This window comes from Pedobacter chitinilyticus (genome assembly GCF_003313385.1).
GTDB lineage: Bacteria > Bacteroidota > Bacteroidia > Sphingobacteriales > Sphingobacteriaceae > Pedobacter > Pedobacter chitinilyticus.
Genome location: NZ_QMHN01000003.1, coordinates 57,672 through 115,342, shown reverse-complemented (window position 1 = coordinate 115,342; position 57,671 = coordinate 57,672). Strand labels below are relative to the sequence as shown.

Genomic DNA, 57,671 nt, shown 5'->3' with positions numbered 1-57,671 from the left:
GTCGAAAGTGCTTGGTCCAATAATGGCTTATAGCTAGTTTAGATAAATTATGGGCGACAAAATTATATGAAAAGTAGTAGCAAAGCATCGGTGATACTTAATTGTGCATTTTGGGGAGTAATCGTCACCATTATTGCAGTTGCACTGTTTTTTTCAAACAAAGCGCATCCATTGAAAGAGCTGGTGATTGACTATGTCATATTTGGCGCCATCAATGTTGCGGTATTCTATATCAATTACATTGTTCTTATTCCAGAACTTTTAAAGAAAAGAAAGAAATATTGGTTATATATTCTTTGTTTCATTCTGCTCATCGTAGCAAGTACTGGTATTAAAGTGCTGGTTGGTTTGCTCAATCCAGAACATGTATTTTACTATGAATCTGATAATGGCTTGCGTAATCATATTTCTATGAGTAATTATGTTGCCACAGTAGTATTTTTAGCAGGATTTTTCTTGGTTTCAAGTAGCATCATCAGGTTTGCGGTTGATTGGTTTTCTGATGAACGTGTACAGCGCAATTTGGAAAGCGAAAAGAAAGACATGGAATTACAGTTCCTAAAATCACAGCTTAACCCACATTTTCTGTTCAACTCCCTCAATAACATTTACTCATTGGCTTATCAAAAGTCAGATAAAACTGCAGATGCCATTTTAAAGCTGTCGGAAATTATGCGCTATATGATTTACGAAAGTAACGATAGCTGGGTAAGTTTGGATAAGGAAATACAGTATGTAGAGAGTTATGTAGAACTACAAAAACTTAGGTTTAAAGATGGTGCTGCGGTTGAAATTACCATTAATGGTGTAATTGATGGACAAAAAATTGTGCCTTTAATTTTGATCTCTTTTGTAGAAAATGCTTTTAAACATGGGGTAGCTAATGATCATAGCGATCCTATTAAAATCAATATTATTGCCAACCAAAAGATTTTGCATTTTAGCGTGTCCAATAAAAAGAGTGCCGCCAACAAAGATGCCATTGGTGGGGTTGGACTAAACAATGTAGAGCGCAGATTGCAATTGTTATATCCCGAAAGGTATAAGCTAAATATTGTAAATTCGTCTACACATTACACTACAGAACTAATGCTTGATTTATGATTTTAAAATGTATTGCCGTTGATGACGAGCCACTAGCGCTGGATATTATTGCTGATTACGTGGCCAAAGTACCCTTTTTAGAGTTGGTAAAACGTACCGAAAGTGCTATTGAAGCCATGCAGATTGTGCAAGAAGGCAATATCGATCTGGTTTTTTTGGATATTCAAATGCCAGAACTGACGGGAATACAGTTTCTTAAAATCGCAGGAAACAAGGCCAGTTATATTCTTACTACCGCCTACTCGCAATACGCACTGGAGAGTTATGATTTAAATGTGTCGGATTATTTGTTGAAACCCATTGCATTTGATCGGTTTTACAAAGCCGTTGAAAAGGTACGTAACCAACGTCAGAAGCAGGATTCGCCAACTCCAGTAGCTCCTGAGCCAGTAGCAACTCCAGTGGCAACACCATCCATACAAGATTTCATCTTCGTTAAGACAGAGCATAAAATTCAAAAAATTGAGCTTGATGACATCCTTTACATTGAAGGATTGAAAGACTATATTTCTATTTTCACTAAAAATGAGCGTGTCATTACGCTGCAAAACATGAAGAAAATGGAAGAAACTTTACCTAAAAAGGATTTCATCAGGGTGCATAAGTCTTACATCATTGCAGTAGATAAAATTGAAAGCATCGAACGTAGCCGTATCGCTATTGCTGGGAAAACAATTCCAGTAGGAGATACCTACAGGGATGCGTTCTTCAAACTGATTGATACCAAGAACGTTTAAAGGTTTTTGTCATTCAGAGCGCAACGAAGAATCTCACAAGGGCCTTTGTATTTATCATAAGCCATCACGTCCTTTGCGAATACTTCTTTATCCTTTACGCTTATTATAAAAACCATGAAGAAGGAGAAGAGTTACGCTAAGAACTCAAGCGGTAAATAGCCTAAGCCTGTCCGATATACTGTTTAATAGCATTTTCCGCTTGCAACACTAAATCTTCAGGTGCTTTGTCTTCGCGTTCAATAGGTGCCAAAACAGTCCACTTTAGTGGAAGTAAAGTACCCAACGGATACGAGCCATATTTAACCACCTTCCAAGAGTTTTCTATCGCTACTGGAACAATGAGTGCGTTTGGAACATTTTTAAGTAAAGTAGCAATGCCACCTACTTGAAAAGGTTTCAACTGACCATCCTTAGCTCTTGTTCCTTCCGCAAAAATTACGGTGCTCCAGTTTTTCTCGTTCATGCGCCTGCCTAGCTTTATAATTTCGCCAATGGCCTGCTTGCTGTCTTTTCTGTTGATATTGGCCCCACCGCCATATTTTAGGTTAAAGGAAATAGATGGAATGCCTTTGGTCAATTCAATTTTAGAAATGAATTTAGGATGGTGTTTACGCAAGAACCAAATCAAGCTCGGGATGTCGTACATGCTTTGGTGATTGGCCACAAAAATAATCGGTCTGTCTTTTGGCAATTTAAAATCGTTTCTGAAACTAACACCATTTAGTAAGGTTAATTGGGAGTAGGTCAAGAAAAAGTTCAACACATCTACCGACCATTTATGCGCCGAGTAGCCAAATATTTTATAACAAATCCATTGTATAGGATGAAAAATGCCCAAAAACAATCCAAAGGTAAAATAGAATATTGGCGTTAGGAGGTAGCCCAAAAGCTTCTTCATTAATTATCTTTTATAAGGTGTGTACTTAAACGAATCAATTTTTGCAAAGGTAGGAAGTTTTGCGTCTTTTATACTACCTGCCCATTTGATTGATTTGGTTGCCCATAAATTAAAAACTACTTGCATGGCTTTGTTGGGTACCGCGTCGGTGGTGCGATGGATAATTTGGCCATCCACTTCCCATTCAATGAGGTTGGGTTTCCAATGGATGACGTAAGAGTGGAAATCTTTCGTACTATCAAAGCTTAACGGAATATCCTTATCATGTGAGCGTTTATCTACCCAATGGTTCAGCGTAATTACCTTTGGATATTTGCCGCTAATTTCAAAGTCAATTTCGGTGTTTTGAGCAGCATTAGGGCGATAAAGGAAAAAAGCGGTAATACAGCCCAAGGCATCCGAAGCTTTTAAACGAGCTTCAAAGCGACCGTATAAAAACATTTTTTTGCTACGCAGTTCGGCACCAGTATAATCTTTCCCTTGGTGTTTATTGCGATTGAGTTCTAATACGAGATTTCCACTTTCCACGTGGGCATTGTTGTCTGAAAAATGAGCAAGATTATTTTCAAAGGTATGGTTTTCGGCATACCAATCCACATCATAACGGTAGTCAAAACTTGTTGTTAGTTCGCTTTTCTGCTGCAATTTTTGTGAAGTAGCGCAGCCTAGGAATAAAACAATAAATAGGAGAAAATAGCTAAAACGCATGTTTAGATCGCTCCTTTCTGTATCATCAAGTGCACCTTAAGGATCGCGGCCACACTCATGCTATCGGTAATTTCTCCATTCATCACCATTTCAAACGCTTTTGTAAAAGGCACCTTAATCAACTGAAGGTCTTCTGTTTCTTCGGGTGCTGCTTCTCCCAACTGTAAATCTTGGGCCAAGTAGATAATTGCCAGTTCATCGCTTACCGAATTGGAAAGGTGTATGCGTTGTATCTCTGTAAGTTTCGAAGCAACCAAACCCGTTTCTTCTGCCAGTTCTCTTTTAGCGCTTAGTTCTGGATCAGAACCTAGCGGACCGCCACCTTCTGGAATTTCCCAGCTATAGGCTTTTAATGGGTAGCGATATTGCCCAACCAGCCAAGTATTGTGCTCGTCATCTAGTGGCAACACACCTATCGCAAGGTTTTTAAAATGTACTTCGCCATAAATTCCCTTGCCACCCGAGGGATTAATCACCTGATGTTCGGTAACGGTAATCCACTTGTTATTGTATTTCTCTTCGCTGCTAAGGGTTTTCCAAGGGTTATCGTTCATTAGAAGTTAGTTAATGGATATATTAAATAAAGGCAAAACTAACAAATAATGAGTTTATCGCTAACTCTACCCTAATTCTATTGTTGCGATGTGGTTGGTGGTGGTGGAACGTTTACCTTGTTGGTTTTCACTTTCGTAAAACGATAGTTGATGTTGAACACAAAATTATTGGTGTTGCTCACGCCGTAGGTGTTGGAGAAGAAGTTTAGGCCTTCGTTAAAAGTAGCATTTCTTCTCGCTCGGAAAGGGTCGTTGGCACTGATGCGAGCCGTGAGGGTGTTCTTTAAAAAAGTTTTCCTGGCGCCAAAACTGGTGTTAATAGAGGCGCTATTTCGACCAATAGCACTTACGTTGTTATTGTAGTTCAAATTAGCTTCAAAAGCGGTTTTGTAAGGTAGTTGCATTGAAATGCCAGCTCTTGATCGGATACTGATTCCTCCTCTGTTTAAAGCACTGTTTAAGCTCGACGTATAGTTGCTTTGGATGATACTAAAGTTTCCATTGGCCGAAATTTTCTTGGTTGGCCTATAATTTCCAATAAGCATGAAAGCCAATGAGTAATTGGTGCCCACATTATTGAAAGTGCTTTCTGAAATACCGTTGTCGTTCACAAAGCGGTAACGTTCAATTACGCCGCTTGCTCTCGAATATGAAATGCGAGGGGTGAACGACCACTGCTTGCCAAAAGCGCCAAAACTAACGTCAAATTGGTGGGTATAAGAAGGTGAAAGATCTGGATTACCGTAAGAGATATTCAACGTATCGGCATTGTTTACCTGCGGATTCAGGGTGTTTTCTCTAGGGCGATTAATCCTCACGCTGTAGGTAGCACCAATGTTGTATCTCTTTCTGAAAAATCGATTTAAAGACAACGATGGGAAGAAGCTAAAGTAGGGGCTCACATTGTACACTTCGCCTGTTGAAAGGTCGAAATTAACGTTCGTGTATTCGCTTCTTAGTGCCGCCTTTGCCGACCAACCCTTATTTCGGTAGTTATAGGAAAGATATCCTGCCAAGATATTTTCGTTGTAAAAGAACTCATTACTTAGCTTATCATTGGTGACAAACTGTTGTGTTTTGTAGTTGAAATTATCTACCAATAAATCATTTTGGTTTTTGCGATAGTTGTAAGCCACTCCAAATTCCAATCGGTCTCTTTTATTAAAAACAGGCTTGTCATAATCCAGGTTAACGTTAATCCCCCTGTTTCCTATTTCATTGTCGTTTTGTTGTAAGCTGGGGTTTAAATTATTTGGAAAAGCATAGCTCCGTTCAAAACTTCTGGTAGAGTTACTGCTATTCGTGTTTACGGTAAAGCCAGCAGTTAGCTTGCCGCCAGAGGTGTCAGTCGCTAGGCTGTAATCGGTATTGAACACAAAGTTATTACTGCTCGCATCCCCTAAGTTGATCTGGTTGCGGAGACGTTTGGTAATTTCCTGTTGGTCGATATAATAAAAATCATTGCCCGACCAGCTATCGCTTCTGTTTACATTGTAGCTCGTGTTTACCCGTAGGTTCTGCTTTTTGTTAATGTCCCAATCTAAAGCAACCCTAAAGTTTCCGCCATTGTTTTCGTTGCGGGCGTTGTTGAATTGGTTGTAATAAAAGGTGGTGTCTGGATTTTGATAAATTGCTGGATCTCTGTCTGTGAAAAAATTGGTTCTGTAGCTTTCGCTAGTGCTTTTGCCGATACCCATCCTATAAGCCCCGCCGCCAGTAATGCTGTATTTTTCGCCTTTATAGGAAGCATTTGCATTTGCGTTATTGTTCCCCTGCGTACCTGCCGAAAGACCAATGTTACCATTGAATCCCACTTTAAAGCCTTTTTTCATCACGATGTTAATGATCCCTTCGCCATCGGCCGAATATTTGGCGGGTGGATTGGTCATCACTTCGATTTTTTCAATAGCATCAGAGGGAAGAACGTTTAACAGATCGGCGATATTGGAGGTCATGTAATCGGAAGGTTTGCCATCAATGAAAACCCTGGTACTTCTTTTGCCCGAAATGGTGGTGTTGCCATCAATGTCAACCTCTACCATGGGCACGTTTTTAAGGAGGTCTGTCGCTGTACTGCCCTCTGCCAAAATACTTGAACTTACATTGTACGTAATGACATCAGCGCCTACTTCAATCACAGGTTTTTCGGCCGTAATTACCACCTCATTGAGGTTATTTTGTTCGGCAGCCAATTTTAAAGTGCCTAGGTTTTTGTCGGACTCTTTTTCATTAACGATTACTTCGTTAACAAACAAAGGCCCAAAGCCTACATAGCTTACTTTAACTTTATAAGTGCCAAATTTGATATTGTTGAATTTGAAGAAGCCATTTTCATCGGTCTGAAAAGTAACCATTGGTTGCTCTACACCGCTTTCAAAAATGGAAACAACGGCGAAAGGAATCGGCAATGCGCCAACTTCCTCGATAACTTTACCTCTAATAATGCCTTTTTCGGTTGTTTGTGCGTTCGCTAGAAGGGGAATGGTAAATAAAATAAAAAAGATTAGGGCAAGTAAATTCTTCAACGTTGGTTTAGGTCTAAATCAATACTAATATATTAAGAAACTCTCTAAATTTCAATTCGATAAGGCAGCTTGTTTCAAAAAGATAGTTTGTTGACCTATTTGGATGCAAAAAAGCCCTTAAGGTTTAATTTTCTTAAGGGCTTTTTTTATTTTTTTAAATTATGTTAAAAACGCTTGCGGAATGCGCTTAGAAACTTTCCTCGTCTGATCTTGGAGCTTCTTGTGTTTTCTTTCTCTTTTGGCTAAAATCAGTCTTGCCAAAACGGTAAGAGAAAGTTAATGAGCCCATGTTGCCAGCTCTTGCTCTACTAAAATTAATGGTAGAACCTGTGTTTGATGCATTGGTGTTGTCAAACTCCATTTGGAATTTACGGGTGTTGAACAAGTTTCTGATGTTAAAGCTTAAGCTTGCTCTTTTGTTCATCAAATCCATTTTGGCACCTGCATCAAAGCCATACATAGCTTTAAAGGTTCCTTGTGCGGTCACTTCGTTAGAACGGTAATCTGCTCTTAATTGTAGCGTAATGTTGTATGGCAAGGTAATGTTGTTGGTGATATTGGCATTATAGCTCATTCCATCAACGTCTTTTGTTCCAAATGCAGCCACGCCCTCAATTTTTCTGTAGTATAAGTTAAAGTTGGTGGTGAAGTTCCATTTTTTAGAAACGTCAAACTTTCCAATTAACTCTACTCCGCTATTTTTTGCGCTGGTAAGATTTTGAGGAATGGTTAAACTAACGCCTTGTTCGCCATTGTAATCGTCGTATCTGATACGTTGGATCACATCATTGGTTTGACGGAAATAGGCCGAAGATACTAATGAGAATTTTTTGAAGAACCTGCTGTAGCTAAATTCGAAAGCGTGCACGTCTTCAGGCATTAAATTCACATTACCCATACGGTGGTTTATCGGATCCGAAACATCTAAAAATGGATTGGTATCCCAACCACGCGGACGGTTAACACGACGGCTATAGCTCAATTGAAGCTGTTGTTCGTTTTTAAGTTTTTGTGTCAAGAAAATACTTGGATACAAACGGGTGTAGGCAACTTTCCCTGGCGTGTAGCTAATGTTTCTGCTTGCATCGTATGTGCCCATTTCTGTTTCTAATGCTGCATCTTCTCCCCTTAAGCCCACTTGGTAGCCAAAGTTCTTGATCTGATTTTGATAGTTCACATACACAGCATGTACGTAGTCATCGCTATTAAAGTCGTTACTTAAGGTACGGCTAAACTCATAGGCTCCATTGATCAATGAATCCGCAATGGTTCTGCTATTTGAAACTCGGAACTGGCTTCTGTAACCAGCTTCTATACGCGAAGTTTCAGTTAACGGTAACGTATAATCTAATTGTACGTTATAATTTTTGTTATCACTTGGCCTATTAGTACGTTGTTGCAAAAATTCAGTAGGAATTGATGAACCATTTTCAAAAACCTTGTAAGTGTCAAAAAACTGGTAAGTATCATTATCACCCGTTGCATAACTAGCGTTAAAAGTCAATTCCGATCCTTTTTTCTTGAATTTTTGTACAAAATCTAAACTTAAATCGTAGTTGTTTCCTTTACGATCTCTGGTATTTACACGGTTAGATAAATTTAGAGGAGAGTTCGCACCATTGTACTCGCTGAAGCCAATATTTTCTATTTCATCGCTGTTCCTGATGTTGAAACCTCCAGATAAACTTACGGTGCTTTTTTCGGTAAGGTTGTAGTCGATACCCAATTTAACATTGTGTCCCTTTTCCAACTCGTTAGAATTATTGCTTTGGTTGATGTAGCCACCGCCTCTTACGCCGCTTTGATAAAACGTGTTGTTGTAGCCATTACCAGGTCTGTTACCATAGCGGTAGCTGTAATTAGCGTAAAGGTTAATGTTCTTATTTTGAAAAGATAGGTTGGTAGAACCGTTATAGTTATCCCTGTTTCCAGCTGTTAAGGCTACGTTTCCATTAAAACCTAATTTCTTGTTTTTCTTTAAAACAATGTTGATGATCCCTGTTTGGCCTTCAGCATCATATTTAGAAGAAGGATTGGTAATGACCTCGATGGTTTCAATAGAACTGGCAGGGATTGAGGCTAGAATCTGCGCTACATCGCCACCGCCAATTAATGATTGTTTACCATCAATTAATACCCTGGCTGCCGATCCTCTTAAAGAAACGCCGCCATCCATATCGGTTTGTACAGAAGGTACATTTTGCAATACATCAGTAGCAGAACCACCTTCGCTTACTACGCTTTGGTCTACCGAGAAAACTTTCTTATCGATACCCAATTGCATGGTCGGTTTTTGTGCGGTTACGGTTACTTCGTTAAGGATGTTTCCTTTGCCCGTTTTCATTTTGATGGTGCCCAAATTGATGCTTTTGAGCGCACCAGTAATAGAGATGGAATCTCTAACCATGGTTTGGTAACCTACGTAACTAGCCTTAAAAGAGTAAGTTCCGTCTGCTAAATTTGGAATGGCAAAATTTCCATCCAAGTCAGATTGAACAATTCTAACGGTTGCTTTTGTTTTTCTGTCTAATAATATTGCCGAAGCGTAGGGAATTGTTTCGTTGGTTTGTGCGTCTACAATCTTGCCACTTATTTTTCCGGTATTACCCGATTGTGCGTAAATTTTTACAGTTGCAATACAAATAACAGCAGCTAATAAAAGAACTTTGCGCTTAATCCTATCCATTTAAATTCAGTTGAGGTGTTGTGTGTTAAATAAGGGCACAAATCTCGTTAATAAAAGATTTAAAAAAAGGGCGTAACCATTTTATTACAGCGTTTTTATGCTTGATTACAGTAATATTTTTGATAAAGAAGCGCTAGACTACCCTAGCTACAGAAATTTGGTAGATGAGCTATTGGCTCAGGGACAAACTACTGGTCCAGACGATTCGGAGGCGATGTTGCACTACACTAAAATGAATGTGCAGCGCATGAACAGGGTTGATAAAACCGCTGTGTTGAGCGAAGAAATTTTAGAAACCTTAAAAGGGATCAAAGGGAAATATCACTTTTTGGTGATTACCGAAGGTTGGTGTGGTGATGCAGCGCAAATTGTGCCTGTTATCAACAAAATTGTTTCGGAAGCTCCCGATCAATTCAAGTTGAAACTTACTTTACGTGATAAAAACCTTCCATTGATTGATGCGCATTTAACCAATGGAGGTCGTGCGATTCCTGTTTTGCTAATATTGGATGAGGCAGGGAATTTATTGTTGCCTAAGTGGGGACCTCGTCCTGCGGTTTTACAAGGCTTGTTGGCCCAATGGAAATCTGAAGGGGTGGAAATGCCTGAATTGGCTGAGAAGCTTCACGGTTGGTATGCGAAGGATAAAACCGCGGCTACTCAACAGGAAATAAACGAATTGTTGAAGCAGTTGCTTTAATTAGAATTTGTAGTGACTTAAATAGTCCGTCATTTCGACTGGAATACAGTGGAATGGAGAAATCTTTGGTTTTGCTATACAAAGTTCAAAGATTTCTCCACTACGGTCGAAATGACGAAGGAGTTTTGTTCATCCTCTCCCTAACCCTCTCCTTGAAAAAGAGAGGGGACTGGAAATGTGGGATCTATTTCAATCGCTCAATAATTTCCGCCGCGGCTAGTTTCTGTTGTTCTCCGCTGACCATATCTTTTAGGGTAAGCAAATTGTTTTGCATCTCTTCTTCGCCAATTAAAATCACGTAAGGGATATGTTTGGCATCAGCGTAGCTCATTTGTTTTTTAAGCTTGGCTGAACTTGGATAAAGTTCGGCCGCAATATTGGCTGTTCTGAATTGTTGTAATAAAGGCAAGGCATAAAGCTCAGCGTTTTCATCAAAATTGCTGATAAGTACTTTGGTGCCTTGTTGTGCTGAGGTTGGGAATAAGTTCAGTTCTTCCAACACATCGTAAATACGATCGGCACCAAAAGAAATACCCACTCCAGTTAGGTCTTTCAAACCAAACATTCCTGTTAAGTCATCATAACGACCACCACCACCGATGCTGCCCATGGCTACTTCGTTGGTTTTCACTTCGAAAATACAGCCAGTGTAGTAGTTGAGACCTCTAGCCAAGGTAATATCTAATTCTATTTGAGTTGTGAGTGTTGGGTTATCGGATACAAGATTATTCACATAGTTGAAAACTGTTTCGATTTCTTCGATCCCTTTTAAGCCAGTTTCGGAAGTTGAAAGAACAGCCTTTAAGCTTTCCAACTTTGCAACATTAGCACCTTCCAACAAAATAACTGGTTTCAGTTTTTCAATGTCAGCTTCGGTAAATCCTCTTTCAATAAGTTCTTTGGCAACGCCATCCAAACCAATTTTGTCCAGTTTGTCAATGGCTACCGTCATGTCCACAATTAGCTCGGGCTTGCCAATAATTTCGGCAATACCGCTTAATATTTTACGGTTATTGATCTTGATGGTAAAATCTTTCAACCCTAATTTGCTCAAAGCTTCGTGATAAATCAATATAAACTCGGCTTCATTTAAAAGGGATGGAGAACCTACTACATCGGCATCACATTGATAAAACTCACGGTAGCGTCCTTTTTGGGGTCGATCAGCACGCCATACTGGCTGTACCTGAAAACGTTTGAAAGGAAAAGCAATTTCGCTTTGGTGCATCACTACGTAACGAGCAAAAGGCACTGTTAAATCATAACGAAGGGCTTTTTCTGACAGCTTAGAGGTAGCAAGTTGCGAGTTGCGAGCAGTAAGTAACGTTTCGTCAACTTTAGCCAAGTAATCACCAGAATTAAGAATCTTAAAGATCAGTTTATCACCTTCGTCGCCGTATTTACCCGTTAGGGTTTGCAGGTTTTCCATGCTAGGCGTTTGTATTTCGGCGTAGCCATATTTCCTGAAAACGGTTTTAATGGTGTCGAAAATATAATTGCGTTTCACCATTTCTTGTGGCGAAAAATCTCTGGTTCCTTTTGGTAAGCTTGGCTTGGTTACTGACATGCGGCAAAAGTACTTAATTTAAGCTGAAACGTAAAAGGTTATCCATTTCTGGTCATGGATGAAAATCGTTTTAGGCGATTTTGTCTTGATGTTTTGACGACGACTTTTCGGTGATCAGTTTAATGATTTCGTTTGCTGTTGCTTGGATAGCGGGTACGGCGACTGAATTGCCAAACTGTTTATAAGCGGAAGCGTCGGCAACGGGAATGATATAGGGTTCAGGAAAACCTTGTAGCCTTGCCCATTCTCTGGGGGTCATTTTTCTGATGCCTTCACGATTGACTTCTCCTTTGATTTTTGTAGTTGGTGTAAAGTCGGTAATTCTATGGTCTATCACTAAATTTCTTTCACGGCCCATTCCTCCGCAAACTACTGCATTGGCAATTTGATGGTCTTTAATAATTTCGTAGCCAAAGCCATTGCCTTTATTTTCGTGCCTTGCTTTGTGGTTTACAAGCGTTTGAAGGTATTGGGTAGATAAATAGTATTTGGTGTCGACTACGTCTTTTTCCTTAATGTCGGCAAATGATACCTTTTTATTTAAGGGTTGGGGATAGTTAAATTGATTGATGTGTAGACTTGGGTGAAAGCCTACAATATAAATTCTTTCTCGGTTTTGCGGAACTCCGAAATCTTTGGCATTAATGATTTGTGGCTCGGGTACAAAATACCCTAAATCGTTTCTTAAAACATTCAGAATTGTGGCTAGTGTTTTTCCTTTGTCGTGACTTCTTAGTCCTTTTACATTTTCCAGAAAAATAGCTTTTGGTTGTTTGCGCCTGATGATTTCTGCAACCTCGAAAAACAGTGTGCCTCTGGTGTCTTCGAAACCACCACGTTTTCCTGCAATGGAGAATGCTTGGCAAGGGAAACCAGCACATAGCACTTCAAACCCATCTGGGATATATTTTTTGGTTTCTTCTTTGGTGATATCGCCAAAGGGTGTTTCTCCGAAGTTAGTCCGATAAGTTTTTTGAGCGTGTTTGTCCCATTCGCTGGTGAAAACACATTTGCCACCTAAGTTTTGTAGGGCTAGCCTAAAGCCACCGATGCCCGCAAATAGGTCAATAAATTTAAATCGTGGGTTCTCGACAGGTATAAATGGTACTGTTTCATGATTTAAAAAATCTAGCCGAAAATTTTCGGCGGTGTAATTCTCAATGAATTCTTCCGAAAAGTAATTTTTCACAATTTCATTGGTGTAATTTATTGCTTCTTTTTTGAAGGATTGTGAAACACCATTTTTATTGTTGTGAAGATAGTGTGTAATAACGGCATCCTTGATGTCAAAATCGGGGATAGGATTTTTCCTGTCATTTCTGATTTTTTCAAGTGATATTTTTTCCGTTACTTTCATCTTTCCAACGCTATTATTAGTGCAAAGTACAAAAAATATTTTTCGGTTTTTTGGTGGGCTAAATTCTTGGTATCACTTTTAATTATTGCAATTTTTTTGTTTTTAAACCCGATTGAGCGGATTAGCCCGCAGGCGAAGTGTAACGAAGCCGAGGACTATGAGCGAAAGCGGGACTGACCTTAATAGTTGTAGGAAATTGCTTTGCTCAAAAAAAGGAAAAGGCTCCCTATTGGAAGCCTTTATGAGGTAGGTAATTCAAATGGTTTTTGATCGTTAATCACAATTTGAAGGAGCACCGCAATGAGCAAAAAATTATACTCTACTCCGTTTCTGCCCCCGCCAACTACAAACCATCCTTCTTGAAAATGAACCAAAGCAATGCCCATTGCCAAAATGAAAATGGTGAGGAGGCTGGCTGGTTTTACACATCTGTTTGTAAACAATAGCACGGCACAGATGACATGGGAAATTTTAACGGTCCACGCTATGATGAGGCCAAAAGGCGCAAAGCCAATGGTGTTGAGATATAGGTTGCCAAAGGCATTTATTCCGCCGTTAAACATGCCTGGTATGCTATGTGTTAGCAGAATAATGCCAATGGCAATGCGTAAGATCAAGGTGGATTTTTTCATTGTGGTTGCAAAGCTATAGTTTAAATGCCAAGCCTATCCTGGCATTGGTTGAGCCAATGTCGCCCACTTCTGTAAAGACGCCAATTTTTTTGCTGAAGTAGTATTTGCCGCCCGCATATACACCTAAATAAACACCACTGCCGTAGCTGTCGTCTAGGCCGCTATTGGAGAAGTTATCTTTCCATTTAAAGCTTCTGTAGCCAATGGTAGCCCCGCCATATACATCTATTTTTTCAGTGTTGATTTTTAGCAGTTTGTTGAAATGGTACGAAGCTCTTGCGCCTACATAAATAGCCGTAAATTTATAAGAAATACCGCTGCCGTAGTTGTAATTATTAGAGAGGTAATCGGCATTTGCACCTACGCTAATGTCGTTGGTTATGCCTTTTTCGTAAGAGGCTCCAAAGGGAATGCCTCCATTGTAAAATGAGTTGACCCCAACGCCTACGTTGAGCAGGTTGTCGCCTTTACTGTAACCAAATTTTTGGGCTTGGCTAATGAATGCAGTGCTTACGAGAAGCAAAAATAGAACGGTTTTTTTCATTGATGATTGTTTTTTTCAAATGGTTTTTTACGTAATTGAATGACGTGTTTTTTCTCCTGTTTCCTTTTTGGGAATAGATAGATAAAGCAAAGCTAAAAGGAGAGGGAATGTTGGTATTGTAAGAAACCGACAGTTTTAAAGTTCTGAAATGAAGGCGGCACTTTCTGAAAACAGAAATTTTTGTTGTTGAAAGTGTTGTGGTGTAGTATCTGCAAAACGCCTGAAGTCTTTAATAAAGTGCGATTGGTCGGCGTAGTGTAATTGATATACAATAGCGGTCATTTCTATTGAAGGAAGTGCGGTAAGCAATTCTAATGATTTTTCGAACCGAACCATGCGCTGGTATTTTTTGGGGCTGATGCCCAAATTGGCTTTGAAGAGTCTTTCGAGTGTTCTTTCGGTGATGTGGTAGTGCTTTTGTAGGGCAAACAAATCTGTATTAAAAGCAATTTCGTTATTCAGGATGATTTCCTGAATGCTTGTATTGGCGATGGTTTTACGGTTTAGTTTGTTTTCGATGAAGCTGCCTATTGCATTTATTCTGGCTTCATGATTTTGGGCTGTGTTGAGCCGATCAATGAGTTGGTTATAGCCGATTGTTTTTAAATCTAAAATGGTGTCTACCATTTCTTGACTGTTTAGTCCAAAGATTTGATAAAGGGCAAATGGGTGAAAGCTTACTCCGAAATGGGAGAAGTTAGATTCGATTTTAGCGGTTGAGGTATAGGTGTCGATGCCGCAAATGTAGGCTTGGGGTGTTTGTTGGTTTTCCAAGTTCATTAGCAAAGGCTTTTCGTCTACCTGAAATATCAATCGGGGAAACCTATCGGCAAGGTTTTTAAATAGGATTGTTTTTTGTGAATCACCAATATCGCAGCTCCAAAAATAACGCACGTAGTTTTTTAAATGTTTGGGAACTGGATAGGTTTTAAAATTCATTTATGGAATATTGTCAATGATATTTGGCATACGGGGAGCGGCTTTACATAAAAATGCGAAAAATAATGTGATTTTTAAAATGGAATGTCAGAATTGACAGGTTTTAATTTGCAATGCAGGTTTTTGTTAGTTAAACCCGATTGAGCGGATTAGCCCACAGCCGAAGTGCAACGAGGCGAGGACTATAAGCGAAAGCGGGGTTAGCTTGAATAGTTGTAATGGGTTGCTTTTCTAAAAATTATTTCGATGATTTGGCTCGGTCGTTAAAATCGAGGCATAGGTTAAGCCAGAACTCGAAATCTTCTTTTCGGGAAAAGCCCTCGGGTTCTACATAACAATATCCTGCCATCTGTTTCCCTTTCATGATCATGGGTAGAAAACCTCTTTTTTCAGCAAGTTCTTCAAGCAAGTTCGGCTCGAAACGACACATTAAGTTTTCACCGCTTACGTTAATACACATTTTATCGTTAACCATGAAAGCAAGACCGCTAAACATCCTTTTCTCTTCTATTTTGAGATTTGGAATTGCTGCTAGATGTTCTCTTATTCTATCTGCTAGTTCAATGCTGTAAGCCATAGCTAAAGTTATTGATTTTGGCCTTAAAAGAAAAAGTCCCGTATGTACGGGACTTTTAATATGCTGTGTCATTCTGAACGAAGTGAAGAATGTGCTTGAGATTCCTCGTCGCTACGCTTCCCTCGGAATAACAAGGTGATTATGCTAATAATCTGATTGGCGCTTCTAACAACTGTTTTAAAGTTTGTAGGAAAGCTGCACCAGTTGCACCGTCAACTACACGGTGGTCACAACCTAGGGTTAATTTCATCACGTTGCCTGGGACAACTGCGCCATTTTTAACTACAGGAACTGCTTGAATAGCACCCACAGATAAAATAGCTCCGTCAGGAGAGTTGATGATTGATGTAAACTCATCGATACCGAACATTCCTAAGTTAGATACGGTAAATGTTGAACCTTCCCAATCTGCAGGCGTTAATTTTTTAGCTTTCGCTTTAGCTCCGTATTCTTTTACTTCTGCAGAGATGTGTGACAATGATTTGCCGTCTGCAAAACGTACTACAGGAACCAATAAGCCATCTTCAACAGCCATGGCTACACCAATGTTGGTGTGCTCGTTGAAACGGATTTTATCGCCACCCCATGATGAGTTTACTGCTGGATGTTTTTTCAAGGCTACGGCCACCGCTTTGATGACGATATCGTTGAAAGACACTTTAACAGGAGCTACATCGTTGATGCTTGCACGAGCAGCCATTGCATTGTCCATATCTACGCTAATGGTTAGGTAGAAGTGAGGAGCGGTGAATAAGCTTTCACCCAAACGTTTTGCGATGGTTTTGCGCATTTGCGAAACTGGCTTTTCTGTGTATTTTTCTTCGCCCACATAAGTAGGGATCACAGGAGCTGCTGCAGTTTTTTCCAATGAAGCAGCAGGTGCGTCAGCTTTAGCAGGAGCCGCTGAAGGTGTAAAGTTTTCTACGTCCTTCTTGATGATACGGCCACCGTCTGCGCTGCCAGCAACTTGCGCTAAATCAATTCCTTTTTCTTTTGCAATTTTCTTAGCCAAAGGCGATGCAATGATACGCCCACCATTTGAGTTAGAAACAACTTGTGCTTTTTCTTCCTCTTTTGGAGCTTCAGCAACTTTCGGGCTTTCGGTCTCTTTGCTTCCCGACTTCGGAGCAGCAGGAGCATCGCCAGCAGCTAAAATGCCAGAAACATCTGTTCCTTCTGGACCTACAATAGCAATGATGCCATTTACTTTAGCAGCTTCGCCTTTTTGTACGCCAATATGCAATAAAGTACCAGTAGCGTAGCCCATTACTTCCATCGTCGCCTTATCGGTTTCTACGTCAGCAAGTACATCGTCATCTTTTACTTTATCACCTACTTTTTTATGCCACTCGGCAATCACGCCTTCGGTCATAGTATCGCTTAGCAAAGGCATGCGAATTACGGTAATGCCTTTTGCAGAAAGTTCTTCTTCGCTTAAGCCAGCGCCTTGAGAAGGAGCTGCTTCAGTTTTAGTTTCTTCTTTTGGAGCTTCTTCTTTTGCTTCGGTTTTAGCGCCGCTAGTTTGAGCTTCCAAAAGTGCTTTGTAGTCTTCGCCTTCTTTACCAACAATTGCCATTAGGGCATCAATTGGAACTGCTTGGCCTTCTTCTACACCAATATATAGTAGTGTGCCATCCCAGTAAGACTCCATGTCCATGGTTGCTTTGTCTGTTTCAACTTCCGCTAAAACATCACCACTTTTTATTTTATCGCCTACTTTTTTGTGCCACTTCGCCAAAACCCCTTCGGTCATGGTGTCGCTCATTTTAGGCATATTAATTACTTCAGCCATCGATATCTTTATTTGAATGCTTGTCTAAAAATTAAATTTGTTGAAAAGGGTAGTTTTGTTCTACATAAATATCCGTGAACAATTCTTCTGGTTGTGGCCATGGAGATTCTTCAGCAAATTTTACAGACTCGTCTACAATGCTTTTTACTTTTTCTTCAATTTCGGTTACCCAAGCCTCATCAGCATATTTTTCTTTAAGGATAATGTCTTTGATGTGTTCAATTGGGTCTTTTGCTTTGTACTCTTCCAATTCTTCCTTGGTACGGTATTTTGCAGGATCCGACATAGAGTGGCCTCTATAACGGTAAGTTCTCATTTCTAGAAAGGTTGGCCCTTCTCCAGCACGAGCACGTTGAATGGCTTCGTCCATGGCGTTGTGTACCGCTACCGGATCCATTCCGTCAACTGGTGCGCACGGCATATCGAAACCTAAACCAATTTTATAGATGTCCATCATGTTGGTGGTACGTTCTACTGATGTCCCCATGGCGTAACCATTGTTTTCGCAAACAAAAATTACTGGAAGTTTCCATAACATAGCCATGTTGAACGCTTCGTTTAAAGCTCCCTGACGTACCGCGCCATCGCCCATGTAGCAAATGTTCACATTGTCGGTGCCTTTATATTTTTCTGCGAAAGCGATCCCAGCACCTAGTGGCATTTGTCCACCTACGATACCGTGACCACCATAGAAGTTGTGCTCTTTGCTGAAAATGTGCATTGAACCACCTTTGCCTTTTGAGCAGCCAGTAGCTTTACCATACATTTCGGCCATGATGCTGTTAGCACTCATTCCTAGTGCTAAACCATGAGCGTGATCTCTATAAGAAGTAACCATTGAATCGCCTTGTTTCATTGCAGAGATTGCTCCTGCAACTACGGCTTCTTGTCCAATATATAAATGGCAAAAACCTCTGATTTTTTGCTGACCATAAAGTTGTCCAGTTTTTTCTTCGAACTTGCGCATCAGCAACATCGACTCAAACCACTTCAAATAGGTATCTTTATTAATTTCTACTGCACTCATGTTTTGATGATAAATTTTTTATTTACGAGAGCAAATCTAATCTATTTTCTTGTATTTTTTTATACGCATTTATGTAAAAACATCAAGAGGTAGTGGTTAAACCCCTTGTTGTACTGCTTTTTATACCGTTTTTAGAAATGGTAAATTTTACACTATTCATTTTGGGTGTATTTGGGAAAACTCAAAGCCTTTAAAAACAGAAATTTTATTTGGTGTTGGAGAGCTTTGGCGTAATTTCTGATTTTACTCAAAAAAAGACTGGTTTTTTAAATAAAAATACATTTGATAATCGCCGTCTGGAAGGTCTCAGGATAAAAAATGTTAATAACTTCACTTTTTAACATTTTAATATTTGGATTCAAGAACCTTAAATTATAATTTTGCTGCCTAACAATAAGCCCACGGTGGTGTACGTTAAGTGTAAGTGTTGTTTACCCAAACTTAATAGTATAACATGATTAAAAAGTTTTTGTTTTCTACTTTAATCGTTCTCGCAGCTTTTTCGGCAACATTTGCCCAAAGCAAAACTAAAGAAGCTGCCAAAGTAGAAGATCCAGACAATTTAGCTTCGCAATATTTCTCGCAAGTAATGGGGGTTGCTGTGAACGCAACGTCAAACCTAAAATTATATAAGTTTATTTACGAATGGATAGGAACTCCCTACCGTTTTGGTGGTAACACTAAAAAAGGAATAGACTGTTCTGCTTTTACCAAAGCTATTTACGACAAAGTTTTTAATACAACCATTTTACGTAACTCTCGTGATATCTTTAGCATGGTTAATCCATTGTCTAAGGATGAACTGAAAGAAGGAGATTTGGTTTTCTTTAAAATTAAGAGTCGCAGCATCTCACATGTAGGTATTTATTTGGGCGATAATCGTTTTGCTCATGCTTCAAGTACTCGTGGCGTAGTGATTAGCAATTTAAATGAGCCTTATTATAGCCGCTATTTTTATAAGGGTGGTAGAATTATTGAACCAGGCGATAAAGAATTTATAGAAGAATAGTCTGATTTTAAAATTTCAGATTGACGATATTAGATTTATCCTTCCCTTTTTTGGGAGGGATTTTTTTTGGAACATGAAAAAGATTTTTGGACTGCTAGTTGGGATTGCTGCTACCTATCTGATGTTAAGTTGTCAAAATAGAACAACGGAAGCTAAGCAGGTAATTAAAAATGATACCCTAAAGGTAAGGAAGCTAAAAGATACGATTAGCATTGTTGCTGTTGGTGATATGATGTTGGGCTCTGCTTTTCCAAGTAAGCTCAATTTGCCGCCTGATGATGCCATTCACAGTTTTAAGGCCGTTGATACTTTTTTGAGGGGAGATATTGTATTTGGTAACCTTGAAGGTTGTTTCCTGAACTCGGGAAATTCTTCTAAATGCAAGGGGATCAATCCCAATAACTGCTACGCTTTTAGAATGCCCGATCGTTATGCTGGCATTTTTAAGACCGCTGGCTTTAACGTACTCAGTGTTGCCAATAACCACGTGGGTGATTTTAACAACAAGGGTCGTAAGAATACCGCAAAGATTTTGGACTCCTTGCAAATCCATTATGCGGGACAATTGGATAAGCCTTTTGATTTGTTTTCCATTGATAGTGTGAAGTATGCATTTGTGGCATTTGCTCCCAATGAAAATACGGTTTCAATTAAAAATATAGATAGTGCCAAGCTACTGGTGGCCGAGTTGAAAAAACAAGCCGATATTGTGATTGTATCTTTTCATGGTGGTGGTGAAGGTGCCAGATTTGAACATGTTACCCGAAAAACAGAGATTTTTTATAACGAAAATCGTGGCAATGTGTATGCTTTTGCACATGGTGTAATTGATGCGGGTGCAGACGTAGTACTTGGACACGGGCCGCACGTAACCAGAGCGGTAGAGGTTTACAAAAACAAATTTATTGCCTACAGCTTGGGTAATTTTTGCACTTATGGCATGTTTAGCTTGAGAGGGCCAAACGGTATAGCACCTTTACTGCAATTGAAAATAAATAGCCAAGGTGATTTCTTGTATGCTGATGTGGTTTCTGTAAAACAGGATAAAATTAGTCGCTTAACTGTGGACGATAGTGGTGCTGCATTTCAAAAGATGAAGACGCTTACTGACATGGATTTTAAGGGCCATGGGCTGAAATTCGAAAACAATAGGATATCGCTGGATGAAAAACAATAAACTAACCCTACATTATATGATTGCTGCTGCTGCCATTGCGGTGGTGCTTTATGCTTTGTACCTGCTTTACCAAGATCCCGAGCGCATCAGATTTTTGATTCTTACTATTATAGCTTGTGCGGTAGTGGCGCTAGGGCAAATTCTCATTATTCGACAAAAGAAATCTCTAAACAAGAAATAGTTGGTGCTTAGGCTTCGTCTTTGGTATTCTTAATCAGCCCAATGCCCGACATGAAAAAGATAATGGCAATGACGGCTACAACTACGAGTTCTCTGGTGCCCACGCTATGCTTTAGAAAGCCCCAACCTGCATAAATTAATCCTGCAATGCCGAGAATGGTTAAGATAGTGCCGAAGGTTCTTTTTACGTTCATGTCTCTGTAATTCAATATTGCATAAACAGCATAAAGTATTTTTTGTTTGTTAAGCTGTTTTGAGATTTACCCATTGTTTTTTGGATTAAAGGGAATAGGAATGCCGCTTGCTGGTTTATTTTTAGTAATATTGATCATCAAAAATTATTGCTATGGATTACTTCGGTTATGGCGTACTTGTATTTGCGCTAATTATTCTTTTCAGTTCATTTGTTACGGTTAAACAAGGAACAATTGCGGTGATTACCATTTTCGGTAAATATCAGCGCTTGTTGCGTCCAGGACTTAGCCTTAAAATTCCTTTGATTGAGGTCATTCATTCGAGGATATCTATTCAAAATCGTTCAGTTGAGCTGTCTTTTCAAGCAGTAACGCAAGATCAGGCCAATGTATATTTCAAAGCCATGTTGCTTTATTCGGTGCTTAACCATGATGAAGAAACCATCAAAAATGTAGCTTTTAAATTCGTCGATTCTAATAACTTAATGCAGGCGTTAATCCGTACCATTGAGGGGTCAATCCGTGCTTATGTAGCTACCCAGAAACAAGCAAATGTATTGGCTCAGCGTAATGAAATTGTAGAGCACGTAAAACACCAAATTGACCAAGTATTGGAAAGTTGGGGATATCATCTACAGGATTTGCAACTCAATGATATTACTTTCGATGAAGAAATTATGCGCTCAATGAGTCGTGTAGTGGCTTCTAACAACTTAAAAGCTGCTGCTGAAAACGAAGGTCAGGCTTTATTGATTACCAAAACTAAAGGTGCAGAAGCTGATGGTAATGCGATTAAAATTGCCGCTACTGCTGAACGTGAAGCTGCGCAATTGCGCGGTCAGGGTATTGCGTTATTTAGGGAAGAAGTAGCGAAAGGGATGACCAATGCCGCTCACGAAATGCAACAAGCAAATCTGGATACTTCAGTGATTTTATTTACCATGTGGACTGAGGCAATTAAACAATTTGCAGAGTATAGCGAGGGCAATGTGATTTTCCTAGATGGTAGCACAGAGGGGATGAACAATACGATGAAGCAAATGATGGCGATGCAGTTGAACCAAAAACCTGCGGCAGATAAGAAATAAATTATTTTAACCACCTTAGATATCTAAGAACATTTTAGTCGCATGGCTTAGATGAACCAAGGTGTCTTAGGTGGTTTTTATTTTTTACCATTTTAGACATTTAAGCACATTTTAGATTTGAACCATTAAAGCCTATTGAGTTTTTTAACTTGACTATCTTAATCCTTTAATGTTAGATGAACTAAGGTGTCTTAGGTGGTTCATTTAAACCTATAAATCCAATCTCAAATTAATCGTTTCAATGGCCTTAGCCTCCTCCCCACTTGGAGAAATGTTGTAGGCACGTAAAATAAACTGGTCGGAGTTGATGATTTCCAGTTCAGTGCGCCAGCCCCAAGGTTCAGGCATTTCACTATTACTGTATTGACCCGTTACCGAAAATCCATTACTGGTTTCCTCGCCCTCAGAGAACATAATTCCTGTGCCCATGTGAAAGCTATCGATCCAGCTACAAACACATTTGTTATTGCCCAAATCAAAGCCCCAAACCATTAGCCCTTCGTGTGTTTTACCATTGATCACGCCTCGGTACTCATAACGTATAAAACGTTTGTTAAGCAGCGCAATAATTTTACTGCTCGTTGCCGATTCATCCGCCAGTACATCTTTCTCAAACCAAGTACGTGTACGACCGTCCCAAGTGCCTATTAAACTGAGCAGTCTCAAATGAGGACCGCCTTCTTTTGATAATTCGAATTTACTTTTGCTCATCACTACAAGATACGATTTTTGTGTTATCGATATATGTTTGAACGATTGAAAATTTGAAAGGTTTGATTTGTTTAATCGGTGAATTGTAAAACTGTAAATGACGAAGTGTAAACTGCCAACTGAAAACTGTAGATTGTGAGCTGAAAAACTTTTAACTTAGGCGCATGTCATCACACCATATCATCAGAGAAAAGCAAGAACCAGCGCTATATATCCACGAATTAGGAAACTTTAATGAAGAGTATTTGGGCCAGCTTTTAGAGTGGAGTCCAACAGTGTTAGTAGCCGCTAGTGAATATGAAAAAGTAATTTCCTTGGAACTCAAGGTAGACGTAGTGGTTGGTAATTTGCCAATGGGAGCAGTATTACAAGAGGATATCCGAATTATTCCGAAACCAAACGTGGGCTTAGAAGATGCTATGGAATTTCTTATCAAAGAAAAATATCCAGCGGTGAATGTCATCAGTAGCATCGACAGTTTTGATGATTTAACCTGCTATTTGCCCGATATCAATTTGGTGCTTTTCACCGAGCGAAGTAAACACTATCCTATCAAAAATGGATTTAGCGTTTGGAAACCTGCAGGTACTGTTTTGCTGATCGATGTGATCGCTTATTTTGAAGCTGATAACCTGATGCAACAAGAAATGGGCGAGTTTGTAGTGGTAGAAGATGGCTTAGTGTCGTTCAGATTTCAAGTGCCTTATTTATTTATTGGAGAGCTGCTTTAACTAGTATTTAGATATTAGTAGTTAGTATTTAGATAGGCTAAAGACTTATAACTTAAAACACGTACAACATATCACCTTTAACTCAACTAACCCCTGATCCTTAAAAAAATGATATATCTCAGGAAAGCAAAAGAAGAAGACTTACCCACCATTAGAAATTTGGCCGAACAGACTTGGCCTACCGCTTACAGCGACATCATCTCCCAAGAACAGATTGTATTTATGTTGGATAAAATGTACAATCAGGGCGAACTTTTAGGGCAACTGCATGATGGGCACACTTTCCTTATCGCTTCTGAACTAAAAGAGGATGTTGGTTTTGCTGGCTTCTCTGTAGTCGACTCGGAAAATCACGTTTATAAACTGCACAAGCTTTACGTGCTACCTAAAATGCACGGAAAAGGTGTAGGCAAAATCTTAATGAACGAAGTGGTTGATCAAATCAAGGCTCAGGGAGCAAAATTTTTACGCCTTAATGTAAACAGAGATAATAAAGCCAAAAATTTTTATGAAAAGGCTGGTTTTAAAATAAAAGAAACCGTTGACCTTGATATTGGTAACGGTTTCTATATGAATGATTATGTTATGGAGAAAGAGATTTAGCCTCTATTTATTCCAAAATTATTAAAGGTCCTTGCGTTTAGTTGTTGCAAGGACCTTCTTTATTAATGACCTCTGATTGGATCTTTAGGTTTTGTGGTACTAGGATATTTGTAGTTTTTCATTTCCTCTTGTAAGATTTTGATGGTTCTTTCCAATTGAGGATCTCTACCTTCTAACAAATCCTTAGGCGTTTGTTCTACAAAAACATCTGGTGCTACCCCTTCATTTTCGATGATCCACTTACCTTTTGTGTCGTAAATACCAAAGTTTGGAGAAGTAATGCTACCGCCATCCAACAAGCGCGGATAGCCGCTAATGCCTACCAGAATACCCATCGTGGTACGACCAACTAGTTTACCCAAACCTTTCTCTTTGAACATATAAGGCATCATGTCGCCACCTGAACCAGCATTTTCATTAATGATCATGGCTTTAGGGCCGTAAATGCCATTACCTGGTGTAGTGAAGCTTTTACCGTCTCTAATTGCCCAGTAGCTCATCAATTCGCGGCTTAGCAAATCAATTACATAATCTGCCACCCATCCACCGCCGTTATTACGCTCATCAATTAATAGTGCTTTTTTGTCCATTTGCGAGAAATAGTAACGATTGAAGTAAGTGTAACCATCAGGGCCCGTGTTTGGCATGTACACATAGGCAATTTGGCCATTACTTAATTCGCCTACTTTTTTACGGTTACGTTCTACCCATTCCATTCTACGCAATTCCATTTCGGCACCTGGCGTAATAGGTACTACTACCACTTCTCTAGCACCATCTAAGCTAGGCTTGCTATTTACCTTAATAGCTACTTGCTTACCTGCTTTAAAATCGAAAAGACTGTAAATAGAGGTTTCCGCTTTTACTGGTACGCCATTAATGGCCACAATGTAATCGCCTTCTTTAATGTTCAAGCCTGGTTCTGCCAAAGGTGCTTTAAAGCTAGGGTTCCAATCTAAACGGTTAAAGATTTTACTGATCTTATAGAAGCCATTTTCGATTTGATAATCGGCACCTAACATGCCTACCGTTACAGAAGTAGCCGAAGGCTCATCGCCAGGATAAATATAGTTGTGGCCTACCACCATTTCGCCCATCATTTCGTTTAGCAAATAAGCCAAATCAGATCTGTGGTTTACATAAGGTAAGAATTTTTCATACTTGGCTTTAACTTCAGGCCAATCGGCACCGTGCATATTTTCTACATAGAAATATTCTTTTTCCATTGTCCAAACCTCGTTGAACATCTGTTTCCACTCAGCCGTAGGATCTACCAATAATTTGATGCCATCTAACTTGATTTTGCCAGTTTCTGGTGTAGCAGGTTTTTGTGCAGCAGGCACAATGAAATAACTTCCTCTTGAAGTATAGATCATGCTCTTACCATCGGCACTTACACCAACCCCATAAACGCCCTGTACCAAGCTAGTGCTTTCCATTTTGCTCAGGTTTAAGGCGCTTAATTCTCCATTGCGGATGTACAATAATTGGCCATCAACACCACCTTCAATGCTAGATAAACCACCTGCAGGAATAGGCAATGCAATGATACGATTGTTCAAATCATCTAAATCAACCTCAATTGGTTTTTTAGTTTCAACTGGTTTTGCAGGTTCAGTAGGCTTGGCATCTTTTTTATCGGTTGATTTCTTTTCTTCTTTCTTAGGCTCTTCCTTTTTAGCTGGAGCAGGTTCTTCGGTTATTTTCTCTTCATCACTTTCAGTTTTGTATAACGACGGTGTTTTTTTAGAAAGAATTAATGCATACGCAGTATAGTTCACTGGACGTTGATATGCAGACATGTGCAAGCCGCTGTTAGTTAAACCCACATCGGTACTGGCCATAAAGAACAAGTACTTGCCATCTTTACTAAAGTTAGGGTTAACGGCATTACTCATTCCGTCGGTTACTTGTGTATGGCTTTGTTTCTCCAGATTATACAAGAAAACAGCACTCACACTATTTGGCAAAGTCGCAACGTATGAAATCCATTTCGAATCTGGCGACCAGCTTGGCATTAACTGATTGTAAGTCCTTGCGGTATGCGATCCCAATTTATCCTGTTTTACCAATATTGGTTTTTTAACATTGATATCGATGTAATATAAATTCAAATGTGCATCAGCATAGAAAAGTTTTTTGCTATCTGGCGACCAAGTGGGTTGGAAATAAAAGTGAGAATCGCCCAAATTGATATACTCTGGCCCGCCTTTAGTGGCTTGGTTTAACAACACCAATTGGTATTTGCCGTTTTTATCAGATAGGTAAGAAATGTACTTTCCGTCTGGCGACCAGCCTGGATATTTTTCATAACTGCCTGGTGAATTAGATAAATTACGGGCATCGCCTTTTTCTTTAGGAACAGAAAAAATCTCTCCGCGACCTTCAAATAAGGCTCTTACCCCTTTTGGCGAAATATCGAAGTTTCTGATGTCGCTGGCCAAATCAATATATCGAGTGCGTTTATAAGGAGCATCTGCTTGGATTAAAATCTTTAAAGTGTTGACTTTGTTATTGCTCACATCTAATAAATGAATGCGACCACCTTGTTCAAAAGCAAGCGTGTTTTTGGCTCCTGTTAACGATTTAATATCATAATCTTTGAAGTTGGTGATTTTATCAACTTTCTTAGCTTTTACATCATAACTGTAAAGATTGAGGGTAAGGTCTTTATCGTTCAGATAATAAACTTTATTGCCTACCCATTGAGGTTTTACATTGTTGGCACCTTCTCCTGGAATAATTTCGATGTTTTTAGTCTGTGTATCGAAGATCCAGATTTGAGGCATACCACCCCCACGATAGCGTTTAAAAGCAACGTTTAAACGGTCAGAGGGATCGGTGTTTTTGATATAAGCCCAGTAGCGTCCATCAGCCGAAGGAGAACCTTGTGTAGCTTCGGGCATTGGTAGTGGCTGTTCGTTGGTGCCATCTGTTTTAATGCGGTGCAAGCGTGGACTTAAAGCGTAGTTATAGTCACGGGTTGAAGTGAAATAAACTTCATCATTGTTTAACCAACCTTTAATCAAATCAGCACTTGGGTGGAAAGTTACTCTTTTAGGTTCGCCTCCTTCTACAGGGATCACATAAACGTCTGTATTCCCATCATAATTACCCGTAAAGGCAATCATTTTCCCGTCGGGAGAAAAAACAGGACTTTGTTCCACGGCTGGATTAACCGTTAATCTTCTAGAATTGCTGCCGTCACGGTTGGCAATCCAAATATCGCCGCCATAAACAAAGGCTACATTTTTTTCGCTTACCGATGGACTGCGCAATAGCAAGGTCTCTGTATTCTGAGCATATGTGCTCTGCGCAGAGATTGCCATAGACATGGCGCCTCCGCATAATACTTTCAATATAAATCTATTCATTGTGTGGTTTATTGTTTCAATTTAGGGATTCTAGTAGGCGTGTCGGCTCCGCTGATGATGCTCACTGCACTTTTGGCAATCGCTTTAATGGTCGACAAGATGTTTTCTACATCTAAAGAACTGTACTCATCTTTTACGGTATGGTATAATTTATCGATATCAATCTGATCAGTGCTGATGGTATGCGCTGGTACACCTAATGCTGCTAAAGTAGCATTATCACTTCTGTAGAACAGATTTTGGTCTTTATATGGATCTGGATGGAAGGTAAACTCAGTTCCTTCTAGATTTTTTTGAAGGATTTTGCCAAAGTCAGATTTGTCGTAACCTGTAATGAAAGCAGTGTTTTTGCCAAACTTGCTGTCTTTACCAATCATCTCGATATTGAACATGGCCACTACATCATCAGGGTTTAACTTTTCTGAAAAATAACGAGAACCATAGCCACCAATTTCTTCAGCAGTAAAGGCTACAAAGATTAAGGTGCGCTCATTTTTGTTCAGTTTTTTATAATATTTGGCCAAAGCAACTACTGCAGAAGTTCCCGAGGCATCATCGTCGGCACCATTCATAATGCTGTCTCCCTCTACTGGTTTTACAATCCCCATGTGGTCGTAGTGGCCCGAGAAAACGACTAGTTCTTTTGCTTTAGACTTGCCAGGAATCATTCCTGCTACGTTAAACAAAGGCATTTTTGAAACAGTGTTTTTTAGCTCGACTTGGAAAGAGCTTGCACTTTCTTTGTCCAATACGAATACGGTTGCAGGGCTTTTGGCATTTTTCAAGTCTGCTTCGTCCACCACAGTTTCTCTTCCAATCATGCCTTTTACTCTTTTAAATGCATCTAGGAACTTCATGTCAACCAAAACCAATTGTCTTTTGCCACTGCGTGCTAAAGTTCTAAACTGGCTCATGAAATCTTTGCTTTCATCTAGTTTAATCCAACCATCACCATTGGTTTGGTCAAAAGAAACACTTTCGACTCTGTTGCCATATACCAAGATGTTTTCTTCGGCAATGGCTTGCCCATCAATAGTCACTTTTGCAGAAAGTGGCTTTAACTGATATTTATAAAAAGTTTGACGGTATCCTTTCTCACCATCTAAAGGTTTTAATCCAATGGCTGCAAATTCTTTCTCTATAAATGAGGCTGCTTTATCAATGCCAGGTGTAAAAGTACGACGGCCTTGCATATCGTCAGAACTTAAAGTTTTAATCAAATGATCTACATAATCTTTGGTAATGATTTTGTCGATGTTTTGAGCGTTTGCCGTTAACGAGGCTAAAGCAAGGCCCAATGCGTAAAAGGTTTTTTTCATTTTTATGGTTAATATGATTAGCTAATTTTTTTAGTTAGTTCGTTTTTGGTTGTTTAGGTTTCTAGTTTGTGTTAATCGCCCGCTACTAATTCCTGGTTACTTTAAAGCACTTTCCAACCATTTTTCTCTAAAGGCTTTCATTTCGGCGGTTAGTGTTCCTCCAGTACTTTCAATAGTCACTAATTCCAACATCGGATTTTCAATGAAGGTTAGCTTGGTTGTTCTTTCTACTCCTTTTCGACTGTAAACAATCTCAATTGTTTCACCAGGTTGGTGTTTTGCGGTGATGGCTTCAAAGTCTTTCACAGTTTTAATCTCCTCTCCGTCGGCTTTTAAAATAACATCATCAATATCCAGTCCTGCATTGTAAGCGGGTAAACCTACCGTAGTGGCTGGAATAATGATTTTTCCTGTAGCGCTGGCTTCTAGACGCCCAATACCGCTGTAAGCTTTTCCTGCAGCTTCTTTACGTAAAACCAATCCTGCTTTTAGCAATAGTGACGCATAATCTTCCTTCTTGGTTGCATATACAAAATCTTTAAAAAACTTGTTGGCAAAGCTTGGGTTTTTGGTAAGGCTGGCTAAGGTTTTTTCCAAATCGTTGATGTTGTAAGCAATCTCGGTTTTGCCATAAGCCTTCCATAAAGCCTGCATATAATTATCCAAAGTAAGGTTAAAGTCGGACCTTAAGCGTAAATCTAAAGCCAAGGCAACCGCTGCGCCGTAGGTATAGTATGAGGTGAAGATATTTTGCTGATTAGTTCGGTCAACGGCCACGCCTGCGTCTGCAAAAACAGCGTATCTGCTGGCTTGTACTGGCGAGAAATTTTTTGCCCCTGGCGAGTTGCTTACTGAATTTACCAAGCTGCCAAATACACGTAGCATATTTTCTAGCGTTCTAAAACCTGATCTTTTTAAGGTTAAATTGCCATAATACTGGGTAAAACCCTCGGCAATCCAAAGCTCATCACTAATGTTCGATTGGGTGAAATTAAAAGGCTCTAAAGTTTTTGGACGTAAACGTTCTACATTCCAAGCGTGGAAAAACTCATGCGAAAAAGTGCCCAATAAATTGCTTTCGTTACCCGCAATTTTAGGCGTGCGTTGTACAATCACGGTCGAGTTTCGGTGCTCCATGCCATCACCTGCGTAACTTGGGTGTACACAGTGTAAAAAATAATAGTTGCCATAATCAAAAGTAGGAAGCTCTCCGAAGATGGCTTTTTGCTCATCCACCACTTTTTTAATCATGTTGGCGTAGTTGAAAATGGTCATTTCATCATCGTCGGAATGGGCAATTAAATGGATTTTTTGGTTTTTCCCATCTGTGGTTTTTACTTCCCAGCTGGCTTCTTTAAAGGCTGATATTTCGATAGGGCTATCCATAAAATATTGGAAATCTTTGGCGTAGTAAACACCGTTGCCCATTGATTTTAGCTGCGTAGCTACTTTCCAATCTGCTTGCTTTGGATAGCTGAACTTTACGGTTCTAGGGCGTTTATCCATGCCTACAGGGAAAGCAAAAACAGCTGGAATATTCATGTGGGCATGTTGCTCGTCGAAACCAGCATAAGTACCGTCAATCCAGTTGCCAAAAATGGTATAAGTGATTTTAATTTTGCCAGCAGGTTTTTCAATCTCGAAAACATCTCCCGCAGGTTGTTTAAGTGCCAAGGCTTTTCCATTGGCATCAAAAGCTTTTAAATGATAAATGTTTTTGCCAAATTCGTGAGTAGCATATCGGCCTGGGGAGGAGCGTGCAAATCTAACTCTCAGTGGTGCGTTTGCGGGCACGTTGGGTATGGTCATGCTAATTTCAGCCTCATGGTGTACCACATTTGGGAAACTCACTTCATAGCTGATTTCTTGCTGGGCTTTAACGCTTATGGAGGTGCCCATAAGCAAAGCAGCGATTAGGTAATTCTTCATTATGTGTAGTTTAATGTTTGAAGTTAAAACTTCCTTTTGTAAATACCCTGATTTGGATGCATTTTTTACTCTTTTTTGGTTTTGATTTTAAGGTTTGTCTTTAGAAAAGCAATGTTTTTGGAGCTATCTGTGCATGTCCCGCCTTACGCTCATACGCCTGCAGGCCTTAACCACAGGCTGGTATCCGCTGCTGTCGGGTTTAAATAACCCAAGCCTGTATAAAAACACCAACTTTGTGTTCTTAGCATAACTCTTACTTTTCTTCGCTGCTAAATTCTATATTTTGTCACCACAAAGGATTTTTAAAGAACTGCTAAGAATGCAAAGTAATGTGAGTTTTGGGTGTTAAATTTGGTCTGACAGGCCCTGAAATACATTCAAGGTGACGTTAAATGGGCGTTTCGTCATGCTGAATTTATTTCAGCATCAGCTTTTAGGGATATTATGTCAATATTTTAAATGACAAATATATTAATCGGCTGATATTGAATGAAAAATATCCATAATTCGCGTAAAGTCTTGTGTTTCGCTATGAGATTCTTCGCTGCGCTCAGAATGACAGGTAAAACAAAAAGTATTTCCGCTGGTGTAGGGTTTAGTTGGCAAGTGTTGTGCACAGGTTTAAGTATTTTAAACCCGATAGGAACGGAAAGCCCACAAGGAGCGTGAGCGGATGAGGACTTGTAGTGGATAGCGGGGCTGCTGTAGCCAAGACGTAATGGCGTACATTTTCTCCATTAAAATATTTGGCTATTGTACATCAAACAAAAATGCATTAACTTGAGCCTAGCTAACTAATTATAACCTATGCAAATTAAAAAACAAAGCAAACATTATGATGCGGTAATTGTGGGCTCGGGGGCTGGTGGAGGTATGGCGGCGTATACGCTTGCCAAAGCTGGATTAAAGGTGTGTATTTTGGAGGCAGGTGCCATGTACGACCCGCAGAAAAACATTACACAATTAAAAAATCCTTGGGAGTCGCCGCGTAGGGGAGCGAGTACAAAATTCCGTCCTTTTGGCGATTTTGATGCTTGTTACTATGGTTGGGATGTGGAAGGAGAACCCTACACCAAGGAGCCTGGAACGGAGTGGGATTGGTGGAGAGCTAGGATGCTTGGGGGTAGAACCAACCACTGGGGCCGTATTTCTTTACGTTTTGGCCCTAAAGATTTTAAGAGAAAAGATATTGACGGATTGGGAGAAAATTGGCCCATCAGCTATGACGATATTAAACCGTTTTATGATAAGGTTGATAAATTAATCGGAATTTTTGGGACTAATGAAGGCTTGGAAGACCATCCCGATGGTTTCTTTTTGCCGCCTCCAAAGCCGCGCTTACACGAACTTTTCATCCAAAAAGGGGCAGCAGTTTCGGGGGTAAAGGTTATCCCTTCGAGGTTGTCTATTCTTACTCAAAAAATTAACGACGAACGTGGCGTTTGCTTTTACTGTGGGCAGTGTAATAGAAACTGTAGCATGGCAAAGGCCGATTTTTCTTCGACCAACGTGCTTATTTATCCTGCTTTGGCTACTGGCAATGTTGATATTGTAGCTAATGCCATGGCCAGAGAAGTGATCACTAATGCGGAAGGTTTGGCCACTGGCATTTCGTACATCAATAAAGATGATATGATGGAGTATCAGGTAACTGGTCGTACCGTAATATTGGCTGCCAGTGCTTGTGAATCGTCGAGGTTGTTGCTGAACTCTAAGTCGAAACGTCATCCCAATGGCTTGGCAAACAATAGTGATGTGGTTGGTCGTTATTTACATGACTCTACCGGAGCGGCAATGGGTGGGGTGCTTCCTCAGCTTTTTGATCGAAAAAGGTATAACGAAGATGGTGTTGGTGGTATGCACATTTATTCGCCATGGTGGTTAGACAATAAGAAATTGGATTTTCCTCGTGGTTACCATATTGAGTACTGGGGTGGTATGGGCCAACCTGCCTACGGTTTTGGTGGTGGTATTGAAGGAATGAATGGGAAATTTGCGGTTAGAGGTGAGCAAAAAGAAGCAGGTGGTTATGGTAAATCGCTGAAAGAAGATTATCGTTATTTCTACGGTGCTGGAGTGGGCATGGCTGGTCGTGGAGAGGCTATTCCTTTATACGATAATCGTTGTGAAATTGATCCTAATGTAGTGGATCGATATGGTATTCCAGTATTGAAATTTAATGTGAAATGGAGCGAGCATGAAATTTTGCAAGCCAAGCACATGAAGGAAACTTTTGATGAAATGATGCATAACATGGGCGCTATTGTGACTTGGGGGGGTGATTATAATAAAGAGAACAATTATGGTTTGGAGTCGCCTGGAAAGATTATTCACGAAGCGGGAACGGCCCGTATGGGGAATGATCCTAAAACTTCGGCGTTGAATAAATATAATCAAGCTCATGATTGCAAAAATCTGTTTGTGGTAGATGGCGCTGCTTTTACTTCGCAAGCAGATAAAAATATTACTTGGACCATTTTAGCGCTTTCGATGAGGGCTAGTGAATACATTATTTCTGAAATGAAAAAACAAAACTTATAACCATGAACAGGAGAGAAACATTAAAATTATTAGGTGTTGGTGCCATTTCGGGTACGGCTTTAGTAAGCGGTTGTAAGCCTAAGGAAGAAAAGGAAGTAGTTGTAAAGGATCCAGAGTTTACCTACGACCGGGCGAAAGAAGAATTAGCAAGAGAGAAGGAGCTTTTAGCACAAGAAAACTTTTTTAGCAAAGAGGAGATGACCACCATTACCATTTTGTCGGATATTATTATTCCGAAGGATGAGGTGAGTGGAAGTGCATCGGAGGCTAAGGTTCCTGAGTTTATTGAGTTTATTGTGAAGGATATGCCTCAGCATCAAATTCCGATGCGTGGCGGTTTGCGTTGGTTGGATTTGCAGTGCTTAAACCGTTTTGGCAAACCATTTAGGGAGTGTAGTGACAAACAGCAGATTGAGCTGGTAGATATGATTGCTTATCCTAACAAAGCAAAACCTGAAATGAGCCAAGGCGTTGCGTTTTTTAATCGCATGCGCAATTTGGTAGCATCGGGTTTTTATACTTCGGAAATGGGTGTGGCTGATATTGGCTATGCAGGAAATTCCCCAAACCAATGGAACGGCGTACCTGATGACGTGTTGAAGCAATACAAGCTGGCTTACACCGAAAAACAATTAAAGGAGTGTGTGAAGTTTGATAGTTAAACTAGGAGCTAGGGATTAGTAGCCAGGAACTAGTTGTTAATGGCTAGTTGCCTTGCAAACGAGTAAAATAGCACCGTCATTTCGATGAATGTAATGAAGAGAAATCTAGCAAATTGTATATGCGTCTTGCTAGATTTCTCCTATCGACGAAAAGAAAATATTACAACTCCCCAACAAATTCTTTCATCGCCAGGCCAGGGTTTGCAGTTTTCATGAAGTTCTCACCAATTAGGAAACCTTGAAAACCTGCCTGTTTCAGCTCTTTAATGGTTTGCGGATGGCTAATAGCGCTCTCCGAAATCTTTAAAAACTCATTAGGGATTTTGTCCACTAAATCAAAAGAAGTTTGAATATTCACCGTAAAATCGCCAAGGTTCCTATTGTTTACCCCAATAGCATCTAAGTGCGGACAAATACTGCGTTCCAGCTCTGCTAGATCATGTACTTCCAATAATACATTCAATCCCAAACTTTGAGCAAGCTTACCCAAATCCATAATTTGCTGCGGACTTAGAATAGAAGCTATTAGTAAAATAATGTCGGCTCCCCAAGCTTTGGCTTCTAAAATTTGATACTCGTCAATCATGAAATCCTTCCTTAAAATGGGAATTTCATTTACGCTACGTGCTTGGATTAGATCTTCCTTTTTACCGCCAAAGAAATCAGTATCTGTGAGTACGGAAAGTGCTGAAGCGCCCGCCGCATTGTAAGCTTTGGTAATTTCCTTAACGTCGGCATTGCCGTTAATCACTCCTTTTGAGGGCGACTGCTTTTTGAATTCGGCAATAATACCTGTTCTATCGGTAGCGAGTAAAAAATCCTTAAAACGGTAGGGGGTTCGTCCAAATGCAGGGCTATTTTCTAACTCTTTTACACTTGTTTGTTGTTTGGCAAGTATAATTTCTTCTTGTTTTCGTAGAACGATTTTGTCTAAAATATTTTGGCTCATGTTTTTTATTTCGGCCGTCATTGCGAATGTCGTGAAGCAATCTTAGGTGACGATATGATTTATTCTTCTAGTCCTTTTGCTTTTTTATTTTTTAATTTTGACTTTTAACTCCCTTCCAACCAGTTCTTCATCATCTGCTTGCCTGCTGGGGTCAATACACTTTCAGGGTGAAACTGTACGCCGCAAATGTCAAGTTCTTTATGTCGCAGCGACATAATTTGGCCTTCGTTATCTACGGATGTAATGGTTAAGCTTTCAGGTAAACTACTAGGGTCAACTACCCAACTATGGTAACGACCCACTTCAAATGGAACGGCAATGTCTTTGAAAAGCAATTCATCGTCAACTGTTTTACTTACCGGAGTGGCAATGCCGTGCATAGGTCTGCCTAAGTTCAGTAAGCTGCCGCCAAAAGCTTCAGCAATGGCTTGTTGCCCCAAACACACGCCCATGATACTTTTTGTAGGAGCGTAAGTTTTAATGACATCTAGTAGTAAACCTGCTTCTTCTGGAATACCTGGTCCAGGTGAAAGTAAGATTTTATCATACCTGGCAACATCCGAAAGTTCGAATTTGTCATTTCTCCATACTTCGGTTTCATAACCTAATTCATTAATCAAATGCACCAAGTTATAGGTGAAACTGTCGTAGTTATCTATTACTAAAACTATATTTTTATGCTCGTTCATTGTCAATCGTAATTCGTCAATCAAAAATCTTAAATCCCAGCAGCCATTTCTATTGCTTTACGCAATGCCGCTATTTTGTTGTTTACTTCGTTAAGTTCGGTTTCAGCAACCGAATCGGCTACAATTCCAGCACCCGCTCGATAATAAAGCTTGTTATTCTTGCTCATGAACGTTCTAATCATGATGGCATGGTTAAAATCATCGTTAAAGCCCATGTAGCCGATAGCCCCAGCGTAAAAATTACGGCCCAAGTTTTCATTTTCATCGATCAGTTGCATGGCCCTGTATTTTGGAGCACCACTTAACGTCCCAGCGGGATAGGTATCTGCCACCACTTTGAAAGCACTATCTTTTTGTTGAAGTTTCCCACTTACTTTGGATACCAAGTGGATCAAGTGCGAGTAGTATTGTACCTCTTTAAAGGATTTTACTTCCACTTGCTGGCAATGACGGCTTAAGTCATTACGGGCTAAATCAACCAGCATTACATGTTCCGCACTTTCCTTAGGGTCATTTTCTAAGGCTTTGGCAATTTTTGCATCTTCTTCATCGTTACCACTACGTTTGAAAGTCCCTGCAATGGGAAATATGTTAGCCGTTTCGTTTTTGATGGTGATTTGAGCTTCTGGCGATGAACCAAACAACTTGAAACTACCATAATCAAAATAAAACAAATATGGAGAGGGATTGATAGAGCGAAGGCAACGATACACGTTAAATTCATCTCCTAAAAAGCCTTGTGTAAAAGCCCTTGAGGGTACAATCTGAAAAACATCGCCACGGTAAATGTGCTTTTTAAGTTTCTCCACCGTATCAACAAAGTCCTGATCGGTAAGGTTGGAACTTTCGGCTCCGTTAGTGCTAAAGCCATATTCAGGGAAATTTTTATTCTGGATAATGTATTCCATCTTGCTCAAGTCTTCATCTTCATCATTGTTAAAGGTGTTTTTGAACAAAGTGATTTCGTTTTTGAAATGGTCTATGGCAATAATGTACCTATAGATGTGATATTGCATTTCTGGAATTTTATCTTCTTCGGGCGTAGCCGATGAAAATTTGATATCCTCAAAATATTGAACACAGTTCCAAGTGAAGTAACCAAACAAACCACTTGAAATGTGTTTTGATTCTGGTGCATTAATTTGCTTGAACTTGTTTTTAAATGCAGTGATTTCATTGGAAAGCACAAAGTCTTGCTTTGTTTCTATTTTCCCATCAGGATAGCTGATGCTAAGGGTTCCGTCTTTAACCACAAAACCCGCCACAGGCTCGGCACAAACGTAGCTGGTTGCATTTTCTCGACTATGGTAATCGGAGCTTTCCAGCAAGATGGTGTTGGTGAAAACATCTCTCAAACGAAGATAGATGCTAACAGGTGTTGTCGTATCGGCTAATCTTTTCTTATTGTAAGTATGTATCTGATATGTGTTCATTTTTTTATAAAATAAAAAACCCGACGTGTGGTTCCGTCGGGTTTGAATGTGGTTTAAGTTTAGGTTTAAGTTGATAAACTATATTTTGCACGAGTCATTGACGAAACTTTCTTTCGAGTTAGTATGCCAGTGCCAAGTGTTTATTTTGTTAATCATCGTAAAGCAAATTTATACAAAATGTTAAATAATCAAAATATTTTGAAAAATTTTATTGTTTTTCCATTTTTTGCAGGACCTTACATCAATCGTCATTTCCGTTAAGGCGGAAACCTTAAAGCAATATGCATTACGATACCCAATCGAGTTGGGTATGACGTATTATGAACTAGAGGAGCTGTTTAAGAAACGCCAAATAAAGTTCTAGATGGGTCGTTTTTAACCATCATAAAAATAGAACCAATAATTAAAATTAATGCCAAGCCAAAGAAAATAGCGATGGCTTTATGTTTTGCTACCCCATCCGTAATTTTTTTAGACTTTGAATTACCAACAGTAATTAATATTACAGCCAAAAGCATGATGGCAATATGTTCCATTTTCCAATAGCGGTATAAAGCTTCGCTGCTTGGCCCTTTGGTTAAAGGGCTTAAAAAATATAAGATCAACCCAAAAAGGAATTGGATGTGTGCGCTGATTAAAGTAAAAACATTTAGCTTTCTATTGCCTTCTGTGTATCCTTTTTTGCCTAGCCAACCAGCCAAAGCTTGTAAAAGAGCCACCACTAATAGAATTAGAACAATGTAGCGCCAGCCAGAGTGCGCACTTTTTAGGATTCCGTATAAGTTCATGTCTTGTTTAATTATTTTTTCAAAAATAGGAATTTAATTGAGCGGTTGTATCGGGTGTAAATTTAGGGAGTAATTTATAATCGTTTTAAGTTGTGAGGGCTAATCTATGATAAAAGCTAATTAAAGTACGTATCGTATTAAATGCACATTATGGCTTGTTGATGTAATATTTTGTTTTCTTTTTGTTGTATTTGTTTACATAAAGTTAAAGTTTGGCTTTTAATTTCATAAATAGTTAATTTTTGAAAGTGTTTGAGTTAATCTTTCTGGGGGATTTTTGTTGCTAAACAATTAAAGAAATTTACATGCAAAGAGCTTTATTTAAACTATCAATGCTGATGTTATTGCTTTTGAGTTTTGCCAACGCAAAAGCTCAAACTACGCAAGCATCTATTTCGGGCAAGGTAACCGACGAAGAGAAAAAACCTATTCCAGGGGCTTCGGTTCAGGTTAAAAATGAGTCGACAGGTTTTACCACTAAAGTGGGAACCAATGCCCAAGGGGATTACACTTTTAAGGAACTTCCTTTGGGTGGTCCATATACGATTAAGGTTAATTTTTTAGGTTATGGCGAACAGACACTTTCTGGTTACATGTTAAATCAGGGAGATGCCGTAAGGGCCAACGTAGGGATGCAAACTTCAGCACAAACCTTACAAGCCATACAAATTAACGGTAATGGTTTAAGAAACAAAGTGGAGCAGTTTGGTGCTTCAACCGAGATTTCTTCTAAAACCATGAACCAATTACCTATTAATGGTCGTAATTTCTCCAGCTTAACGGACCTTTCTCCTTTAGCTGCAAACGGAGGAATTTCGGGTCAGTTGGGTTCTTCTACCAACTTTACCATCGATGGGATGACGGCGAAAAACCCAACTTCAGCAGGTAGTACAACCAGTAGAAGTGGAGCGCCATATTCTATTTCTATTGAATCGGTAAGGGAGTTTAAAGTAGTGACCAATCAATACGATGTTACTTTAGGTCGTGCAGGTGGTGGTACCATTAGCGCGGTAACTAAATCGGGTACCAACGAAATTAGTGGTAGTGCGTTTGGTTACGGTCGTGCAGATTGGTTGGCTAGCCCTAACGACATTAGAGGAAACAAAAGAACTAACGACTTCTCTACCTACCAGTATGGTTTCACTTTAGGTGGACCAATCATCAAAGATAAATTACACTATTTTGTGGGTTGGGATCATCAAAAAGACGCTCGTCCGTTAATTATTGCCGACGTGCAATCTGATGCAGATGCAGCTAGGTTTAACATCACCAATGCAACGTTAAGCCAGTTTTTAGGAATTGCTAGATCAAAATACGGCGTAGCTAATACCCCACAGTATGGTACTTTCGATAAAAAACGTGGTACTGATGCTGGTTTTGTCCGTTTAGATTGGCAAATTAATGACAAAAACCTCTTAACGGTAAGAGATAACTATACTAATGATAGAAACCCATTGGGATTGGGCGATAATACTTCTATCAACTTTTTGGAAAGTTATGGTAATGATAAAAACGTAGATAACAGTTTATTGGCTACACTTCGTTCTACCATTAGCAGTAAAGTGACCAATGAATTGAAAGTGCAACACCTATACACTTTCCAAGAAAGTTCACAAGGCGACCAATTGTCAGGCGCAATCCCAAGAGCCATTGTACGTAACTTGGAATCTACTTTACCTAATGGAAAATTAGGATATACCGCAGTCCAAATCGGAGGTCATCGTTTTGCGCAGGAAGGTTTTACCAATAATGTAATTCAATTGGTAGATAATCTTTATTACAATACTGATAAAGTGAAATATACTTTCGGGTTAGACTTAATGTACACCAACGCACTTTCTTTATATGGAAGTGAAGTGAATGGCCGGTTCGAGTATACAGATAACAGACCTGCAAATATTAAGTCTATTGATAACTTCAATAACTTAATTCCAAATAGTTTCTATAGAGAAGTACCTTTAATGGATGATCCAAGTGTAAGAGCAAGTATTTGGAATGCTGCCGTTTACGGACAGATGCAGACTAAGCTTGCAAAAGGATTAGAGTTTACAGGAGGTTTGCGTATTGATTACAGTAAATATCCTAAGTCACCACTTAACCAAGAGCTGTACAATGCTATTGGCGTAAGAACCGATCACGAATTGAAACAGTTTTTAGTACAGCCTCGTATCCAATTCAACTGGGATGTGAACGAAGAGCATACTGATTATGTTAGATTGGGTGCTGGTATTTTTGGTTCGGATGTGAACAACTACGTAACCATCAATAACCTTTCTTTTGATGGTAAACATTTTGCAACGGTTGATGTTTTCGGAGCAAATGTGCCAACACCAGATTTTATTGGTTACAGAAACGGTACAGCGCAGGCACCTACTTTATCTCAATTCCAAGTGCCAACCATTAATACTTATGCTGAAGATGCTAAAATCCCAGTGGTATATAAAGCAAACTTATCATACAACAGATTGATTAATGATAATTTACGTGTAGGAATTACGGGTTATGCCACTTTTGCACGCAACAATTATATGTATGTGGATAGAAACATGGTTGCTGATCCTTTCTTTAGATTAGCAAATGAAGGTAACAGAGGGGTGTTTGTGCCAACGGTTACAACTAATGGAACCTCTGATTGGAAAACTGGCCGCTTAAATACAGCTTTTGGCCGTGTATTGGAATTGAATAGCAAAGGAAAAGTAAACCAGTTTGCGGTAGTAGTTGATGGAAATTGGAGGTATTTCAAAGATGGGGAAATCTCAGCTAGTTATACTTGGAATGACAGTAAGGACAACACTTCGTTTAATGGTAACGTGGCTAATTCGGCCACGCTATCGTTACCTGTAGTTGATGACCCACGTAACTTAAGTAATGTCACCTATTCAAATGGCCAATTTAGGCACAAAGTAGTAATTTATGGTACTTTGCCTACGCTTTGGGGCGTTAAGGTTGGTGTGCGTTATTCAGGTATTGGCGGTACACGTTACAGCTTGCTTTCTGGGGGGAACACTAATGGAGACTTTGTGACAACGAACGATTTAGCTTTTGTTTTCGACAGAAACAATCCAAATGTGCCTGCGAATATCCGTACTGGATTACAAAATCTATTAGATAATCCAAATGCTAGCCAAAGCCTTAAAGATTATATTTTAAAATATGAAGGAAGAATGGCTGAGCGTAATGGTGGTGTCAATGGTTTCTTCGGTACGGTAGATGTTCGTGTTGCTTACCAATTTAAATTTGGTAAGGCTAAAAAGCAAAGTGTTGAAATCTCTGGAGATGTTTTCAATTTTGCGAATTTATTGAATAAAAAATGGGGCGTGACAGAAACTATGGGTACGCAAGCACTATATGCAGCATCAGGATTCAATCAAAGCGCAAAAGAGTATATCTATAATTTTAACAATACAGGTATCGTTAATCCATCAGGTAACCCTTGGCAAGCACAAATTGGTTTGCGCTACGGTTTTTAATCGAAGATCAATTAATGATTTGCAAAAGCCACACTTAAAAGTGTGGCTTTTTTTGTGAAAAAAATAAGTTATTTTAAAATAAACATATAGGTTGTTGGATCTTAAATAATTGATTTTTAGCTTTATAATAAATAAACATCGCCGATATGAAAATTCCTAATCCTAACCTTAGTTCGTCTTTCTAAAGGCAGACTTTCGAATCGTAATCTAGCTTTATCCTTACAGGCAAATAATCTTTATTATTCATGATTATGAAACATTTAATGACATTATTATCCTTTTTATGCCTAACGGTTCTAGGATTAGAGGGCTGTAAAAAAGGCAAAGTGAGTACAGAATTGCCAAAATGCAATCTCACTGGAAAGCAAATAATTGCTGTAGAAAACAAGACGGCTACATTGATTTACTCAAATAACATCACTGGAGTGACTATTGAAGGAAGAGGAGGTTTTTATCTTATAAATACTAATGTAGAGGGAATCTCTCTCCCGTTAAAGGTGTGCAATTTCCCAAAAGATAAATTTCGAGCGATAGCAATTGGCGATCATTTTAAAGTAGGTTTTAGCGGAAAGATAGAACTCCTGCCCGAAACGGCGGATGCTTTTAGCTTAAATATAGAGCTTAAAAGTATTAATGAAATAGGTAGTAAGTAAAGAGTGATTTATGTAACCAATCTAAATATTTATCTATTTATTAATAACAAATGAGTCATGAAAAAAAATCTATTTAAAGACGTAAACAGTGTGGCTGAGTCTTCACGAAAAGTCTTACTTGGTAAGGTAGACCATCTTAAAGAAGAAAGTAAACAGGCTTTTAATTCGCTTATCACTAAGTTATATACTATGAAAAAGGTTCAGCTAATGGCTTTTAGTATGTTGATTGCCTTTTCTCTTTCTTGTAAAGAGACTAACGATGAAGTGACGTATAAAGGAGTAGTAAAAAGAAAAACAGTGGACTGTACTAGTAGCCTCGGTTTTCCTGTAGTTATAAAAGTATATAATAGCTTAGAATACGATTCTATTTATACCGCTACCCTACCAGAGAATTATCAAGCAGTTGGAAGTGAGCTTGAATTTAAGATGAGACCATTAAAAACAGAAGATGAATTTACCCTTTGTAACACAACTATAATGAATCCAAAATTAATGGTGGTATATGATGTTGAAGGCAAAGAAATAATTAAAAAATGAAAACGAATTTATTTTATACTATGCTAATGTTGTTACTGTTTTCTTGTGCCAAGCAGGAAGGAGAAGCTGTTGAACAGTATTGTAATAATGCAAAAATTATCAAAATCACTTGCGGAGGTACAATTGTCCAGATTTTGAAACCTGAGAATGTTGGTAATGTATGGATAGATGCAAGTGCAGCTAACCTACTTACAACAACTGTGTACTGGTAGGAAATATGCCTTCGGATAAGCAAAATGAAGGTAGTACAATCTCTGTAGAATATCAAATAGTAGGTCAATTTGGAGATGGGAATTTTTGCGATATAGGAGGGCTTCCTACAACAAAAGTAAATGTGCTCAAGCTTTACGAAAATTGTAAACCAAATAAATTATGAAACTATTTATACTTCAATTAACAACTTTAGGCGCACTGTTTGTCCTTTTGTTCGCTTGTAGCAAAGATAAGAATAATAATTGCTATAAAGTCACGACCTTAAGTTCTGCTTGTCAAGGCATAGCGGCTCAATTCTCGGATCAGGAAGTAACGGACCAGAACGGGAAGATTGTACCAAATATCGTTGAACTCTTAAATGTCCCGCAAGAATTTCACAAGGTAGAAACCAGCTTCTACACTAAATTTATTGATGATGAAGTTGCGGCAAATAAGCCTGTTGCTTGTCCAGCCGTGTACGAGCCGTATAAAATTTACCTTAGTACCGGAACCTACAAATCTTCGTGTGAAAATCACTGATTTAATGCCACTCAAGGCAGGTTTGATTTAAAAATAGAGTGACCTAAAAACAACTACATCATGAAAATACTTCAACCAATTTTATCTCCTTTAGCCATTTGCTTTATACTGTTAACCAGTTTAAGCTGTAAAAAACGCAATAATTTGGATGCCGATGGCCTACCAAAAGCCACCCAAACTGGAGTTATAATGTTTGCCTGTAAGGTAAATGGCATAAACTGGATTGCAACAAAAAAAATGAATATAGATGGAGGATTCTATAAAGATATATTAAGAATTAAAGGTTCTGTAATCTTGTCAGACTCATTTGAAAGATTCGAAATACAAATTAAAAGCCTAGGTAATAATACTAGCTTTCGTTTAAATGGTACAGACGGGCGCTTTGCTTTATATGTGACTGACAAGAACTGTTCCATTGTTACTGGAGGTTATGGAATATCAGAATCCAAATCAACGGACGGAGAAGTAATATTTACTAGAATAGATACTGACAAGAAGATCATATCTGGCACCTTTTGGTGTGATATACCAACCGATAAATGCGGTGTATTGAAAATTACCCATGGCCGTTTCGATATCAGATATTATTAACCTTAATAAACTAAGTCAATCATCATGAAAAAAATCTACCTTTTGCTAAGCCTTATCTTGTGTTGGGCATACCAAGCCCTTGCACAGGACACTACCAGTTATTATGGTAAGTCGCAGTATATTTTTCAGCGTGTAGACAGGAACCAAATCAGTTCTGGTTTGCTAAGCGAGTATGGTGTTGAGTTTTTAAACCTTGCCAACTATAATGGCGCACTGTTAGCCGACAGCAATTTTGTCGGATTACAGGAGTGGCGTTTGTTGTACGCTAGTTTATATAGCTCACAGATTAAGAGCCCTGCCAATATGCTCCGTTTGGATACCATCAATAATCGTGTGCTCAATTATATTGGCATGAACCAGCCTATTAGCTTTGCGGTGTTGCATTATAACTACAATAGCTTGTGTAGTGATGCCGTTAGTGCCAATTTGCTAAGGGTAAGCAACGACCAATTGTACGATGTGCCCAATCGTTTACAAAGCCCATATCAAAACAATAACCTTTTTGCTGTGGCACCCATACGCCAGGCTGCAGTATTGGGTGCCAATAATGTTATTTTTAGGCCCGAGTTGTTCTTTAGCAATACAGGCAAGACAATTAATCATATTGCCATTGCCACAGGTGATGCCACCAACTACCAAACGGTGCCATTTAATACCCCTTATGCCATTAGTTTTGCGCAAGAAGGCTTTATTGACATTGCCATACGCATTACCTATACCGATGCCAGTACTTATTATGCCCACACCAAGCTGTTGGTGTACCCACAACCAGATGAGTTGGAGGGAAATACCTTAATCAATGGGAGCAATAATCAGACTTTTAGATTTGGTGGTTGGCGAACCACTACCAACGAAATTGTAACGGCCACCACGAGCTACCTAGGGCAGTTTGCCACAGGCGATATTACTATTCAACTGGCCGAGGGCAATACCACTGGACAAATACGCAAACCTTTAATTGTGGTAGAAGGTTTTGATATAGATAATGGGTATAATTTTCGAAATTTTACAGAGAGAATAACCGATAATCTCAATGATGGTCTAGACAATGCGCACGAATACGATTTGATTTTCCTGAATTTTGCTAACGCCACAGATTATATACAGCGTAATGCCTATCTGTTGCAACGGGTTATAAGCATTGTAAACAGCCGTAAAACTACCTATGGCGGTAGTAGGCAACAAAATGTCATTATTGGTTTAAGTATGGGTGGCTTGGTAGCACGCTATGCCTTGCGTAACATGGAGCTTAATAGTATAGCGCATGAAACCCGCTTGTTCATTAGTCATGATACTCCTCACCATGGCGCCAATGTGCCAGTGGGCGCACAGGCGGCGGTACAGCATCTTGCCCCTATTAAATTGTTAACCCCAACATTCTCTTCATCATTTCCTTGGTTAGAAAGTATTAAATGGGAAGACATGTTTCCGGAAATTGTGCGGGCAAACAATAGCTTTAATTCTCCTGCAGCAAAACAAATGCTGATACAGCGTTATTTGCTAAGCCCTTTAAATTATAAATTAGTGGTAGATAATAGCGCATATACGAATTTTTATACTGAGCTTAATAATATGGGCTGGCCGTTAAATAGCAAAAATTTAACCCTAAGTAATGGCGCCTGCAATGGTTCAAAAGTATTTGCAGACAATAGTCGCATATTTGAGATGATAGGAGGACGACCAATGTCATATGGCGGGCAATTGTGGCGCTCGGCAGTAATGACAGCTATTGCTCCTGTAGCACCCTTTGTGGTTTATGGAGGTAACGTTAATCCATTAAGCCTACTAATTCAGTTTCCTTTAAGTTTAATATCTACTAAAACATCTGTCAATTTAGACTTTCGCATCAACGCAGTGCCTTCAAGCGGCATAGCGGAATTGTATAGGGGTGATATTTTCATCAAACGAAAATTAGTATGGTTAATCAACTCTACCAGTTACATCATGAAAACAAGGATAAATTCTGTTTCGGGTATGCTGCCATTAGATAATGCACAGGGAGGTTTATATGATTTGGAAGAATTTGGTGTGAGCGAGGACTTGATTAAAAACAACTTGCCAAAGTTTTTTGAGGGCATCAGGTCAAGCGTGTTGCAGCCCCGTTTTTGTTTTGTGCCAACAGTAAGTTCTTTAGCCATATCAAACCCATGGACTAACCTTAACAAGAACCTGTGTGAAACTGTAAATTGCCTAACCCCTACAGGTGTAAAGGACTATTATGCCCCTCAACAAAACCAATTACATATTTCCTATACCCTACCGTCGGCAAATTGGATTTTGCAATGGCAAGATGCAGGTTTTGATTGTGCAAAGATATGCTCTAGTACGCTTTCTATTGCTGGCCCCTATGAAATCTGTGGCTCGGAAACTTATACCATCCCCAACCTGCCAGCTGGGTCTGTGGTGACTTGGAGTGTTGCTCCAACGGGGGTGCTTAGCTATACGGCTTCGGGCAATACCGCAACATTCACCAAAGTTGGCTATGCAGAAACCGCTGTTATTACGGCCACCATAACTACCCCCTGCGGCAATGTAACAACAAGTAAATATGTTAAGCCGGGTAATTATTTGGTTATTTACGATCGAGGGCCGATATGTCCAAATACTGGAGGAAATATTTTCTCCTCTAACCAAACGCTTACAGCTAATTATCTGTGGAAACTGAGGAGAACCGATGGATCCACTCCACGTTATATGATGTTGGGTGAAAGAAGTCCAAGAATAGATTTATTTGTATATGAAACAGGAACGTTTATTCTGTCTTTTTCTTTAACTAATTCATGTGGTGTTTCACAAACCCAAATACCTATTACCGTGGTTGACTATGGTTGTATTGGTGGTTACCCTTATATGGTTTATCCCAACCCCAGCAGCAGCGAACTAAAAATTAGTCAAAAATTGGTAGAAGATGTTGGTAGTGCAAAAAAGATGGGTTCAAATATTTTTAGTGTAAAACTGCTAAATGAAAAAGGTAAAATATTAAAAGCAGGCAAAGTCAATGCAAACAGCAGAGAAATAGTTTTACAAGTGGCGGATATCCCTAATGGAATTTACTATTTACATATTTATGAGGGTAAAAATGTGAAAAAACAACAAGTCGTGATTTCGCATTAACGACCTTAAACACCGAGAAGCCACAAGCCATTCCAAATAGGAATGGCTTTTTTTGTAAAAAGTAAGATATAGTATCTATAAGTTCTGATTTATAAATAGCTTTAAGCTTTCTAAAACATTAACTAACAACATGAAGAAAATTTTACTAGCGCTTGCGTTGGTGTTTTCTGCTGTATTTGCATTTTCGCAACAAACGTTTCCTGTAAACGGCTCTGCTGATGTGCGGTCGGGGCAGTATGCCTTAACCAATGCAACTATTGTGGTCAACGCCAACCAAACCATCAGCAATGGTACGTTGCTGATTAAAAACCAAGTGATCCAATCAGTGGGTAGCGGCACTGCAATTCCCAAAGGATACGTGGTGATCGACTTAAAAGGAAAATACATTTATCCTTCGTTAATTGACGCTTTTACCAGCTATGGTATTGCTGCAGATCCAAGCGCAGCGCAACGAGGCGGCGGTTTTGGCGGTCAACGTCAATCTATTTTTACCACCACTAAAAAAGGACCTTACAACTGGAATGCGGCCATTAGACCAGAAACAGAAGTAAGAACCATTTTTGCGATCGATAACAAAAAAGCAGATGAATTGCGTAAAGCTGGTTTTGGTAGTGTAAACGTGATCAACCGTGATGGTATTGCTCGAGGAACCTCTGCAGCAGTAACGCTAAATGATGAGTTTGAGCACAAGGTTTTTTTGAAAGATCAAACTGCTGCTAACTATTCATTCAACAAAGGAACTTCTTCAAACGACTATCCAACTTCATTAATGGGGTCCATTGCATTATTGCGTCAAACCTATTTAGATGCTGCTTGGTATAAAGGACAAAAAGAAGAGTACAATATCTCTTTAGAGGAATTTAACAAACAACAAACCTTACCTCAAATTTTTGAGGCCGATGGATGGCAGAATATTTTACGTGCCGATAAAATTGGTAAAGAATTTGGCAAACAATATATCGTTAAATCAAACGGCGACGAGTATCAACGTATTGATGCCGTTAAGGCAACTGGCGCAAGCTTGATCATTCCAATTGCTTATCCAAAAGCCTATGATGTAGAAGATCCAGCAGAAGCTAGAAACATTGGTTTGGCACAAATGAAAGCTTGGGAAATGGCAGCAACCAATCCTGGAGTTTTAGAGAAAGCGGGAATTAACTTCGCATTGACTGCTTTTGGTTTGGATAATACCCGTGAGTTTTGGGCAAATATCCGCACCGCGATAGAAAACGGTTTGACCGAGAAACAAGCACTGCTTTCAGTAACCGAAGTGCCTGCAAAAATGTTGGGCATTAGCGATAAAGTTGGTTCTATTGAAAAAGGTAAATTGGCCAACTTCCTCATTACCTCAGATAATTTATTCAAAAGCAGCAATATTATCCACGAAAACTGGGTGCAAGGCAAACGTTACATCGTTAACAAAATGGATGTAAGCGATTTGAAAGGCGTTTACAATTTAAATGTAGATGGCGTTGGCACATTGACTTTAAAAATCACAGGACCTACAACGGCTGCCATTGAAAGAGCAGGTGCTGACAGTGTAAAAACTACAGGAACCTTTGCACGCAACGGCGACTGGATCACTTTGAACTTCAACTTAAAGAAAAATCCTAAAGGAGATGTTCGTTTAATAGGTTACATTTCTTCCGAATCGCCAATTGCCATGAAAGGCGAAGTGGCTTTAAGCGATGGTACCGAAGGTAAATGGGCAGCTACTTTTAAAGAAGCGGCTAAAGAAATGCCAAAAAGAGAGGAGCCTAAACCTGTTCTTGAGGCTAATGGACCTCTAATTTATCCATTCCAAGCTTTCGGTAACGAAGCTTTACCTAAAGTAGAAACGGTATTGTTAAAGAATGCGACCGTTTGGACAAATGAAAAAGATGGCATCCTTCCAAATACTGACGTACTTTTAGAGAATGGTAAAATCAAAGCCGTAGGTAAAAACTTAGCTGCGGGTTCTGCAAAAGTAATTGACGCGACTGGAAAACATGTTACGCCTGGTATTATCGACGAGCACTCGCATATTGCAGGTACGGGCGGAATCAACGAAGGCGCGCAATCGGTTTCTTCTGAAGTGCGTATCGGAGATATCATCAATTCGGAAGACGTGAACATCTATCGTCAGTTGGCTGGTGGAGTAACTACTTCTCAAATTTTGCACGGTTCGGCAAACCCAATCGGTGGCCAATCTCAATTGATTAAATTACGTTGGGGTAAATTGCCAGAAGAATTGAAATTTGCTGGCGCAGATGGTTTCATCAAGTTCGCTTTAGGAGAGAACGTGAAACAAAGTAACTTTGGTACTGGACAACGTTTTCCAGTAACTCGTATGGGGGTTGAGCAAACTTTTGTAGATGCCTTTACGCGTGCGAAAGACTATGAAGCGGCATTAAAAGTGAAGGGAAATAATGTGCGTAGAGATTTAGAATTGGATGCCTTGGTAGAAATTCTGAACAATAAACGTTTCATTACTTGTCACTCTTATGTACAGTCGGAAATCAACATGCTGATCCATGTAGCAGATAGTTTAGGCTTTAAAATCAATACCTTTACACACATTTTAGAAGGATATAAAGTGGCTGATAAAATGAAAGCTCATGGTATTGCAGCTTCTACTTTCTCTGACTGGTGGGCCTATAAATTTGAGGTGGCCGAAGCCATTCCTTACAACGGAAAAATCATGCACAACGTGGGCATTACTACAGCATTTAACTCTGATGACGCAGAGATGGCTCGTCGTTTAAATCAAGAAGCGGGTAAAGCGGTATTGTACGGTGGTGTACCAGAAGAAGAAGCTTTTAAATTCGTAACCCTAAACCCAGCTAAAATGCTTCATATTGATGATAAAGTTGGAAGTTTAAAAGCGGGTAAAGATGCCGACGTAGTGGTTTGGTCAGACAATCCGTTATCGATTTATGCCAAAGCGGAAAAAACTTTTGTAGATGGTGTTTTGTATTGGGATATCGATAAAGATGCTCAAAAACTAAAACAACAACAAGTAGAAAGAGCTAGATTGATTCAAAAAATGTTAGACAGTAAAAATAAAGGCGGAAGAACTCAACGTCCAATGGGCATGACTTCTACCTTGTACAATTGTGAAACTGCTAGCGACTATTCAAATGGTTTTGAAGCCATACAAACAGAAGAAGGAGGACATCACCATGAATAAGAAAATATTAACCCTGTTTTTAGCACTTGCAGCTAGTGTATCAGCATTTGCTCAAGCAAATATTTCTCCAGCAAAGGCACAATCCAAAAAAGTAATTTTATTGGGCGGTGTGGTGCATACTGGAAATGGACAGGTCATCAATAACGGATACGTAGTATTTGAAAAAGGCAAAATTACAGGTGTGGGCGATGCGACTACCGTAAGATTTGCAGCCAATGATGGTGAAATGATTAACGTAAATGGCAAGCACATTTACCCTGGCTTTATTGCTCCAGTGAACACTTTGGGCTTGGTAGAATACGAATCGATCAAAGCAACCTTGGATTTTCAGGAAATAGGAAACCTAAATCCGCACATCAGATCAATCGTAGCTTATAACACTGATTCTAAAGTGCCTGCAACCTTGCGTACCAATGGGGTATTAATGGCGCAAATTAGACCTAGTGGTGGCGCTATCTCAGGTAGTTCATCTATTGTTCAATTGGATGCTTGGAACTGGGAAGATGCTGCCATTAAAACAGACGATGGAATGCACGTTTCATGGCCAGCAACGCCTCGTTTCAGAGGTGGTTTTGGTGGTGGTCGAATGGGTGCATTTTCTCCAGAGTCATTGGCAGAACGTACGCAAAATGCTATTTTAGAATTGAATAGTTTCTTCACCGAAGCAAAAGCATATAACGAAGGTGCAAAACCTGCCGAAACCAATACGCGTTTTGCAGCGATGGCCAAATTGTTCAAAGGTGAGCAAAAGCTTTATATCACTGCTAATACGCAAAAGGATATCGTAGCTGCCGTTAACTTTGCTAAAAAATTCAATATTACGCCAGTAATAATTGGGGGTAGTGATGCTTATTTGATCACTGATTTCTTAAAGCAAAACAACGTGCCAGTAATTGTGAAACAACCACACGCTTTGCCAAATAACATTGATGATGATGTGAATATGCCTTATAAAAACGCCGCAATTTTATATAATGCAGGTGTAACCGTAGCGGTAAGTATTGATGATTTTTGGCAACAACGTAACTTGCCTTTCATGGCTGGAACCGTAGCTACTTGGGGCTTGGATAAAGAAAAAGCATTGCAAACCATCACCCTAAATACTGCAAAAATTTTAGGCGTTGATAAATCTGTAGGTAGCTTAGAAGTAGGTAAGGATGCTACTTTGTTCGTGTCTACTGGCGATGCATTGGATATGAAAAGCAACAAAATCGAAAAAGCTTTTATTCAAGGTAGAGATATCAATTTAGATAATCTTCATAAACAACTGGACAAAAAATTCAGTGATAAGTATGGGATTAAATAAACATATCCATTAAACTTTAAAAATCCTCCTGATTTGTGCACTCACAACAGGAGGATTTTTTTGTTAGTTTTGAAACTAATGAAGCGCTTTGTAATCATCTTTATTGCTGGTGTTTTTGCAGTTTATGCATTAGTATTTCTTTCTGCTTTTGTATTTGTGCAGAAACTAATGCCCGCTGTGCTGAAACCAAAATTTCAACAGGCCAGAAATTTTGTTGGCTTGGGGACTTTATTTGTGAGCGAAGCTTCGATGAGAGCCTACTCCACCAGTTATCGGTTTTACCAAGATGGAAAATGGACGGATTGGTATTTTTTGGAGGAGCCATTGTTTGAAGAATACGTTTCCAAAGGACGATTGGCCTCATTAAAGCATAACCGCTTGGATAAATACCTTAGCCAAAAAATAGTGCGCATTGGTCGCAAATCTGGAAATGCCCAAATGATGAAGAGCAAAGAATTTCAAGCCTTTACCTCGCATCTTTTTTATAGTCACAATCAAAATAGAAAACCAGATTCTCTCCAAATTATTGTTCGGCAAAAGTTTAGGCAACCCGAAACGGTGAAAACGATCTTTAAATTCAAATATCAACCATGAGCCGTGTTCAAAGTTTTTTAACGGACGTCGAAACTGGTTTAATGAACCAAAAGGATAGCAATGCCAATCTTTATTGGTTTAGAAAGGCTGTTTACCTGTTGCTGCTTTTGAAAATGCTATTGGTTTGGCCAGAGCTAAAAACGTTTTATCATCATGTCACAAATGCACAAGGTACAATCGTAGGGTTTAGCTTTTCGAAACTGATGTTTTTACCCATTTTTAGTTCATTTGTACAACTTTGGTGGGGTTTAGCCTGTATAGTGGTGGCGGCGGCAACGGTACTTTCCGCAAAACGATGGCTATCTATACTCATCTTTATCATCAGCCTCAATTATTTAAGTCTGTTTTATTTGGCAACCAATAGTGGCGATAAGCTGCTCAATTTTTTTATATTCTCATTGATTTTTGTGAATGAAAAAGCATTGAAGCAACAAGTGAGCTGGATGCTCAATAATGCCACAGTATTGCTGGTGAAAATAAATATTTGTGCCGTGTACTTTTTAAATGGTTATGGGAAAATTTTAAAAAGCAGTTGGTGGGACGGGTCGTTTATGCAAAAAGTTTGGGAGCTTGAATACTATACTAATTTGCACTTGGTACCTCAGTGGTTTTCCAACCCTACAGTGTGTTTAGTCACCTCTTGGCTGGTCATGCTTTTTGAGTTGGGCTTCCCATTTTTGATTTGGTTTAGCACAATGCGGAAATGGCTTGTGCCTATCGGATTAATATTTCATATCTTTATAGCCTTATTTTTATCGCTCCCAGATTTTGGCCTGACCATGGCGGCTGCCTATCTGTTGTTTGTAGATAAAATGGGCAAGGTATGGTCTTTGAAAAATAATGGAAATAAAAAAAAGCGATTCAATCCAGAACCGCTTCCTTAACTAACTTATTATTTATAAAAATGGCTGTTGGGGAAGGAGTCGAACCTTCAAGGGGTAGTTAGCTACAGTTCAAAAATTAATTTGTGGTCAACCCATAAACTGCGTTTATCCCATAATCCCCACCACCGAGACAAGGAGGTGTGTCTGCCAATTTCACCACCCAACATTCTGTTAGTTTACAGTTTTTCGGTTTTCAATGAGCAGTTAAAAACTGCGAATTGATTACTTCGAACTGTAAATTGCTGTAGGGGAAGGAGTCGAACCTTCATAGAGTGGTTGTACCGTTACCGGATTTCCCAATTTCTCTACCACCGAGACAAGGAGGTGTGTCTGCCAATTTCACCACCCTACATTTTTTTATCATTTCAAGTTTTCAGTTTCCAATTGGCAGCTGTCAAACTGCAAATAATTTGTTAGAAACTGTAAATTGCTTACTGCCTACTGGCGTTTGCTTGATACAAATATAGGACGTTCATCAAATATGTTGCAAATTTTTTAATGATTTAATTTTATTTTTATTATATTTTCATTTATATTTACATATTGTTAACAAAAATGTAATTTATGCTAAAAAAGGAAACTCAAAATTTAGAAATTGATAACCTCGATATTCAAATACTCACGCAGTTAATGCATGATGCCACCAAACCTTATACAGAAATTGCCAAAGAATTGATCGTTTCTGGAGGTACAGTGCACGTGCGGATGAAAAAACTAGCGGATATGGGAATCATCAGAGGTTCACATTTAATCATCGACCCGCGTAAAGCAGGTTACGATATCACAGCCTTTTTAGGGATTTACTTGGAGAAAGGCTCTCTTTATAAAGATGCGGTTGAGCAACTAAGTAAAATTAAGGAAGTGGTAGAGTTACACTATACTACTGGAGCTTATAGCATGTTTGCAAAAATTACTTGTAGAGATACAGATCATTTACGGCATGTGCTTAATGAGGAAATTCAAGCAGTAAAGGGTATCCAAAGAACAGAAACATTAATTTCATTGGAAGAAAGTATTAAGAGGCAGATCGAATTGATCTAAACAAATTTGGAGTTTTAGGTATCTAAATTATCACAAAAAGGAATGATAATTGAGTTTTTATTAATAGCTTAGTTCTTTCTAAAACACAATAGAAAAATTGTCCTGAATATGCCGTCTCCAAATTGGAAAGCACCTCGAGATAAAAAGCTGATTTTGCTGGTTGATGACGAAATTACCGTACTCAAGCTTTTGGAGTTTATTTTAAAGAAAGATTACGAGTTGGTGATACACAACAACGGCTTGGAAGCAATCAGCTGGATGGATGAAGGCCATATGCCAGATCTGATCATCTCCGATTTGGAAATGCCTTATGTGGATGGTCTAGACTTCGTACGAAGCCTAAAAACAAGTGGATATTATCGGGATGTTCCAATCATACTACTTTCGGCAGCTTATTCGCTGGAAGATTTGGCGGAGAAATTGCCTTACAATTTCAATTTGCTGATGCCAAAGCCGTTTAATCCAGGCAAGTTAAAAGAAAGTATCCAAAACCTGTTAAACTAGAAATCGAATGCAAGAAACCAGCTCATTTGGCATGCCGCAATCTAGGGTTAATATTATTTATTACGCCAACAAGTACGATTCAGAAATCGTATCTACTTTCGATAATATAAATAGTACAGTGAAAAAAGCAAGCAGCTTTAGCCATTTGTACGAAATGGTAAGTAAACTTACTGTATACGAGCTTGATGTAAATATTTTAATTGAAGTACAGCCAACTACTGCCGATGAAGCATTTGCATTAGTGGCTTCATTACGAAAAAATTGGCTCAGCAGAAATCTAACGGCCATTTTCCTGTTAACACAAAAAGATCCTGCGCTTACCGCCAAAGCCTTTGAGACAAGAATTAGTGATTGCTATTCTCCCGATATTTCATTTGCTGATGTAAAGTTGCGTTTACAGTTTCTGTCGGCATATAAAATTCTCAACGAGCAGCTTAAGCACTTGCCTGAGCAACCACTGCAGCAATATAAAACCCCTTTCTTAAAGCGACTTTTGGATTTAACGGTTTCTGTTACTGCATTAATTTTGTTAAGTCCTTTCTTTGTGCTCATCGCTCTTCTCATTAAATTAGATTCAAAAGGACCTGTTTTTTACACCAGTAAAAGAGTAGGGACTGGGTATAAGATATTTGACTTTTATAAATTTAGGTCAATGAGGGCCAACGCAGATAAAGAAGTGGAGGCCCTGAAAGCGACCACTGCAAACCAGTATGGCGATTCTGCGTTTTTTAAGATGAAGAACGACCCAAGGGTAACAAAATTGGGCAACTTTTTAAGAAACTCCAGTATTGATGAGCTCCCTCAGCTATTTAATGTAGTGAAAGGAGATATGTCTATTGTGGGAAATAGACCTTTGCCTTTGTATGAAGCCGAACAGTTAACCACCAATGAGTGGTCGATGCGCTTTCTTGGCCCTGCTGGAATTACTGGACTTTGGCAAATTATAAAACGAGGAAAAAGTGATATGTCTGACCGTGAACGAAAAAAGTTGGATAATTTTTACAACAAAAAGTTTTCGGTTTGGTTAGATTTGAAAATAATTTTAATGACCGTACCTGTTCTTTTTCAAAAGGAAAAGGTGTAAAAATACCACCTATGACCTTAAAAAGGCTTTTTATTCTACTACTTTTTGTCGCCATTAACGTTCAGGTTAAAGCGCAAGATGATATTGCGAGTCAAATTAATCCGCCTTTATTACAGAAATACATTGATCTGGCTAAAGAATATTATCCTAAAAGGAAGATGTACAGGGCTAGCGAATTAAGTGCAAAGGCGAAAATAGGTGCCGCCAAGGCTGGTTATTTGGAATCGATGAACGTATCTTATTTCTATCGCCCAGATAATGCCGCCATTGTAGATACTACCAATCCTTATTCCATCAATGGATTTCAGTTTGGAGTTTACCTAAATTTAGGATTGTTCTTTCGTACACCTTCGTTAGTGAAGCAAGCCAGAGAAGAGTATAATTCGGCTTCTTATTTAACCAAAGAATACGATATCCTACTTGAAACAGATGTTAAACAGAGATATTTTGAGTATCTTCAATGGTTAAGCGACCTTAAAGTAAAGAACCAAGCCTACATAGATAACAAAACATCTAGTGATGGGCTTCGTTATAAATTTGAAAAAGGAGAAGTGTCTTTGGATGTTTACACTAAGGCTAAGTCACTAACTTCAATCTCAAGTTCAGAAAAATTACAGGCCGAATTGAATATGCTAAAAGCAAAAAGTTCATTAGAGGCACTAATTGGAAAAAAATTGGAAGAGGTGAAATAGGCGAGTATGAATATTAAAGAGTTTTTAAATCTTATTGCTAAATATAAAACGCTGATTATCGCTATCCCAGCAATAACCCTCTTTATCACGTACCTATTTGTTAAAAATCTGCCTAAACAATATAAATCGCAAGCAAAACTTTCTACTGGTTTATTAGATCCTTCGCGTCAGGTAGCTCCAGATGTTCCTAATTATTCTGGTCCCGATCTTTTAATTAAAATCAACCAACAGTTTACCAATATCATGGATATCATGGTAATGCCCAAAAATATGAGCATTCTATCTTACCGTTTGATATTGCATGATTTAAAAAATCCTCGTCAACCTTTTAAACCGCAAAGCGATGATGTGAATGCGCTTAGCGATGCAGAAAGACAGGAAGCCATTAGAGGATTTGAAGAACGTTTGGCAAAAAAGCAAGTGCTTACTCCTTTTGATAATTACGAGGTGAAATTTTATAACCTCGTGAAATCTATGGGATATGATGGGCCTTCCATAGCTAGAAAGCTTTCCATTACCCACGAAGACAATAGTGACTTTATTACGGTAGAATATACTTCGGAAAATACTTTCCTTTCGGTGTTTGTAGTGAATACCCTTTCTGGAGATTTTATCAATAACTACAGCCTCGATTTGATCAGCAATAAAAACCAGTCTATTTTGGTGCTTGATTCACTTCTTCAGAAAAAAGAAGCGGTGATGAATGAAAAAACGCAACAACTGAAAGACTACAAGATTAAAAATAAGGTGCTGAACCTCGATAAGCAGTCGCAAATTGTTTATCAGCAAATTATCGACTACGAGAATAAAAAGTCTCAAGCTTTGATTGATCTGCAGTCGCTGCAATCCGCCTTGAATAACTTGAACACTAAGCTCAACAATCCTTCTTTAGATCGATATTTGGGAGCTGAGCTATCTACAGATAACCAAGCAGTAATTGCCCTAAGAAATAAAGTACAAATTGCCAATAACGATTATATTGATGGTGGTTTTAAAGCTGCGGATAAGAAAAAAGTGGATTCATTGCAGCAGCTGTTAAACCAGCAATTGGTGAAAACGAATGATAACTACGTAGCAGATCCTGTGATTGCGAAACAAACTTTAGTACAACGTCGCATTTCATTGGGAATTGATTTGGATAAAACCCGTGCAAGTATCAAGGATATTGATGATGAATTGACAAAGCTTAATGGTAAATTCTCCACCATGGTGCCTTTTGATGCTGGTGTGCAGAAATTTGAACGTGATGCTGACGTGGCTACCAAAGAATATCTCGACCTGTTAAATCGCTACAACCAAACCAATTTGGATAAAAATATTGGTTTGCGTTTGCACTTGGAGCAAGAAGGTGTACCTACGGTAGCGGAACCATCTAAAAAGCTTATTTTCATGGCACTTAGTGCTATTGCTAGTTTTGTGATTTGCTTTTGCGTGCTTTTCATCATTCATGTTCTTGACAATTCCATCAACAATAAAAAACAGTTGGCTACGGCAACCAAAGGGCGGGTGATTGGAGAATTGAACTATATCAAATCTTCGCAACGCGATATTGATGAAATATGGAAGAATGCTGCTT

49 protein-coding genes and 2 tRNA genes (1 of these 51 only partly in view) are annotated in these 57,671 nt (G+C 39.1%); 27 read left to right on the top strand and 24 right to left on the bottom strand.

Annotated features, from left to right (window positions below):
- Positions 1-66 precede the first annotated feature (66 nt).
- Both DUT70_RS10655 and DUT70_RS10650 read left to right on the top strand, forming a co-directional pair.
- A complete protein-coding gene (locus tag DUT70_RS10655) occupies positions 67-1,104 on the top strand; it encodes a sensor histidine kinase (RefSeq protein ID WP_113647321.1) in 1,038 nt (345 codons plus the stop codon).
- Positions 1,101-1,841 (top strand): LytR/AlgR family response regulator transcription factor, encoded by a 741-nt coding sequence (locus tag DUT70_RS10650; protein ID WP_113647320.1) that lies wholly within the window; start codon positions 1,101-1,103, stop codon positions 1,839-1,841. The genes DUT70_RS10655 and DUT70_RS10650 overlap by 4 nt, the downstream gene beginning before the upstream one ends.
- Positions 1,842-2,001: 160 nt before the next feature.
- Here the strand turns inward: DUT70_RS10650 and DUT70_RS10645 are convergent, their stop codons facing one another.
- From DUT70_RS10645 to DUT70_RS10625, 5 genes are all read right to left on the bottom strand, one after another.
- Positions 2,002-2,739: a lysophospholipid acyltransferase family protein gene (locus DUT70_RS10645; protein ID WP_113647319.1), complete on the bottom strand. Its 738-nt coding sequence runs from the start codon at positions 2,737-2,739 to the stop codon at positions 2,002-2,004.
- A 3-nt stretch (positions 2,740-2,742) separates the two neighbouring features.
- Positions 2,743-3,447: a glycoside hydrolase family 16 protein gene (locus DUT70_RS10640; protein WP_113647318.1), complete on the bottom strand. Its 705-nt coding sequence runs from the start codon at positions 3,445-3,447 to the stop codon at positions 2,743-2,745.
- Between the two features lie 2 nt (positions 3,448-3,449).
- Positions 3,450-4,001, bottom strand: coding sequence for an NUDIX domain-containing protein (locus DUT70_RS10635; RefSeq protein ID WP_113647317.1), 552 nt, complete (start codon positions 3,999-4,001; stop codon positions 3,450-3,452).
- Positions 4,002-4,078: 77 nt separating this feature from the next.
- The gene (locus DUT70_RS10630) at positions 4,079-6,526 is read right to left on the bottom strand and encodes an outer membrane beta-barrel protein (protein WP_113647316.1); all 2,448 of its coding nucleotides are present in this window, start codon (positions 6,524-6,526) and stop codon (positions 4,079-4,081) included.
- 187 nt (positions 6,527-6,713) lie between these two features.
- Positions 6,714-9,212 (bottom strand): TonB-dependent receptor domain-containing protein, encoded by a 2,499-nt coding sequence (locus DUT70_RS10625; RefSeq protein WP_113647315.1) that lies wholly within the window; start codon positions 9,210-9,212, stop codon positions 6,714-6,716.
- Between the two features lie 97 nt (positions 9,213-9,309).
- Here DUT70_RS10625 and DUT70_RS10620 point away from each other — a divergent pair, with 97 nt between their 5' ends.
- Entirely contained in the window at positions 9,310-9,912 is a 603-nt protein-coding gene (locus tag DUT70_RS10620; protein ID WP_113647314.1) for a thioredoxin family protein, read from the top strand.
- 184 nt (positions 9,913-10,096) lie between these two features.
- Here the strand turns inward: DUT70_RS10620 and hisS are convergent, their stop codons facing one another.
- From hisS to pdhA, 8 genes are all read right to left on the bottom strand, one after another.
- The gene (gene hisS, locus DUT70_RS10615; RefSeq protein WP_113647313.1) at positions 10,097-11,479 is read right to left on the bottom strand and encodes a histidine--tRNA ligase; all 1,383 of its coding nucleotides are present in this window, start codon (positions 11,477-11,479) and stop codon (positions 10,097-10,099) included.
- A 70-nt stretch (positions 11,480-11,549) separates the two neighbouring features.
- Entirely contained in the window at positions 11,550-12,836 is a 1,287-nt protein-coding gene (locus DUT70_RS10610; protein WP_113647312.1) for a DNA cytosine methyltransferase, read from the bottom strand.
- Between the two features lie 239 nt (positions 12,837-13,075).
- Entirely contained in the window at positions 13,076-13,468 is a 393-nt protein-coding gene (locus DUT70_RS10605; RefSeq protein WP_113647311.1) for a DoxX family protein, read from the bottom strand.
- Positions 13,469-13,481: 13 nt separating this feature from the next.
- The gene (locus DUT70_RS10600; protein ID WP_113647310.1) at positions 13,482-14,012 is read right to left on the bottom strand and encodes a hypothetical protein; all 531 of its coding nucleotides are present in this window, start codon (positions 14,010-14,012) and stop codon (positions 13,482-13,484) included.
- Positions 14,013-14,147: 135 nt separating this feature from the next.
- The gene (locus DUT70_RS10595) at positions 14,148-14,951 is read right to left on the bottom strand and encodes a helix-turn-helix domain-containing protein (protein ID WP_113647309.1); all 804 of its coding nucleotides are present in this window, start codon (positions 14,949-14,951) and stop codon (positions 14,148-14,150) included.
- 238 nt (positions 14,952-15,189) lie between these two features.
- On the bottom strand, positions 15,190-15,528 hold the full coding sequence (locus DUT70_RS10590; protein WP_113647726.1) for a TfoX/Sxy family protein: 339 nt from the start codon (positions 15,526-15,528) through the stop codon (positions 15,190-15,192).
- Between the two features lie 139 nt (positions 15,529-15,667).
- Positions 15,668-17,320 carry a 2-oxo acid dehydrogenase subunit E2 gene (locus DUT70_RS10585; RefSeq protein ID WP_113647308.1) on the bottom strand — a complete coding sequence of 551 codons (1,653 nt, stop codon included), beginning with the start codon at positions 17,318-17,320 and terminating at the stop codon, positions 15,668-15,670.
- A gap of 31 nt (positions 17,321-17,351) precedes the next feature.
- Positions 17,352-18,347: a pyruvate dehydrogenase (acetyl-transferring) E1 component subunit alpha gene (gene pdhA, locus DUT70_RS10580; protein WP_113647307.1), complete on the bottom strand. Its 996-nt coding sequence runs from the start codon at positions 18,345-18,347 to the stop codon at positions 17,352-17,354.
- 454 nt (positions 18,348-18,801) lie between these two features.
- Here pdhA and DUT70_RS10575 point away from each other — a divergent pair, with 454 nt between their 5' ends.
- From DUT70_RS10575 to DUT70_RS10565, 3 genes are all read left to right on the top strand, one after another.
- Positions 18,802-19,356 carry a C40 family peptidase gene (locus tag DUT70_RS10575; protein ID WP_113647306.1) on the top strand — a complete coding sequence of 185 codons (555 nt, stop codon included), beginning with the start codon at positions 18,802-18,804 and terminating at the stop codon, positions 19,354-19,356.
- A 73-nt stretch (positions 19,357-19,429) separates the two neighbouring features.
- On the top strand, positions 19,430-20,533 hold the full coding sequence (locus tag DUT70_RS10570) for a CapA family protein (RefSeq protein WP_113647305.1): 1,104 nt from the start codon (positions 19,430-19,432) through the stop codon (positions 20,531-20,533).
- A complete protein-coding gene (locus tag DUT70_RS10565; RefSeq protein ID WP_113647304.1) occupies positions 20,520-20,714 on the top strand; it encodes a hypothetical protein in 195 nt (64 codons plus the stop codon). Before DUT70_RS10570 ends, DUT70_RS10565 begins: the two co-directional genes overlap by 14 nt.
- A 7-nt stretch (positions 20,715-20,721) precedes the next feature.
- Here DUT70_RS10565 and DUT70_RS10560 read toward each other — a convergent pair whose 3' ends face one another.
- On the bottom strand, positions 20,722-20,907 hold the full coding sequence (locus tag DUT70_RS10560) for a hypothetical protein (RefSeq protein WP_113647303.1): 186 nt from the start codon (positions 20,905-20,907) through the stop codon (positions 20,722-20,724).
- Positions 20,908-21,059: 152 nt separating this feature from the next.
- Between DUT70_RS10560 and DUT70_RS10555 the strand changes: the two genes are divergently transcribed.
- The gene (locus DUT70_RS10555; RefSeq protein WP_113647302.1) at positions 21,060-21,995 is read left to right on the top strand and encodes an SPFH domain-containing protein; all 936 of its coding nucleotides are present in this window, start codon (positions 21,060-21,062) and stop codon (positions 21,993-21,995) included.
- 210 nt (positions 21,996-22,205) lie between these two features.
- On the opposite strand, the gene DUT70_RS10550 is transcribed toward DUT70_RS10555, so the two are convergent.
- Positions 22,206-22,706, bottom strand: a complete 501-nt coding sequence (locus DUT70_RS10550; protein ID WP_113647301.1) for a DUF1579 family protein — start codon at positions 22,704-22,706, stop codon at positions 22,206-22,208.
- A 164-nt stretch (positions 22,707-22,870) separates the two neighbouring features.
- Between DUT70_RS10550 and DUT70_RS10545 the strand changes: the two genes are divergently transcribed.
- Positions 22,871-23,437, top strand: a complete 567-nt coding sequence (locus DUT70_RS10545) for a thiamine pyrophosphokinase (RefSeq protein WP_113647300.1) — start codon at positions 22,871-22,873, stop codon at positions 23,435-23,437.
- A gap of 108 nt (positions 23,438-23,545) precedes the next feature.
- Complete coding sequence (locus DUT70_RS10540) at positions 23,546-24,040, top strand: GNAT family N-acetyltransferase (RefSeq protein ID WP_113647299.1); 495 nt, start codon at positions 23,546-23,548, stop codon at positions 24,038-24,040.
- A gap of 62 nt (positions 24,041-24,102) precedes the next feature.
- Here DUT70_RS10540 and DUT70_RS10535 read toward each other — a convergent pair whose 3' ends face one another.
- From DUT70_RS10535 to DUT70_RS10525, 3 genes are all read right to left on the bottom strand, one after another.
- Positions 24,103-27,414 (bottom strand): S41 family peptidase, encoded by a 3,312-nt coding sequence (locus DUT70_RS10535; RefSeq protein ID WP_205529785.1) that lies wholly within the window; start codon positions 27,412-27,414, stop codon positions 24,103-24,105.
- An 8-nt stretch (positions 27,415-27,422) separates the two neighbouring features.
- Entirely contained in the window at positions 27,423-28,733 is a 1,311-nt protein-coding gene (locus tag DUT70_RS10530; RefSeq protein ID WP_113647297.1) for a M20/M25/M40 family metallo-hydrolase, read from the bottom strand.
- Positions 28,734-28,829: 96 nt separating this feature from the next.
- The gene (locus DUT70_RS10525; protein WP_113647296.1) at positions 28,830-30,662 is read right to left on the bottom strand and encodes a M61 family metallopeptidase; all 1,833 of its coding nucleotides are present in this window, start codon (positions 30,660-30,662) and stop codon (positions 28,830-28,832) included.
- A gap of 807 nt (positions 30,663-31,469) precedes the next feature.
- Between DUT70_RS10525 and DUT70_RS10520 the strand changes: the two genes are divergently transcribed.
- Positions 31,470-33,203 (top strand): GMC oxidoreductase, encoded by a 1,734-nt coding sequence (locus DUT70_RS10520; RefSeq protein ID WP_113647295.1) that lies wholly within the window; start codon positions 31,470-31,472, stop codon positions 33,201-33,203.
- Between the two features lie 2 nt (positions 33,204-33,205).
- On the top strand, positions 33,206-33,865 hold the full coding sequence (locus DUT70_RS10515; RefSeq protein ID WP_113647294.1) for a gluconate 2-dehydrogenase subunit 3 family protein: 660 nt from the start codon (positions 33,206-33,208) through the stop codon (positions 33,863-33,865).
- Between the two features lie 160 nt (positions 33,866-34,025).
- Here the strand turns inward: DUT70_RS10515 and trpC are convergent, their stop codons facing one another.
- The 4 genes from trpC to DUT70_RS10495 all read right to left on the bottom strand — a co-directional run bounded on the left by trpC (position 34,026) and on the right by DUT70_RS10495 (position 37,724).
- Positions 34,026-34,814: an indole-3-glycerol phosphate synthase TrpC gene (gene trpC, locus DUT70_RS10510; protein WP_113647725.1), complete on the bottom strand. Its 789-nt coding sequence runs from the start codon at positions 34,812-34,814 to the stop codon at positions 34,026-34,028.
- 104 nt (positions 34,815-34,918) lie between these two features.
- Complete coding sequence (locus tag DUT70_RS10505; RefSeq protein WP_113647293.1) at positions 34,919-35,503, bottom strand: anthranilate synthase component II; 585 nt, start codon at positions 35,501-35,503, stop codon at positions 34,919-34,921.
- A gap of 29 nt (positions 35,504-35,532) precedes the next feature.
- Positions 35,533-36,936 carry an anthranilate synthase component I family protein gene (locus DUT70_RS10500; protein ID WP_113647292.1) on the bottom strand — a complete coding sequence of 468 codons (1,404 nt, stop codon included), beginning with the start codon at positions 36,934-36,936 and terminating at the stop codon, positions 35,533-35,535.
- A 338-nt stretch (positions 36,937-37,274) separates the two neighbouring features.
- Positions 37,275-37,724, bottom strand: a complete 450-nt coding sequence (locus tag DUT70_RS10495) for a cytochrome B (RefSeq protein WP_113647291.1) — start codon at positions 37,722-37,724, stop codon at positions 37,275-37,277.
- 305 nt (positions 37,725-38,029) lie between these two features.
- Here DUT70_RS10495 and DUT70_RS10490 point away from each other — a divergent pair, with 305 nt between their 5' ends.
- The 11 genes from DUT70_RS10490 to DUT70_RS10440 all read left to right on the top strand — a co-directional run bounded on the left by DUT70_RS10490 (position 38,030) and on the right by DUT70_RS10440 (position 52,774).
- Positions 38,030-41,194: a TonB-dependent receptor gene (locus tag DUT70_RS10490; RefSeq protein ID WP_240432084.1), complete on the top strand. Its 3,165-nt coding sequence runs from the start codon at positions 38,030-38,032 to the stop codon at positions 41,192-41,194.
- Positions 41,195-41,445: 251 nt separating this feature from the next.
- Positions 41,446-41,847: a hypothetical protein gene (locus DUT70_RS10485; protein WP_128353348.1), complete on the top strand. Its 402-nt coding sequence runs from the start codon at positions 41,446-41,448 to the stop codon at positions 41,845-41,847.
- 57 nt (positions 41,848-41,904) lie between these two features.
- Positions 41,905-42,384 carry a hypothetical protein gene (locus DUT70_RS10480; RefSeq protein WP_113647288.1) on the top strand — a complete coding sequence of 160 codons (480 nt, stop codon included), beginning with the start codon at positions 41,905-41,907 and terminating at the stop codon, positions 42,382-42,384.
- Positions 42,381-42,596, top strand: a complete 216-nt coding sequence (locus tag DUT70_RS10475; RefSeq protein ID WP_128353347.1) for a hypothetical protein — start codon at positions 42,381-42,383, stop codon at positions 42,594-42,596. The genes DUT70_RS10480 and DUT70_RS10475 overlap by 4 nt, the downstream gene beginning before the upstream one ends.
- Before the next feature lie 160 nt (positions 42,597-42,756).
- Positions 42,757-43,116, top strand: coding sequence for a hypothetical protein (locus DUT70_RS10470; protein WP_113647286.1), 360 nt, complete (start codon positions 42,757-42,759; stop codon positions 43,114-43,116).
- A gap of 60 nt (positions 43,117-43,176) precedes the next feature.
- Complete coding sequence (locus tag DUT70_RS10465; protein WP_113647285.1) at positions 43,177-43,707, top strand: hypothetical protein; 531 nt, start codon at positions 43,177-43,179, stop codon at positions 43,705-43,707.
- Between the two features lie 24 nt (positions 43,708-43,731).
- The gene (locus tag DUT70_RS10460; protein ID WP_113647284.1) at positions 43,732-46,821 is read left to right on the top strand and encodes a T9SS type A sorting domain-containing protein; all 3,090 of its coding nucleotides are present in this window, start codon (positions 43,732-43,734) and stop codon (positions 46,819-46,821) included.
- 130 nt (positions 46,822-46,951) lie between these two features.
- Positions 46,952-49,990 (top strand): amidohydrolase family protein, encoded by a 3,039-nt coding sequence (locus DUT70_RS10455; RefSeq protein WP_113647283.1) that lies wholly within the window; start codon positions 46,952-46,954, stop codon positions 49,988-49,990.
- The gene (locus DUT70_RS10450; RefSeq protein ID WP_113647282.1) at positions 49,983-51,296 is read left to right on the top strand and encodes an amidohydrolase family protein; all 1,314 of its coding nucleotides are present in this window, start codon (positions 49,983-49,985) and stop codon (positions 51,294-51,296) included. Before DUT70_RS10455 ends, DUT70_RS10450 begins: the two co-directional genes overlap by 8 nt.
- A 78-nt stretch (positions 51,297-51,374) precedes the next feature.
- Positions 51,375-51,890 carry a hypothetical protein gene (locus DUT70_RS10445; protein ID WP_113647281.1) on the top strand — a complete coding sequence of 172 codons (516 nt, stop codon included), beginning with the start codon at positions 51,375-51,377 and terminating at the stop codon, positions 51,888-51,890.
- The gene (locus tag DUT70_RS10440; protein WP_113647280.1) at positions 51,887-52,774 is read left to right on the top strand and encodes an HTTM domain-containing protein; all 888 of its coding nucleotides are present in this window, start codon (positions 51,887-51,889) and stop codon (positions 52,772-52,774) included. The genes DUT70_RS10445 and DUT70_RS10440 overlap by 4 nt, the downstream gene beginning before the upstream one ends.
- Positions 52,775-52,795: 21 nt before the next feature.
- Here the strand turns inward: DUT70_RS10440 and DUT70_RS21170 are convergent.
- A tRNA-Asp gene (locus DUT70_RS21170) sits at positions 52,796-52,940 on the bottom strand.
- A gap of 76 nt (positions 52,941-53,016) precedes the next feature.
- A tRNA-Asp gene (locus DUT70_RS21165) sits at positions 53,017-53,126 on the bottom strand.
- Positions 53,127-53,338: 212 nt separating this feature from the next.
- Between DUT70_RS21165 and DUT70_RS10435 the strand changes: the two genes are divergently transcribed.
- The 5 genes from DUT70_RS10435 to DUT70_RS10415 form a co-directional block, all read left to right on the top strand.
- Positions 53,339-53,815 (top strand): Lrp/AsnC ligand binding domain-containing protein, encoded by a 477-nt coding sequence (locus tag DUT70_RS10435; protein ID WP_113647279.1) that lies wholly within the window; start codon positions 53,339-53,341, stop codon positions 53,813-53,815.
- A gap of 108 nt (positions 53,816-53,923) precedes the next feature.
- On the top strand, positions 53,924-54,319 hold the full coding sequence (locus DUT70_RS10430) for a response regulator (RefSeq protein ID WP_113647278.1): 396 nt from the start codon (positions 53,924-53,926) through the stop codon (positions 54,317-54,319).
- Between the two features lie 7 nt (positions 54,320-54,326).
- A complete protein-coding gene (locus DUT70_RS10425) occupies positions 54,327-55,403 on the top strand; it encodes a sugar transferase (RefSeq protein WP_240432080.1) in 1,077 nt (358 codons plus the stop codon).
- Between the two features lie 11 nt (positions 55,404-55,414).
- On the top strand, positions 55,415-56,095 hold the full coding sequence (locus DUT70_RS10420) for a TolC family protein (RefSeq protein ID WP_113647277.1): 681 nt from the start codon (positions 55,415-55,417) through the stop codon (positions 56,093-56,095).
- A gap of 6 nt (positions 56,096-56,101) precedes the next feature.
- Positions 56,102-57,671 carry the 5' portion of a GumC domain-containing protein gene (locus DUT70_RS10415; RefSeq protein ID WP_113647276.1) on the top strand. Its footprint extends 581 nt past the window's final position, so 1,570 of the gene's 2,151 nt are visible here — the first part of the coding sequence; its start codon is at positions 56,102-56,104; its stop codon lies beyond the right edge, outside the window.

Bases quoted from the DNA above. Each gene is read 5' to 3' on its own strand.
- DUT70_RS10655 (WP_113647321.1), top strand. From the start codon at position 67: ATGAAAAGTAGTAGCAAAGCATCGGTGATACTTAATTGTGCATTTTGG.
- DUT70_RS10650 (WP_113647320.1), top strand. From the start codon at position 1,101: ATGATTTTAAAATGTATTGCCGTTGATGACGAGCCACTAGCGCTGGAT.
- DUT70_RS10645 (WP_113647319.1), bottom strand. From the start codon at position 2,739: ATGAAGAAGCTTTTGGGCTACCTCCTAACGCCAATATTCTATTTTACC.
- DUT70_RS10640 (WP_113647318.1), bottom strand. From the start codon at position 3,447: ATGCGTTTTAGCTATTTTCTCCTATTTATTGTTTTATTCCTAGGCTGC.
- DUT70_RS10635 (WP_113647317.1), bottom strand. From the start codon at position 4,001: ATGAACGATAACCCTTGGAAAACCCTTAGCAGCGAAGAGAAATACAAT.
- DUT70_RS10625 (WP_113647315.1), bottom strand. From the start codon at position 9,212: ATGGATAGGATTAAGCGCAAAGTTCTTTTATTAGCTGCTGTTATTTGT.
- DUT70_RS10620 (WP_113647314.1), top strand. From the start codon at position 9,310: ATGCTTGATTACAGTAATATTTTTGATAAAGAAGCGCTAGACTACCCT.
- hisS (WP_113647313.1), bottom strand. From the start codon at position 11,479: ATGTCAGTAACCAAGCCAAGCTTACCAAAAGGAACCAGAGATTTTTCG.
- DUT70_RS10610 (WP_113647312.1), bottom strand. From the start codon at position 12,836: ATGAAAGTAACGGAAAAAATATCACTTGAAAAAATCAGAAATGACAGG.
- DUT70_RS10605 (WP_113647311.1), bottom strand. From the start codon at position 13,468: ATGAAAAAATCCACCTTGATCTTACGCATTGCCATTGGCATTATTCTG.
- DUT70_RS10600 (WP_113647310.1), bottom strand. From the start codon at position 14,012: ATGAAAAAAACCGTTCTATTTTTGCTTCTCGTAAGCACTGCATTCATT.
- DUT70_RS10595 (WP_113647309.1), bottom strand. From the start codon at position 14,951: ATGAATTTTAAAACCTATCCAGTTCCCAAACATTTAAAAAACTACGTG.
- DUT70_RS10590 (WP_113647726.1), bottom strand. From the start codon at position 15,528: ATGGCTTACAGCATTGAACTAGCAGATAGAATAAGAGAACATCTAGCA.
- DUT70_RS10585 (WP_113647308.1), bottom strand. From the start codon at position 17,320: ATGGCTGAAGTAATTAATATGCCTAAAATGAGCGACACCATGACCGAA.
- pdhA (WP_113647307.1), bottom strand. From the start codon at position 18,347: ATGAGTGCAGTAGAAATTAATAAAGATACCTATTTGAAGTGGTTTGAG.
- DUT70_RS10575 (WP_113647306.1), top strand. From the start codon at position 18,802: ATGATTAAAAAGTTTTTGTTTTCTACTTTAATCGTTCTCGCAGCTTTT.
- DUT70_RS10570 (WP_113647305.1), top strand. From the start codon at position 19,430: ATGAAAAAGATTTTTGGACTGCTAGTTGGGATTGCTGCTACCTATCTG.
- DUT70_RS10565 (WP_113647304.1), top strand. From the start codon at position 20,520: ATGAAAAACAATAAACTAACCCTACATTATATGATTGCTGCTGCTGCC.
- DUT70_RS10560 (WP_113647303.1), bottom strand. From the start codon at position 20,907: ATGAACGTAAAAAGAACCTTCGGCACTATCTTAACCATTCTCGGCATT.
- DUT70_RS10555 (WP_113647302.1), top strand. From the start codon at position 21,060: ATGGATTACTTCGGTTATGGCGTACTTGTATTTGCGCTAATTATTCTT.
- DUT70_RS10550 (WP_113647301.1), bottom strand. From the start codon at position 22,706: ATGAGCAAAAGTAAATTCGAATTATCAAAAGAAGGCGGTCCTCATTTG.
- DUT70_RS10545 (WP_113647300.1), top strand. From the start codon at position 22,871: ATGTCATCACACCATATCATCAGAGAAAAGCAAGAACCAGCGCTATAT.
- DUT70_RS10540 (WP_113647299.1), top strand. From the start codon at position 23,546: ATGATATATCTCAGGAAAGCAAAAGAAGAAGACTTACCCACCATTAGA.
- DUT70_RS10535 (WP_205529785.1), bottom strand. From the start codon at position 27,414: ATGAATAGATTTATATTGAAAGTATTATGCGGAGGCGCCATGTCTATG.
- DUT70_RS10530 (WP_113647297.1), bottom strand. From the start codon at position 28,733: ATGAAAAAAACCTTTTACGCATTGGGCCTTGCTTTAGCCTCGTTAACG.
- DUT70_RS10525 (WP_113647296.1), bottom strand. From the start codon at position 30,662: ATGAAGAATTACCTAATCGCTGCTTTGCTTATGGGCACCTCCATAAGC.
- DUT70_RS10520 (WP_113647295.1), top strand. From the start codon at position 31,470: ATGCAAATTAAAAAACAAAGCAAACATTATGATGCGGTAATTGTGGGC.
- DUT70_RS10515 (WP_113647294.1), top strand. From the start codon at position 33,206: ATGAACAGGAGAGAAACATTAAAATTATTAGGTGTTGGTGCCATTTCG.
- trpC (WP_113647725.1), bottom strand. From the start codon at position 34,814: ATGAGCCAAAATATTTTAGACAAAATCGTTCTACGAAAACAAGAAGAA.
- DUT70_RS10505 (WP_113647293.1), bottom strand. From the start codon at position 35,503: ATGAACGAGCATAAAAATATAGTTTTAGTAATAGATAACTACGACAGT.
- DUT70_RS10500 (WP_113647292.1), bottom strand. From the start codon at position 36,936: ATGAACACATATCAGATACATACTTACAATAAGAAAAGATTAGCCGAT.
- DUT70_RS10495 (WP_113647291.1), bottom strand. From the start codon at position 37,724: ATGAACTTATACGGAATCCTAAAAAGTGCGCACTCTGGCTGGCGCTAC.
- DUT70_RS10490 (WP_240432084.1), top strand. From the start codon at position 38,030: ATGCAAAGAGCTTTATTTAAACTATCAATGCTGATGTTATTGCTTTTG.
- DUT70_RS10485 (WP_128353348.1), top strand. From the start codon at position 41,446: ATGAAACATTTAATGACATTATTATCCTTTTTATGCCTAACGGTTCTA.
- DUT70_RS10480 (WP_113647288.1), top strand. From the start codon at position 41,905: ATGAAAAAAAATCTATTTAAAGACGTAAACAGTGTGGCTGAGTCTTCA.
- DUT70_RS10475 (WP_128353347.1), top strand. From the start codon at position 42,381: ATGAAAACGAATTTATTTTATACTATGCTAATGTTGTTACTGTTTTCT.
- DUT70_RS10470 (WP_113647286.1), top strand. From the start codon at position 42,757: ATGAAACTATTTATACTTCAATTAACAACTTTAGGCGCACTGTTTGTC.
- DUT70_RS10465 (WP_113647285.1), top strand. From the start codon at position 43,177: ATGAAAATACTTCAACCAATTTTATCTCCTTTAGCCATTTGCTTTATA.
- DUT70_RS10460 (WP_113647284.1), top strand. From the start codon at position 43,732: ATGAAAAAAATCTACCTTTTGCTAAGCCTTATCTTGTGTTGGGCATAC.
- DUT70_RS10455 (WP_113647283.1), top strand. From the start codon at position 46,952: ATGAAGAAAATTTTACTAGCGCTTGCGTTGGTGTTTTCTGCTGTATTT.
- DUT70_RS10450 (WP_113647282.1), top strand. From the start codon at position 49,983: ATGAATAAGAAAATATTAACCCTGTTTTTAGCACTTGCAGCTAGTGTA.
- DUT70_RS10445 (WP_113647281.1), top strand. From the start codon at position 51,375: ATGAAGCGCTTTGTAATCATCTTTATTGCTGGTGTTTTTGCAGTTTAT.
- DUT70_RS10440 (WP_113647280.1), top strand. From the start codon at position 51,887: ATGAGCCGTGTTCAAAGTTTTTTAACGGACGTCGAAACTGGTTTAATG.
- DUT70_RS10435 (WP_113647279.1), top strand. From the start codon at position 53,339: ATGCTAAAAAAGGAAACTCAAAATTTAGAAATTGATAACCTCGATATT.
- DUT70_RS10430 (WP_113647278.1), top strand. From the start codon at position 53,924: ATGCCGTCTCCAAATTGGAAAGCACCTCGAGATAAAAAGCTGATTTTG.
- DUT70_RS10425 (WP_240432080.1), top strand. From the start codon at position 54,327: ATGCAAGAAACCAGCTCATTTGGCATGCCGCAATCTAGGGTTAATATT.
- DUT70_RS10420 (WP_113647277.1), top strand. From the start codon at position 55,415: ATGACCTTAAAAAGGCTTTTTATTCTACTACTTTTTGTCGCCATTAAC.